The organism is Pontibacter pamirensis, from assembly GCF_010015475.1.
Taxonomy (GTDB): Bacteria; Bacteroidota; Bacteroidia; order Cytophagales; family Hymenobacteraceae; genus Pontibacter; species Pontibacter pamirensis.
Genome location: NZ_SSNI01000046.1, coordinates 1 through 44,867 on the forward strand (window position 1 = coordinate 1; position 44,867 = coordinate 44,867).

34 protein-coding genes and 1 pseudogene are annotated in these 44,867 nt (G+C 47.0%); 18 read left to right on the forward strand and 17 right to left on the reverse strand.

The window, feature by feature from the left end; translation table 11 throughout:
* The coding region (locus tag E1919_RS23420) for a transposase (RefSeq protein ID WP_162052977.1) at nt 1-241 on the reverse strand (241 nt) is incomplete at its 3' end.
* 92 nt (nt 242-333) lie between these two features.
* Between E1919_RS23420 and E1919_RS28190 the strand changes: the two are divergent.
* Nucleotides 334-516: pseudogene (locus E1919_RS28190) on the forward strand (protein NO VEIN domain-containing protein); the annotation flags it as partial.
* Between the two features lie 96 nt (nt 517-612).
* The gene (locus tag E1919_RS23430) at nt 613-1,506 is read left to right on the forward strand and encodes a phosphorothioated DNA-binding restriction endonuclease (protein WP_162055842.1); all 894 of its coding nucleotides are present in this window, start codon (nt 613-615) and stop codon (nt 1,504-1,506) included.
* A gap of 120 nt (nt 1,507-1,626) precedes the next feature.
* Here the strand turns inward: E1919_RS23430 and E1919_RS23435 are convergent, their stop codons facing one another.
* Nucleotides 1,627-2,187 (reverse strand): fasciclin domain-containing protein, encoded by a 561-nt coding sequence (locus E1919_RS23435; RefSeq protein ID WP_162055843.1) that lies wholly within the window; start codon nt 2,185-2,187, stop codon nt 1,627-1,629.
* A 117-nt stretch (nt 2,188-2,304) separates the two neighbouring features.
* Here E1919_RS23435 and E1919_RS23440 point away from each other — a divergent pair, with 117 nt between their 5' ends.
* Entirely contained in the window at nt 2,305-2,811 is a 507-nt protein-coding gene (locus E1919_RS23440; protein ID WP_237144815.1) for a hypothetical protein, read from the forward strand.
* Nucleotides 2,812-2,973: 162 nt separating this feature from the next.
* Nucleotides 2,974-3,408, forward strand: a complete 435-nt coding sequence (locus E1919_RS23445) for a hypothetical protein (RefSeq protein WP_162055844.1) — start codon at nt 2,974-2,976, stop codon at nt 3,406-3,408.
* A gap of 117 nt (nt 3,409-3,525) precedes the next feature.
* Here E1919_RS23445 and E1919_RS23450 read toward each other — a convergent pair whose 3' ends face one another.
* From E1919_RS23450 to E1919_RS23460, 3 genes are all read right to left on the reverse strand, one after another.
* Entirely contained in the window at nt 3,526-5,043 is a 1,518-nt protein-coding gene (locus E1919_RS23450; RefSeq protein ID WP_237144817.1) for a SpoVR family protein, read from the reverse strand.
* Nucleotides 5,044-5,573: 530 nt separating this feature from the next.
* Nucleotides 5,574-6,842 carry a YeaH/YhbH family protein gene (locus E1919_RS23455; protein ID WP_162055845.1) on the reverse strand — a complete coding sequence of 423 codons (1,269 nt, stop codon included), beginning with the start codon at nt 6,840-6,842 and terminating at the stop codon, nt 5,574-5,576.
* A 249-nt stretch (nt 6,843-7,091) separates the two neighbouring features.
* On the reverse strand, nt 7,092-9,020 hold the full coding sequence (locus tag E1919_RS23460; RefSeq protein WP_162055846.1) for a PrkA family serine protein kinase: 1,929 nt from the start codon (nt 9,018-9,020) through the stop codon (nt 7,092-7,094).
* An 804-nt stretch (nt 9,021-9,824) separates the two neighbouring features.
* Between E1919_RS23460 and E1919_RS23465 the strand changes: the two genes are divergently transcribed.
* Nucleotides 9,825-10,031 carry a hypothetical protein gene (locus E1919_RS23465; RefSeq protein ID WP_162055847.1) on the forward strand — a complete coding sequence of 69 codons (207 nt, stop codon included), beginning with the start codon at nt 9,825-9,827 and terminating at the stop codon, nt 10,029-10,031.
* Here E1919_RS23465 and E1919_RS23470 read toward each other — a convergent pair.
* Complete coding sequence (locus tag E1919_RS23470) at nt 10,028-10,171, reverse strand: hypothetical protein (RefSeq protein ID WP_162055848.1); 144 nt, start codon at nt 10,169-10,171, stop codon at nt 10,028-10,030. The two genes, E1919_RS23465 and E1919_RS23470, sit on opposite strands and share 4 nt — an antisense overlap.
* Nucleotides 10,172-10,201: 30 nt before the next feature.
* On the opposite strand from E1919_RS23470, the gene E1919_RS23475 reads away from it, so the two are divergent.
* Nucleotides 10,202-11,461, forward strand: a complete 1,260-nt coding sequence (locus E1919_RS23475; RefSeq protein ID WP_162055849.1) for an asparagine synthetase B — start codon at nt 10,202-10,204, stop codon at nt 11,459-11,461.
* A gap of 422 nt (nt 11,462-11,883) precedes the next feature.
* Here E1919_RS23475 and E1919_RS23480 read toward each other — a convergent pair whose 3' ends face one another.
* Nucleotides 11,884-13,143 carry a metallophosphoesterase gene (locus E1919_RS23480; RefSeq protein ID WP_162055850.1) on the reverse strand — a complete coding sequence of 420 codons (1,260 nt, stop codon included), beginning with the start codon at nt 13,141-13,143 and terminating at the stop codon, nt 11,884-11,886.
* Nucleotides 13,144-13,404: 261 nt separating this feature from the next.
* On the opposite strand from E1919_RS23480, the gene E1919_RS23485 reads away from it, so the two are divergent.
* From E1919_RS23485 to E1919_RS23495, 3 genes are all read left to right on the forward strand, one after another.
* Nucleotides 13,405-14,637: an MFS transporter gene (locus tag E1919_RS23485; RefSeq protein ID WP_202915984.1), complete on the forward strand. Its 1,233-nt coding sequence runs from the start codon at nt 13,405-13,407 to the stop codon at nt 14,635-14,637.
* A 322-nt stretch (nt 14,638-14,959) separates the two neighbouring features.
* On the forward strand, nt 14,960-15,964 hold the full coding sequence (locus E1919_RS23490; protein ID WP_162055851.1) for an amidoligase family protein: 1,005 nt from the start codon (nt 14,960-14,962) through the stop codon (nt 15,962-15,964).
* Nucleotides 15,952-16,905 carry a gamma-glutamyl-gamma-aminobutyrate hydrolase family protein gene (locus tag E1919_RS23495; RefSeq protein ID WP_162055852.1) on the forward strand — a complete coding sequence of 318 codons (954 nt, stop codon included), beginning with the start codon at nt 15,952-15,954 and terminating at the stop codon, nt 16,903-16,905. The genes E1919_RS23490 and E1919_RS23495 overlap by 13 nt, the downstream gene beginning before the upstream one ends.
* A 9-nt stretch (nt 16,906-16,914) precedes the next feature.
* On the opposite strand, the gene E1919_RS23500 is transcribed toward E1919_RS23495, so the two are convergent.
* The 4 genes from E1919_RS23500 to E1919_RS23515 form a co-directional block, all read right to left on the reverse strand.
* Nucleotides 16,915-17,811 carry an aldo/keto reductase gene (locus E1919_RS23500; RefSeq protein ID WP_162055853.1) on the reverse strand — a complete coding sequence of 299 codons (897 nt, stop codon included), beginning with the start codon at nt 17,809-17,811 and terminating at the stop codon, nt 16,915-16,917.
* Between the two features lie 327 nt (nt 17,812-18,138).
* Nucleotides 18,139-18,696: an inosine/xanthosine triphosphatase gene (yjjX, locus tag E1919_RS23505; protein ID WP_162055854.1), complete on the reverse strand. Its 558-nt coding sequence runs from the start codon at nt 18,694-18,696 to the stop codon at nt 18,139-18,141.
* A 216-nt stretch (nt 18,697-18,912) separates the two neighbouring features.
* Nucleotides 18,913-19,899 (reverse strand): aldo/keto reductase, encoded by a 987-nt coding sequence (locus E1919_RS23510; protein ID WP_162055855.1) that lies wholly within the window; start codon nt 19,897-19,899, stop codon nt 18,913-18,915.
* Between the two features lie 25 nt (nt 19,900-19,924).
* On the reverse strand, nt 19,925-21,016 hold the full coding sequence (locus E1919_RS23515) for a mechanosensitive ion channel family protein (protein WP_162055856.1): 1,092 nt from the start codon (nt 21,014-21,016) through the stop codon (nt 19,925-19,927).
* Nucleotides 21,017-21,666: 650 nt separating this feature from the next.
* On the opposite strand from E1919_RS23515, the gene E1919_RS23520 reads away from it, so the two are divergent.
* The gene (locus E1919_RS23520; RefSeq protein ID WP_162055857.1) at nt 21,667-22,953 is read left to right on the forward strand and encodes a citrate synthase; all 1,287 of its coding nucleotides are present in this window, start codon (nt 21,667-21,669) and stop codon (nt 22,951-22,953) included.
* A 188-nt stretch (nt 22,954-23,141) separates the two neighbouring features.
* Here the strand turns inward: E1919_RS23520 and E1919_RS23525 are convergent, their stop codons facing one another.
* Nucleotides 23,142-25,070: an OmpA family protein gene (locus E1919_RS23525; protein ID WP_162055858.1), complete on the reverse strand. Its 1,929-nt coding sequence runs from the start codon at nt 25,068-25,070 to the stop codon at nt 23,142-23,144.
* Nucleotides 25,071-25,077: 7 nt separating this feature from the next.
* Nucleotides 25,078-25,659, reverse strand: coding sequence for a 7-carboxy-7-deazaguanine synthase QueE (locus E1919_RS23530; RefSeq protein ID WP_202915985.1), 582 nt, complete (start codon nt 25,657-25,659; stop codon nt 25,078-25,080).
* 541 nt (nt 25,660-26,200) lie between these two features.
* On the opposite strand from E1919_RS23530, the gene E1919_RS23535 reads away from it, so the two are divergent.
* The 4 genes from E1919_RS23535 to thrA all read left to right on the forward strand — a co-directional run bounded on the left by E1919_RS23535 (nt 26,201) and on the right by thrA (nt 32,601).
* Complete coding sequence (locus tag E1919_RS23535) at nt 26,201-27,610, forward strand: aspartate kinase (protein ID WP_162055859.1); 1,410 nt, start codon at nt 26,201-26,203, stop codon at nt 27,608-27,610.
* Nucleotides 27,611-27,624: 14 nt separating this feature from the next.
* Complete coding sequence (locus E1919_RS23540) at nt 27,625-28,584, forward strand: homoserine kinase (RefSeq protein WP_162055860.1); 960 nt, start codon at nt 27,625-27,627, stop codon at nt 28,582-28,584.
* Nucleotides 28,581-29,909: a threonine synthase gene (gene thrC, locus E1919_RS23545; RefSeq protein WP_162055861.1), complete on the forward strand. Its 1,329-nt coding sequence runs from the start codon at nt 28,581-28,583 to the stop codon at nt 29,907-29,909. Before E1919_RS23540 ends, thrC begins: the two co-directional genes overlap by 4 nt.
* A 241-nt stretch (nt 29,910-30,150) precedes the next feature.
* Nucleotides 30,151-32,601 carry a bifunctional aspartate kinase/homoserine dehydrogenase I gene (gene thrA, locus E1919_RS23550; RefSeq protein WP_162055862.1) on the forward strand — a complete coding sequence of 817 codons (2,451 nt, stop codon included), beginning with the start codon at nt 30,151-30,153 and terminating at the stop codon, nt 32,599-32,601.
* A 124-nt stretch (nt 32,602-32,725) separates the two neighbouring features.
* On the opposite strand, the gene folD is transcribed toward thrA, so the two are convergent.
* Together folD and lepA are read right to left on the reverse strand one after the other, a co-directional pair.
* Nucleotides 32,726-33,607, reverse strand: a complete 882-nt coding sequence (gene folD / locus E1919_RS23555) for a bifunctional methylenetetrahydrofolate dehydrogenase/methenyltetrahydrofolate cyclohydrolase FolD (protein WP_162055863.1) — start codon at nt 33,605-33,607, stop codon at nt 32,726-32,728.
* Between the two features lie 134 nt (nt 33,608-33,741).
* A complete protein-coding gene (gene lepA / locus E1919_RS23560) occupies nt 33,742-35,526 on the reverse strand; it encodes a translation elongation factor 4 (RefSeq protein WP_115563855.1) in 1,785 nt (594 codons plus the stop codon).
* A gap of 203 nt (nt 35,527-35,729) precedes the next feature.
* Here lepA and E1919_RS23565 point away from each other — a divergent pair, with 203 nt between their 5' ends.
* From E1919_RS23565 to E1919_RS23575, 3 genes are all read left to right on the forward strand, one after another.
* Nucleotides 35,730-36,440, forward strand: coding sequence for a LuxR C-terminal-related transcriptional regulator (locus E1919_RS23565; protein ID WP_162055864.1), 711 nt, complete (start codon nt 35,730-35,732; stop codon nt 36,438-36,440).
* A 468-nt stretch (nt 36,441-36,908) separates the two neighbouring features.
* Complete coding sequence (locus E1919_RS23570; protein ID WP_162055865.1) at nt 36,909-40,295, forward strand: methylmalonyl-CoA mutase family protein; 3,387 nt, start codon at nt 36,909-36,911, stop codon at nt 40,293-40,295.
* 861 nt (nt 40,296-41,156) lie between these two features.
* Nucleotides 41,157-41,756 (forward strand): FKBP-type peptidyl-prolyl cis-trans isomerase, encoded by a 600-nt coding sequence (locus E1919_RS23575; RefSeq protein WP_162055866.1) that lies wholly within the window; start codon nt 41,157-41,159, stop codon nt 41,754-41,756.
* Nucleotides 41,757-41,829: 73 nt separating this feature from the next.
* Here the strand turns inward: E1919_RS23575 and E1919_RS23580 are convergent, their stop codons facing one another.
* Nucleotides 41,830-42,228, reverse strand: coding sequence for a hypothetical protein (locus E1919_RS23580; RefSeq protein WP_162055867.1), 399 nt, complete (start codon nt 42,226-42,228; stop codon nt 41,830-41,832).
* A gap of 399 nt (nt 42,229-42,627) precedes the next feature.
* On the opposite strand from E1919_RS23580, the gene E1919_RS23585 reads away from it, so the two are divergent.
* Nucleotides 42,628-44,052, forward strand: coding sequence for a Glu/Leu/Phe/Val family dehydrogenase (locus tag E1919_RS23585; RefSeq protein WP_162055868.1), 1,425 nt, complete (start codon nt 42,628-42,630; stop codon nt 44,050-44,052).
* Between the two features lie 34 nt (nt 44,053-44,086).
* Here the strand turns inward: E1919_RS23585 and E1919_RS23590 are convergent, their stop codons facing one another.
* The gene (locus E1919_RS23590) at nt 44,087-44,386 is read right to left on the reverse strand and encodes a hypothetical protein (protein ID WP_162055869.1); all 300 of its coding nucleotides are present in this window, start codon (nt 44,384-44,386) and stop codon (nt 44,087-44,089) included.
* Nucleotides 44,387-44,867: the final 481 nt, after the last annotated feature.

Genomic DNA, 44,867 nt, shown 5'->3' on the forward strand with positions numbered 1-44,867 from the left:
GCGAGATGTTCAGCCTTTCCAGTGTGCCGTCCGCTTTCCACCTGCTGAAGTAGTAGTACACCAACTGCCACTTGGGAAAGAGTTCCGTCGGCAGGTTGCGCCATTGGTTGCCAAGGCGAAGACACCAGAAAATGGCGTCGGCAATAACCCTTAGCGAGTGTTTGCGTTTCCGATGGATGGGCAGTGATTCCTTCACAATATCCCATTGCGAGTCAGTGAGTCTCTTGTATTGAGATTGCATAAGCTTTTGAGTTTGGTTACCCATTGCTTACGCACTGACTCGCTCTTTTTTGCTCATCCTATAAATTTAAACATGCTCTTAAGACAACTAAACTTCTTAAAGAAACTCCGATCTTCTTTACAAAGAATGAATACAATTTTTCATTAAACAATACGAGAAAATTTCACTTGTACAGAATGTTCAATTTTGATCAACTCCCAAGAATGTTCATAATGAGGGGTAGTTATGATCAATTTTGTAGCAAAGAAATAACGCAGTACAGGGGGTACTTTTAACATAGTTATTTTTTATCATTCAACCTGAGTCTCTTTCTGACCTAATTTTCATCAAATTAGGCTTCTCTAATACAATAAATAATATCTATCTGATCAGTGACAAACTCAGACATTCTCCATCAATTTCAGAATATTAACACCTGGAAAAGCAACGGTGAACGTGCTCCACACAAGCCGCTCCTATTATTGCTAGCTTTAGGAGAATTACAGCGTGGCAACAACAATTATATAGTCTATACTAACATAGAGCAAAAACTTAAAGACTTGCTTATCGATTTTGGTCGTCCTAATACAAATGTGCGACCACATTATCCTTTCACGAGGTTAACCAATGACGGGGTTTGGGTCCTTGATAAAGCTATACAAGTAAATAGTTCAGGTGATGCCAGCCCTAGAGGGCTACGTGATAATAGTGTTGGAGGTAAGTTGCCTGATAAAATATCTCTACAGCTTAGATCCAATCCTTCCCTCTTTAAAATTTTAGTTGAAAATATACTTGAACAAAACTTTCCCGAAACACTTCACCATGATATTCTAGATGCTGTAGGCATAAACCTTGAGACTGTTAGAGGGACCTTTCAAACAAAGCGAGCTAGGAAAAGAGATCCACACTTCCGGGAAAGTATTCTCAAAGCCTACGAGTACCAATGTGCCGTTTGTGGCTTTAGTGTCAGACTTAGACATCAATTAGTGGCAATTGAAGCAGCGCATATAAAGTGGCACCAAGCGGGCGGTCCGGATGAAGAGGTAAATGGATTAGCCCTTTGCTCCACGCATCATAAGCTTTTTGACATGGGGGCTTTTACTGTTACTACAGAACTAAAAATGCGGGTATCAGATGAAGTAAACGGAATCGGCGCTAATGAATGGCTGCTGCAGCATGAGGGCAAATCCATCAAGCCTCCACAAAAGAAAGCATTTTACCCTGACCCCGCTTTCACCATCTGGCACGTGAACGAAGTCTTCAAAGGCGGGTATAGAGATTTATAGGCTTCCTGTTGTGCTATTTTTTGTCCAAAGTCCCTTGAAATCACTTCTTCCTCAAAAAACAAAAAGGGCAGCCAGGTGTGTTAAACCTGGCTGCCCTTTTGGGTGCTGCATTGGTGTAGTTTACATTGCTGAAGGTGGCAGCATCACTTTATCAATCACATGCACGACACCGTTAGATGCCTCTATGTTGGGCATGGTTACGTTGGCGTCGTTTATCATCACTTTATCGCCTTCCGTCATCACTTCCACTTCATCCTCGCTCAGGGTGCTTACCTTCATCCCGTTAGACAAGTCTGCAGCCATCACACTTCCTGAAGTGACATGGTAGGTCAGGATGTCTATGAGCTTCTGCTTGTTCTCTGGCTTTAGCAGGTCGTCCAGCGTACCAGCCGGAAGGGCTTCGAACGCTTCATTTGTAGGCGCAAAAACAGTATAAGGGCCTCCGTCCTGCAGGGTGCCAGCTAAATCAGCTGCCTGCAAGGCCTGCACCAGCGTAGACAGCTGCGGCGTGTTAGAAGCCAACTCCACAATGTTCGGTTCTGCTGCTTCCATGGTGGTGGCATCCGTCGCCATGGCTTCTGTGTTATCCGTCATTACTTCTGCGCTTTCTGTGGTTGATTCGTTGCCGCCGCATCCATACAGGAACAGTGCGGCACAAACGAAAATACTTACCTTTTTCATAGTTCTATCTTTAAATTATAAATTGGTTTTCAAATAGTTAACTAGGGAGTAGCTATATTGTTTAGTTAAATATTATTCTGTGCAGCGGAAGCAGCCAGGTTCTGTAGGCTTTTTTGCATGAAATGGGTTTATTCGTACAACGGCAAAGGTTGCCGCATCTTCAGAAGCGCTTCACAAACCAGAAAGGCACAAATGCATCCACACAAGAAACTTCCTATATACCGCAAGGGTGAAGAAATCTATCACCTCACCTCCTGCATTGTAGCGCTGGTGCCCGAAGAAGATGACATGCTGCAGCACATCCGGGAGTTTATGCTACAGGATGCTGCCTTGCTCACGGTAAAGGTGGCGGGCGCGGCAGGGGCCGACCTCTACGACATCCAGATGAAGAACGCCGTGCTGATACGGAATGCAGCTAGGGACCTGCTCACCAACTGCACCGCCCTGAAGCTCTACGGCTTTCAAGATACCACCTACCTGCCCCTGCTGCGCCAGGCTATTGAAGAATACCGGCTGCTTTTCCTGGAGTGGGTTGCCGGCTTCGACCCCTGGAATTATATCTGGGACGACTGGGGCCTGTTTAACCCGCCTGGAGCCAGTAAACAGGAAGACGAGGACCAGTAAAGGCAAGAAACTGATTTCCTTCCCTGAAACACGCTGGAAAAGGAATTTGTCTGATTTAGCCCGGCAGGAATACCGGAAGCGCAATTAAAACGGACCTGCGTTTTATGCGCTTCTACTTTACTATTATTTCCTATATTTACAGCTAAAAAATTAATCATTACGATGTATACAGGATTACAGCACTTACATTCTTACCTGGCCTATCTGGTATTGCTAGGGCTCATTATCAGCTTCTTAGCGGCTCTTGCTGGCTTGTTTGGGAACAGGACTTTTTCGGACAAAGACAGAAAACTAAGCCTGCTCGGCCTTATTCCAGTGCACCTGCAGTGGGTAATAGGCGTTATTTTGTACTTTATTTCGCCACTGGGGCTGCCTAATTTTTCAGGCGAAGCAATGGGCGACAGCGTAGCCAGACTTTATATGCTGGAGCACCCGCTTACCATGATCATAGCCGTGGTGCTGATAACGATTGGCTACTCCCGCGCAAAGCGCATGCTGGGCAAGAACGCAGGATTCAAGTCTATCGCCATTTTTTATGGGATTGGACTGGCGCTGATTCTCCTCCGCATTCCCTGGATTTCGTGGCCAGGTAACTAAGCGTAAAAGAGGCCCCATGTTCAGCGGTATATCCGCTAAATATGGGGCCCTTTTCGTTTAAGGCTATTATGCGGCGGTATAACAAAAGGCTTCTGTTAAAAGCCCCTCCTCTCCGGCCTACTTCACCTCAAAGGTGCTCTCATTTATTCCAAGCTTGTTTTTAGAGTGAAGCTCCACCGGGAATCCCCATAGGTAGCGGATATGCTCGAGGGTGCTCTGGGTGCTGTCGGCGTCCAGGCGGCGGTCTTTCTGAATGTAGTGCGTCAGGTACAGCTTGCTTGTTTGGTGCTGGTCTACTTTCGCTACCTGTATATTGGGTACATAAGAAGAGCGGTCGTATTGATAGCTCAGTTGCTGCCTTACTTTTTTATAGCCCCGCTCGTTGTGGATCGCTCCAATCTCATAGGTATCTTCCAACTCATTGTCCACGATGGTAAACAGCTTCATGTCGCGGATAACCTTCGGCGACAGGTACTGCAGTATGAAGCTGTCGTCCCTGAAGTTCTGCATCACATAATGCACCTGCTGCAGCCAGTCCTTGCCAATCAGGTCCGGGAACCAAGCCCTGTCTTCCTCGGTCGGCTCCTGGCAGATGCGCTTGATGTCCATAAAAATGTTAAAGCCGAGTGTATAGGGGTTCAGGCCGGAGTAGTATTTGCTGTTGTACTCGGGCTGGTACAATACCCCGCTATGGCTTTTGAAGAACTCCAGCATAAAGCCGTCGTTCACGTAGCCTTCCTCAAACATTTTATTGATGATGTGGTAGTGCGTGAAAGTGGCAAAACCCTCGTTCATTACCTTGGTAGCGCCCTGTGGGTAAAAGTACTGCGACACTTTGCGCACAATCCGGATAATTTCTCTTTTCCACTGCGGCAGTGCCGGGGCATATTTTTCGATAAAGTACAGGATGTTCTCTTCCGGCTCGTTTGGAAACTTTTCCTCCTCTCCTGCCATAGCCTCCGGCGCGGGCGGCGGTGTCGGCAGCGTTTTCCATAACTCGTTGTAATTCTCCCTTTTGATGTGCGTCAGCTTTTTCAGCCTTTCGTTTTCTTCCTTTGCCGATATTTTAGAGGGTTTTTTGTATTTGTCTACCCCGTGGTACATCAGGGCATGGGCAGCATCCAGCACCATTTCTACTTCCTCTTCCCCATGCTCCTCTTCGCACTTTAAAATAAACTCGCGCGCAAAAACCATATAGTCCACAATAGAGTCGGCCGAGGTCCAGTCGAGGAACATGTAGTTGTTGGCGAAAAAGGCATTATGGCCCTGGCAGGCATGCGCAATCACGAGCAGCATCATACAGGTGGAGTTGTTTTCCATGTTATAACTGATGCAGGGGTTGGAGTTGATCACCAGTTCATAAGAAAGCCCCATGCGGCCTTTGGTATAGTTGTTCTGGTTCAGGACGAAGTCCTTGCCGAACTTCCAATGCGGGTAAGAAGTAGGCAAACCGGTCAGGGCATAGGCATCGAGCATTTGCTCCGAGGTCACGATCTCTATCTGGTTCGGGTACGTTTTCAGCTTCAGGTACTCCCGCCCGAATCTGCTGATCACCTCGTCGGCCGCCTCCAGCGTGTCGTAGTCCCAGTTGGGGTTACAAAACATCGCTCTGTATTTATCTTTATCGTCCATCATCGTCCTCTTTCATTAAAGATTTTGAGTTTGATCTATTTAAGTAAGCAGCAGCCGACCGCAGGTGCATGTTTGCAGTATGGGTTTTCATTTTGCCCCTGTTCCTGTATCCAACCACCCCTAACCCACAATGCCGTCAACTTAACGAAACTGTGGCTAAACTGTCATTTCGAACATTCTTGAGGCGCGAGCCGAAAAGAGCCAGCGAAGCTGTGAGAAATCTGTGTTTTTTCATCACCCCGCAATGTTTCAGATTTCTCACAGCGTTCGAAATGACAAAAAAAACTTAGGTTGACGACATTGCCCCTGCACTAATATCTGCTAACAGCTAATACTTCAAAAAAAACTTTCATCGTCAGGCAGAAAAAACAGGCCTATCCAGAATGTATGGCGCAAGCCGACTTGTTTCAGGTAAGGAGGCACGAATTGCAAGCTTTTACCAGCAATCCACATCAGCAGGAGATCAAGGTGAAAGGTATGCCTCCTGAAATCCTGAAAATACTTCCTCATCCTGTAAATCCTGATTCAGACAATTACTCCGCTGCCACGGTCTCCCGCTTGCGGAAGAGCCCCTGGAAGACAGGCCAGATTTCGTAGGTTTCGTACACGTGCCGAATCGAGAAATCCTCATTGTTGCTGATGCGTTTGTAGGCCAGCCACAAATCGCTTTCCCTTGCCTTCCTGTTGATTTCGATATAGGCCATGAACTGGATAGCTGGTAAAATCGTGCTCTGCAGCAGTTTTTTGCACTCCAGGGCATCCTCCCTGGACCATACGTCCCCGTCAGATGCCTGGCAGCAGTACACGTTCCAGCTCTCGTCATACCTTTCGCGGATAATCTTGTCCATTAGTTTCAGGGAAGGGGCCACTACGGTACCGCCGCTTTCCCTGGAGTTGAAGAACTCCTCCTCATCTACTTCTTTGGCTTCGGTGTGGTGCCGGATAAAAACGAGCTCTACATTCTTGTACTGCCTGGTCAGGAAGATGTATAAGAGCGTGAAAAACCGTTTGGCGATGTCTTTTTCGTGGTAACCCATGGAGGCCGACACGTCCATGATGCAGAACATTACAGCAGAGGTAACCGGAATGGGCACGCGCTCAAAGTTGTTGTACCGCAGGTCGAGGTCTTCGAAAAAAGGAATCGTATTGGCCTGCCGGGTCACTTTCTCTATTTGGAGTTCGAGGGCTGCTCTTTCTACCGGTTTTTTGGTAGCGGCAAGCTGCTCCTGCAGGGCCTTCAGCTTTTTATCAAACACACCCTTCAATGCCAATTGCCGCCCCAGCGACTGCTGATAACTTGTTTTGATGTTTAACCGGGAAGGAACGCTGTCTCTGGTATAGCCGGCCCGCCGCATCGAGAAATTCTCAGTGCTTTCCATCAGCTTCTTCACCATGTTGGGTAGCGCCAGGTCATCAAAGAAATACTTCAGAAACTCTTCGCGCGACAAGACAACTGTAAACTCATCTTCTGTCGTATCCGGGCTGTTGGAACCCTTCCCGTTGCCGCCGCCTCCGCCGCCTTCTTTGGGTTTGGGCACACGGTCACCTTCCTGGAACTTATCATTCCCCGGCTTCACGATCTGCTTTTTCCCGCTTTTGGAGTCATGCCGGAAGCTAGGCTCATCCAGCCCACGCACAGGCACTTTCACACTGCCTCCGGTCTGGCTGTCAGTAATGCTTTCCTGGCTGATGATATCGGGGATGGCCTTTTTTATCTGGTGCTCGACCCTCTTCAGGAATTTCTGCCGGTTACCAGTAGACTTCCCCTTATCATTCTTTCTTCTATCAATTATGCTGCTCATGGAAAGTTAGAGAGTTAGAATGTTAAAAAGTTGTTCTGAGTTAGAGGGGTTAGGAATTTGGGAGTTAGAGAGTTGTTTTGAGTTAGAGAGTTGTTTTGAGTTAGAGAGTTTGGGAGTTAGAGAGTTAAAAAGTGAAAAAAGAATTTGTCAGGGTGTAATGTCTTGCTAAAAGAAATTATACCTCAACTTTTTAACTCTCTAACTTTCTAACACTTAAACTCTCTAACTCCTAAACTCTCTAACTCCCCCCTATCCCATCGTCTTTCTTACCCGCATAAACCAATCCACCAGAATGCGGATCTGCTTATCGGTATAGCCCCTATCCTTCATCCTTCTGGTGAAGTCCATGTGCTTCTTCTCATCCTCCTCATTGGATTTTGCAGTGAAGGACACTACCGGCAGCAGGTCTTCTGTATTGGTGAAGATTTTCTTCTCGATAACGTTTTTGATTTTCTCGTACGAGTCCCATCGTGGGCTTTCTCCCCCATGGTTGGCCTTGTAGCGCAAAGTAAAGTTGGTTACCTCGGCCCGGAAATCCTTTGGATTCGAGATGCCGGCTGGCTTCTCAATTTTCTCCAACTCGGCATTCAGGATGCTCCTGTCGAAAATCTCTCCTGAGTCCGGGTCGCGGAAGTCGTTGTTCTGCATCCAGTGGTCAGCATAAATCACATACTTATCAAAGATGTTCTGCCCATAGGAAGAATAAGACTCTATATAAGCTTTCTGGATCTCGTCGGAAATGAACTCGGCATACTTGCTGGCCAGCACCGACTTGATCAGGTGCAGGTACTTTGTTTCCGTTTCAGGAGGAAGCATCATTTTGATCACCTCCTGCTCCAGCACATAAAGCAAATGCACCGGGTTGGCGGCAATTTCTTCGCTGTCGAAGTTAAACACCCTGGACAGGATCTTAAAAGCAAACCTGGTGGAGATGCCCTGCATGCCTTCATTGATGCCGGCATCGTCGCGGTACTCCTGTATAGACTTGGCATTCGGATCTGTTTCCCGTAAAGTTTCGCCGTTATACACCCGCATTTTAGAGTAGATAGTGGAGTTCTCCGGCTCCTTCAGCCGCGACATAACAGAGAATTCTGCCAGCAACTCGATGGTTTTAGGAGCGCAGGGGGCTTTTTTCAGCGAGCTTTCCTGAATGAGCTTTTCGTAAATCTTGATTTCTTCGCTCACGCGCAGGCAATAAGGCACCTGTACTTTGTAGATACGGTCCAGGAAGGCTTCGTTCTTTTTGTCGTTCAGGAACTTGGACCATTCCGACTCGTTAGAGTGCGCCAGTATAATGCCATCGAAAGGGATAGCGCCGATTGGCTCAGTGCCTTTGTAGTTTTTCTCCTGCGTGGCAGTCAGCAAGGGGTTGAGTACCTTTATCGGAGCTTTAAACATCTCCACAAACTCCAGCAGGCCCTGGTTTGCCAGGCAGAGGCCCCCGGTATAGGAATAAGCATCCGGGTCGCTTTGCTGGAACTCGGCCAGTTTCCGGATATCGACTTTACCCACCAGTGTGGAAATATCCTGGTTATTTTCATCACCCGGCTCTGTTTTGGAGATGGCAATCTGCTCCTGAATGGAAGGGAACAGCATGATCACCTTAAATTTGTTGATGTCGCCGCCAAACTCCCGAAGCCTTTTTGAGGCCCAGGGGCTCATGCAGCCGGGCACATAGCGGGAAGGAATATTATACTCCTGCTCCAGTTCCTCGGTATAATCGGCAAACAAACCCAGCGGGCTCTCAAACACCGGGCTTACCTCTTCACCTGCCTTCAGCACATAGATAGGGTGCTGCTGCATTAAGTGCTTCAGCTTTTCGGCCAGGGAGCTCTTACCTCCTCCTACCGGGCCCATCAGGTACAGAATCTGCTTCTTTTCTTCCAGCCCCTGTGCCGAGTGCCTGAAGTAAGAGACAATCTGCTCCACGGTGCTTTCCATGCCATAGAAGTCTTTAAAGGCAGGATATACTTTTATCTTCTTGTTGGAGAAGATTCTGCTTAGCACAGGATCCTGGCGTGTATCCAGCATCTCCGGCTCTCCGATGGCTGCCAGTATCCTTTCAGCAGGCTTGGCATACACCTTCGGGTTTTTCTTACACTCATCGAGATAGGCAGCTACTGTCATCTCGTTCATAGAGGCACTGTAATTTGTCTTTATCTTTTCTAAAATGTTCATAGGGTGTGTCTTTATAACATAATCAGAATCATTTTATATAACATAGAGCAAAAGCAGTTTCTCAATCTGTTTGTCCAGAGTTTAAGCTACTGCTAAGCAACTAATCTTCTCATGGTGATTTAATGTCAGGGTGCTTGATTATTCTATTTCGAAAACAGAAGATACTTAATTTTCAGCAAAATATCTATCTGAAATTAAAATCTTTTGCTCTTTCTGTTACTCCTCTTCGTGTATAAGTGAGAACCAATACCTACAATAATGGTCCACAACAGCTGCTATCAAGGCTTTTACAAAGCGTGGAGGCTGTTCTGCAACAGCGCTTGCTTTATGCTGCCTGCCATAGAGTTAATTGAGTGCTTCGGAACACAAAAAAACCATCGTTCACCCTGTGTTATACACAAGGTGTGTATTTGCTTGAGCTGCCGAAACTAAAAAAACAAGGAGCAAGCAATACTTGCGCTTTGTTTTGATTTTGGGGCTAATACAGGAACAGCGTTTGGATATTATAAATTCAAAATGGATAATATTTTGTAAAAAAATTATGCAAAATACTTATACATCCTGCTGAAATGAAGACTAACTCATTTTGAAGGAATGTTTACTCTTCACCTGTGTCACTCCTTATACATTGTGCTAACAGTCATTTACCTGTCATTGTTTTTTATAGATGATTCGGGCAGGAATAGCTGTCATGTAAGATGACAAGCATACTTGACCTGTTTCATAGAAACCTGTTCCACAACTTTTACCCCTGGTTCTACTTATAAGGAATGAACAGCAATGTATAACTAATATAAAAGAGCTATGGAAGAAGAAAAGAAAAAGGCCGCATCGGTGCAGAAAGAAGGAGAAAAAGTAACGGGCGGTGCTGACGCAGCAGATAAGGACACCGGTACTGCTACCCCCAAAGAGGGCGGTGAAGAATACATACCGGATGACGACGCCACCAAAAGAGAAAATTCAACAGGCTACAATGAACTGCCGGAGCAAAGCAAGGTAGGCGGCGACTAGTACAGACCCAGAAAATATTCAGGATACCAGTAGAAAGAAAGAGCACCTTCGGGGTGCTCTTTCTTTGCCCCTTTAACTGCTGCATCGTGCCGGTTACTAAAAAAAACAGCGTACAGGATGAATTCATGAATTAAAATCATATATTTAAGCTATACCCTATAGGCCTGAATATGAGTAAGATATTCCTCATCCACCTCGCTTCTGTGCTACTTTTAGCGTACAATGCCGCTGCCAACCAACTACTGGTACCCATGGACGATGCCCAGAAAAACCATCTGAAAGCGTATGGTGTGGCATATTGGGTGCTGCAGCACCAGCAGGAGGTAGACTGGCTGCTCAACTACCGGGGCGGAAGCTTTGGATTCCGGCAAACGCCACAGTTTGAGGAGGAACTGCGAGCCAGGGGCGTCAGTTTCGCCATTCTCTCAGATAACCAGTACAACATTATTCTGCAGCAGATCGCCGACCCGGACGCGAACATGGAGGTGATGAAGTTAGAGAAAGTTCCGACTATTGCCGTGTACTCCCCCACAACAGATCAGCCTTGGGACGATGCCGTGACGCTGGTGCTCAATTATGCAGAAATTCCTTATGAACATGTATTTGATGAAGAGGTGTTAGCCAAAGAGCTTGCCCGCTACGACTGGCTGCACCTGCACCACGAAGACTTTACCGGGCAGTATGGCAAATCCGGCCGTCGCCACCAAAGCTGGCTGAAGGTACAGCAGCAGGAATCGCAGGAGTTGGCCCACAAGTACGGCTACAGCAAAGTGTCGCAGATGAAGTTAGGCGTGGTAAAAGAAATAAAAGCGTTCGTGGCCGGGGGCGGCTTTATGTTTGCCATGTGCTCCGCCACCGACACCTACGACATAGCCCTGGCCGCCAACGGCGTAGACATAGTAGATGCCATGTATGACGGCGACGACGTGGATCCGGAGGCACAGCAGAAACTTGACTTCAGCCAGAGCTTTGCCTTCAAAGACTTTGAGGTATACCTGAGCCCCTACGAACGTGAGTTCTCCAGCATCGATAACCAGCGCCGGGAGCGCGGTTTGTATGAAGGTGAAGACTATTTCTCGCTCTTCACCTTCTCCGCCAAATGGGACCACATCCCGTCGATGCTGACCCAAAACCATGAGAAAACCATCAGAGGCTTTATGGGCCAGACCACCGCTTTTAAAAAACAGTACGTGAAGGGGGGAGCCACCATCATGGGCGCATCCGAGGAGGCAGGTGAAGTACGCTACCTGAACGGCAGCGTCGGCAAAGGTACCTGGACCTTCTATGGCGGCCATGATCCGGAAGATTACTGGCACATGCCAGGCGAGCCCCCAACAGACCTGGCCCTCTATCCTAACTCCCCCGGCTACCGCCTTATCCTGAACAATATCCTGTTCCCCGCCGCCAAAAAGAAAAAACCTAAAACCTGATCAGGATTTAGGTGATTAAAATTCTGATTTAAAGATTCAGAGAATTGATAGCTGACGTTTCGCAAAAGTCTCGGCGGGATGACCTGTGGATAATAAAAAAGTATCTGTCAGCACGGAGTGAAGGTGTTTCCAGTCTTTGGGTTGAGCGCCTGGGGGAAGGGGCCTCTCGGCCTGGAGAGCACAGAGGGAAACAATGCAACTGTAGGTTAGATGCCGCTGGATTAGCCGTAACCACGCCAGCTTAGGCAGAATTATTTCCCTCTGAATGCTTCTAAATCTAAAAAGTCAGAATATGGCTTTTCATCAACCGGTTCAAACCACCCCTACCCCACCTTGTCCAAGGAGGGGAGTAAAAATTTTTATTAATATTTCCAATCATCTTCAAATTGCCAAATCTCCCCATCCCATGAAATTGTTTCATGTTAAGCCTTTCCTTTCCGCAACTCCAGCACCGTGATCTCCGGCCATATACCTACTCTTCCGCTAAAACCGATAAAGCCGAAGCCGCGGTTTACGTAAAGCAAGCGCTGGTTCGCCTCTGCCAGTCCGGCCCAGTTCTCGTAGCGGTATTGTGCCGGACTCCAGCGAACCAGCGGTGTTTCCACTCCAAATTGCATACCATGGGTGTGTCCGGATAAGGTCAGGTGCACGCGTGAGGGATGCTGCTTCACTACCTCATCCCAATGAGAGGGATCATGCGAGAGCAGTATTTTAAAGGTGTCTTCCTCCACTCCAGTGAGCGCTTTGTCCAGGTCACCTTCCTGTATAAAACCGGTGCCCCAGTTCTCTACCCCCAACAGAGCCAGTTTTTCACCATCCTTCTCTATCAGCACATGCTCATCCAACAAAAGGCGATAGCCCATTGAGGCATGATGTAGCTTCAGGCGCTCCATATTCGTCTCTTTCGCCAGTTCGCTTTCCCAATCTGCGTACATGCCATAATCATGGTTGCCTAGAATTGAATACTGGCCATAGGGTGCTCTTATCGCACCGAAAGCATCCATATAGGGCTCAATTTCAGTGGCATGGTCGTTTACCAGGTCGCCGGTAAAAACAAATAGATCTGACTGCTGTGCCTTTACCAGCTCAATGCCACGCAGTACATCCTCCACACTGTCGAAGCTGCCGGAATGAATGTCCGAAATCTGTGTAATGGTAAAGCCATCGAAAGCTTCGGGCAGATCATCAAAGTATAAAACATGCCGGTGCACGGTGTAGTCATACTTGCCTTTTATAGTACCGTAGACAAACGCAACAAAAGGGATACTGGCCAGTGCCAACGCAAACTGGCTTACAAACTTTCTGCGCTCCGGCAGCAGCTTTCTTTCCTGCTTTCCTGTACTCCCCAGCGTTCTCCTGAAGAAGCGTGTAATAGCAGTGGCAAACCGAACAAGGTCTTCTACAAGCAGCACCAGGCAAAAAACGATGTCTGTCACAAGAAATGTCAGAAAAGCATTGATAAACCACTGGGCGAGCGGTGTGGCGCGGTCGTCAGCGAAACGAATATAAATGGAGATGCCGAAGCCGATGAGGAAGGATAGAAAGAAAATCCAGTAAGTCCAGTACACCACTTTGCGCGCACGTTCTGAGCGCCAGTTCGCGGTAAGCCTTTTCAGGCCCTGAAAAACATACCAGTTTAGAAAGAGGGTGATAAAAACCAGTATTAAGATAAATTGTGACATATAGGATATTAAAATTTCCGGGGAAAATCAATGCCATTGTTTTGCAGCGTGGCTTTTGATCTTGTGCCGGTATAGGTAACGCAGCAGCAGGAACTTAAGATATACAATTGCCGGAGCAGACCTTCACACAGCCCTTTTTACCTCAACAAATATAAAGCTTCATCATTTATGACTAGATTCACCAACACAAAATTCGTAGACATTGCTGCTGTAGCCCGGAAGAGGTATACTGCTGCTATGGCTTAGATCCTATTACCCATCATGACAGACCCTACACCTGCAGGCGCAGAACCAAAATTAACGCGTACCACCCTTTGGCTGATGACGATTGCCTCAGGCATGGTGGTGGCCAACATTTACTACAACCAGCCGCTTCTTGTCGAGATTGCCAACACCTACCAGGTGCCCGAAGCGAAGGCTGGTGTGGTGGCCATGCTAACCCAATTGGGCTATGCCATCGGTTTGTTATTCATTATACCGCTTGGAGATATGCTGCGGCGCAAACGCCTCATTCTAATCGATTTTGTGCTGATCATCCTGTCGTTGCTGATGGCTGCATTCTCGCCTGATATTTATACCCTGATGGCAGCCAGCCTGCTGATTGGGGCAACATCAGTGGTGCCGCAGCTCTTTGTGCCCATGGCCGCACACCTGGCCCGGCCGGAGGCACGCGGTAAGGCGGTGGGCACTGTTATGAGCGGGCTGCTGATCGGTATCCTTTGCTCGCGTACGCTCAGCGGCTTTGTTGGGGCGCACTTAGGCTGGAGGGCCATGTTTGTAATAGCAGCGGGTCTGATGCTGGTGCTTTGGGTGGTGCTCTATTACCTGCTCCCGGAGGTGCACCCGCAGTTTAAGGGCAACTACAAAAGCCTGATGAAGTCGCTCGTGCACCTGTTCCGTACCGAGCCGAAACTGCGCCTTGCCTCTTTCAGGGGGGCTTTGTCCTTTGCCTGCTTCGGCGGCTTCTGGACCACCCTTGTGTTCCTGCTGGAAGGGCCGCCCTTTCACGCAGGAAGCGATGTGGCTGGCGCCTTCGGTCTCATAGGCGCAGGCGGCGCTGTGATGGCCTCTGTGATGGGCAGGCTGAGCGACAGGTATGATACCCGCATTTTACTTGTAGCCACCATAGGGATGATCATCGTGTCGTATGTTGTATTCGGCGTGTTCAGTACCAGCTTTATAGGACTGGTGGTTGGAGTCATTCTGCTCGACCTCGGGCTGCAGGCTTCTCATATTGCCAACCAGACGCTCATATTTACTCTCAACCCGCAGGCTCGCAACCGCCTCAATACCGTATACATGTTCACTTACTTTATGGGTGGCGCAACCGGCACAATCCTGGCCAGCCAGGCATGGCAAATATGGCGCTGGAACGGTGTGGTGCTGGTGGGGTTGGTGTTCTCCTCACTTGCTATGCTGGTGCACCTCCTGTTCGCCAAAAAGAATAGCCCTGCCTCCATCACTGTTCCAAAGGAAAAAACACCGGCTGATTAATCGACTATTTCATGCGTTTACTTCCTTCCGGTTGTAAGTTCCGTTTTGATGTGTGCAAAAAACCACCACTATTTCTTTACAGCAGACTCTCCTCCATGGCACTAATTTTTGGGAAGATGACTTTTCATTTTTAAAAGCTGCTGTGCATTAAAGCGCAGGTTTTTTGCACAAACAAAGCATATGATGCGTACTGAAACAAAGCAAGCAGTTTATGTATTGTACTTTCTAAAGTGAGTTCTACTGCTCCGGTTGAAACGACTTGTTGGTTTTATCGTTTTAGTTAGCAAGCACAATTTTTAATGAGACGTTAAATTTATATCTGATGCAATACAAAGAATTGCCGGTTCAGCAAAATTCGAAAGGTGAGCTCCGAAAGGTTGGCTTTGAGCTGGAATACGCGAACGTAGGCATTGAAGAGTCCGTTAGAATAATTCAAGCATTATATGGCGGAAAGGAAGAAATAAAGCATCGCTTTTCACGTAAAGTGACTGGAACCAGTGTGGGTGATTTTTCTGTGGAAATAGACCTGAGACTACTGAATGAAAAAACATACAAAGAGCCGCTTGATAAGCTTAATATCAACTTAAAGAATATCAGTGTTGGACAGGGTACCCTGGAGGATGAAGTAGAAATGGCCATGGAGAGCGTTATCAACAAAGTGATACCGTATGAAATTACCACTCCACCGGTGCCCTACACACAACTCGAGGTGTTCGAAAAACTCCGGCAGTCGTTGTACGAGCATAATGCCAAAGGAACAGATGCATTTATCACAAATGCCTTTGCCACCCATATCAACCCGGAGGTACCAGATACGGATGCCGACACAATTCTAAGGTATATTCAAGCCTTCCTGCTGTTGTACCCGTGGCTCCTGAAAGAAGGAGAAACGGACATGGTCAGAAGAATGACGGCTTTTATCAATCCTTTCCCGGCAGAATATGCAGTGCTTGTCCTGCAACCTGCTTACCACCCGGACATGGAGACGCTGATAGAAGACTACCACCGGCTTAACCCGGACAGAAACCGCCCCCTCGACATGTACCCTCTTTTTGCTGCAGTGCGTCAAGAGCAGGTGAACAGCTACTCCGACTTAGGAAAGGTAAATGCGAGAGAAACATTCCACTACCGGCTGCCAAACAGCTGGGTATCAAAGCCGGATTGGACGCTGGCAAAGGAATGGAATAATTGGGTGGTGTTGGAAGAACTGGCAAATGACCCCGACAGATTAGCGCAGATGAGCAAAGACTATTTAGCGCTGAAAGATGATACGCTCATCGGATTTGATAGTAAATGGATAAAACAGACAGAACAGTGGCTTTCATAACTAAGAAATTTAAGATTAACAGAGACAGACCTACCATTGGCGTTACAGGCCCGGACAGAGGAGGTGGCGTTGCATGGGTTTTTACTTCTTTAGCTGTTTTGATAGCAGGCGGCAAGCCTGTACGCATCACCCCATCCAGACCGCGCACCGCTGACGGGCTTCAGGGACTGATAATTGGCGGCGGCGCAGATGTGGATCCTACAACTTACCAGCAGGAAAATGTAATAGATGAATACCTCGCCAGAACTATAAATGAGCCTAACAGAAATATTTTCCAGCGTGTAGGCCGCTTTACCAGGTGGCTCTATTACCCCGCCCTCTTTTTTGCCCGGAAGCTTTTTAGCAGAAGCAGAAAGCACGGTTCCAAACTCGACCGCGACCGCGATCACCTTGAGTTTCAGCTTATAGACCAGGCAGTAAAGAAGAATTTGCCAGTAATGGGTATTTGCAGGGGCTCTCAGCTGCTGAACGTTTACTTCAGGGGCACGCTCTACCAGAACATCAATACGTTTTACCTCGAAGAACCCAATCCAACCAGTATTTTTCCGGTTAAAACTGTTAATATAAAACCGGGAAGTAAGTTAGCCGGGGTGTTGGGTGTCCATCAATTAGACGTGAATGCCTTACACAGCCAGGCGGTAAAAGAACCGGGGCAGGACATAGATATTGTAGCCCGTGAACCAAATGACGTGGTACAGGGAATTGAAAATGTAAAGCAGGAGTATATTGTGGGAGTGCAGTGGCACCCGGAGTATTTACCCACACATAAAAGCCAGCGACGGCTTTTCCAGGTACTTGTGCAACATGCCCGCCAGGTAGAAGTTCAGATTGAAGACGACGATATGCAGGAAGCACTCTCCAGCCCAAGAGCAGAGGCCTTGGAAGAAATGGAACGACAGGAAGAAGAGATGATGATGAGCGAACTGAACAGAAATCTGTAAAACCAGCCGCTACCGGTGCTGCTCATACTTAATTAGCTTTACCGCCTGCTGTAAGGCCTGCTTTTCCTCATTATCAAGCGGCGAGGCTTCAGATACCTGTAGTGCATCCTGCAACTGCTCATCCGTCCGGATACCCAGTACAGCAGAAGTAATGGCCGGATTGTCTATGACATAGCGGGCGGCAACCTCAGCTGCCGAGCGGCTGTTTCCCGCTACTCTCTTTACAGCGTCGGCTGCTTTTTTTACCTCCTCTTCTGAAAGGGTTAGGTATTTCTTTGCTGGCTTATTCACCAGCAGTCCCTGGGCATAACTGCCTCTGGCCAGCACTCCAATGTTATTTTCCTGCAACAGGTCCAGGCAACTTTCCTCCGGCCGCCTGTCCAGAAGGCTATACTGCATCATAACCGAGGCGATGTGCGACCGCTTGACATACTCCCTGATAACGTTTGGCCTGATGGAGGAAATGCCATAAACTCTTATTTTGCCTTGCTGTTTGAGTAGCTCGAATGCTTCAATGGTTTCATCTATCGGATCTTCGATGGTGCCGCCATGCAGTTGATACAAATCGATATAATCTGTTTGCAGCCGTTTCAGGCTTTCCTCCACTGCCTGCAATATGTAGGCTTTGGTAGGGTTCCAGTCCCAGCCGCTTCCATCGGGGCGCATATGGTTGCCTACTTTCGTAGCTAAAATTACTTTGTCGCGCATGCCGCTGAAGGTTTTGCCAAGGGTTTTCTCATTCTCCCCCTGCTGATACAAATCCGCCGTATCAAAGAGATTGATGCCTTCATCCAAGGCTTGGTGCAAGAGTGCAGCATTTGCGACCTGATCTTCTCGCAGCGACATACAGCCAAAACTTACCTCACTTACCTCTAACTCCGATTTCCCTAGTTTTTTATACTTCATACTTCATAAGTTTCTTCATCTTTTAGTATCCAGGAATTTCAGCATGATGGCTGCTTATTCCTGTTAAAATCTCCTGACTACTTTATGCAAATTAACTCTGCAGACCTGATAAAATATTCTTGATTAATGTCCGCAAAGAGTTTTATCGGGACGGCCTTTTGATAGCCTCACAGGATCCATAACTCCTTTAGCTCCAGCAGAGCGAACTTTTAGGGTAAGAGATACAGTTCGCTCTGCTGGAGCTTAGTGAGAGGCGGTATTCAAATCTATCAACAGGTCGTACCACTGAGACTTAAAGAACAGCCAGCGTTTTACTGCATGACAGTTTTATGATGCATTATCGGAAGTCACTGCATAAAGTTGCTCGTTCCGGAACGGAACCAGGGCAAGAACGACTGCCTGTTCGTAAAGTTCTTTTCGGTCCAGTACATTATCGGTGAGTATACCTATGGCGCCGCCTTTCTGTTTGGAGTTGGAATGGTTGAAAACCATATCATCGGCTGTTCCCAGCTCTATCCCCTGCTCCACCAGTTCGGTGACCGCGCGCGGCAGGAAAAACGCTCCGGAGCGAGCTTTCCCCAGCAGCTCTTTCGACCTGACAACAACCCAGGCAAAAGCCGCTAACTCACCACCTATTGAAGCCACTCCTCCTTCAATCCCAATCCAAAAGTCAGCATTCTGGTTGGCTTCACAAGCATTCTGTACTCTGTTTATGGCTCCTTCCAGTGTCTCTGCATCCGTCATCGGCTGATCGCCGACACCAGAGGGCACGGATACAGGTACAGCCTTGAATTCCACATCAGGGAACATGCGCTGCAAGCCACCTAAGGCCGCATTTATTTTAACAGGGTTAGCAGAAGCAACCACAATGGTTTTAACATTCATATATCTGTCGATTCTATTCTATTCTTAAATCACTCCATTCGCTTGCATTAAATTTTATAGCTCAAGTTGCGATTGTTATTTGCAGCTGAAATGAACCCACCCTAATCCCTCCGAGGAGGGGAATCTTCCTTTTTAACCGAAATTTCCTCATTGGAGGACTAGGAATGAGTATTCAGACGAAAGAGTTAAACTTCCATATAAAAAAATATTTTCCTCTTACCACGAAGCGTGAACACTTGGCCGGATGTACTTATCATATACCTCCTGCACGCCCTGCATCTGTTCAGCAGAAAGGGCTGGTAGCTCGGCTGCCTGAATATTAGAAATGATTTGTTCTGGTCTGGATGCACCCGGTATAACTGTGCTTACTTCTTCCGCCATAAGCACCCAACGAATGGCCCAGGACGCTAAAGGCTCCTGCCCCGGAAACAGCTTTTTCAATTCTTCCACGGCTTCGAGTCCTAAATCGAAATTTACACCCGAAAATGTTTCGCCCTTGTCAAAAGCCTCTCCGTTGCGATTAAAGTTACGATGGTCTTCCGGACCGAAGGAGGTCTGCTGGCTCATTTTACCAGTAAGTAAGCCGCTGGCCAAAGGCACCCGCACAATAATGCCGACATTGTTTTCTTTTGCCTTCGCAAAAAACTCTTCGCCTGGCTTCAGGCGGAACATGTTGTATATAATCTGCACTGTCGTCACGTTCGGGTATTGCATGGCCATCAGGGCCTCCTCTACCATCTCCACGCTCACTCCTAAATGAAGAATTTTACCCTGCTCCTTCAGCCGCTCAAACGCTTCGAATATTTCCGGTCGCCTGTATATTTCGGTAGGCGGGCAGTGCAGTTGAATCAGGTCAATAGTGTCACGTTTCATGTTTCGGAGGCTCTCTTCCACATAAGCCGTCAGCCGCTCCGGCGTATAACCCTCCGGCGTATGCGGCTGAATCTGCCGTCCGCATTTAGTAGCGATGTACACATGCTCTGTGTGGTTCTTAACCACTTTTGCTACAGCAGCCTCACTGTCGCCATCGCTGTAAACATCGGCCGTATCAATAAAATTGACACCCGCATCTATGGCTTTGTTGATGATGCTTTCTGCATTTTGCTCGTTAAAAGGCTCTCCCCAGCGGCCACCAACCTGCCAGGTACCCAATGATACTTCCGATACTTTAAAATCTGTTTTCCCTAATACCCTGTACTTCATGTGCTGTTTTGTTTTTGTAGTAAGACTATATTACCTCACTTACCTCTTCTGTTTGTTCTTTTGCCACAAACAAAGTGCGTGTTGGGTAAGCAAACTCAATTCCGCGCTTATTGAATTCTTCAAAAATACGAACATTGACTTTTTGCTGCACGTCCATATAAACGTTGTATTCTGAACTAAGTATGTAGTAAACAGATTCAAAATCGAGACTGGAGTCCCCGTAGGCAGAAAAATGAGAACGGTCGAATTCTACAGGCTGCTGCTCCATGATAATAGTCTTAATAAGTTTCGGGATTTCCTGCACGTTTTCCAGGGAGGTTTGGTATACAACGCTGATTTTAAATAGAACCCGGCGCCGTTGCATGCGCTTATAGTTGTGGACGCGTGAGTTGGTCAGGTCGCTGTTCGAGAATACAAGTTGCTCACCTGAAAGGCTTTTCAGGCGTGTTGTTTTAACACCAATGTACTCCACAACCCCCATTTTCTGATCTATAATAATAAAGTCCCCCACCTCAAAAGGCCTGTCGAAGAAGATTACAAAGTAGTTGAAAAGGTCACCCAGTATGTTCTGAGCAGCCAGGGCAATGGCAATACCACCAATACCAAGACCAGCTATAACGGCCGTAACGTCATACCCCAGGTTATCAAACAGGAAGACAAGGCCTATAAACCAGATCATCACATTGACGATGAGCATCAGGCCTCCCAACTGCTTCACTTTCTCTTCTCCGTTCGTTTGGCTGCGAACATAGGACCGAAGAACAACTAAAACAGCAGTGGAAATGAGCCGTATGAGCAGGACGGTAACAGCAATGGTAACTGCTATTTCTAAAAATTTAGAGAGCCTCGCAGAAAGCTCAAGGTAGTTTAGAGCAAAATACAAGACGGTAATGTATAAAGCCGGAATTCCAAAGCGGGCTATCCCTTCCGCAACATAATTGTCAATAGATGTGCTTGTGTTTTCTGTCCACCTGATGATTCGGTTTAGTATTATCTTCTTGAAAAGAATGATCAGTATAAAACCTACAAGTAAGATTCCTAACGCGATGAAATAATCCAGAACCGTGTTGTTAAAATAGGTCCTTGCTAAGTATTCGTTTAATTCTAATTCAGGCATGTTAAATGATTTCTGAAAAGGTAAAGTTGATGTTCAAAAATATTCTCTGGCTGCTGTTTCCTCTCCTGTTTCTCAGGCAGAATGATGTATGACGAAATACCCTTTTTGCACATGATGCTGCCGGGGTTCAACAGACAACATTACAAAACTATTAAAAAATCAGCACGAAGACAGGTTGAGCAGCCACCTTAAAAGTATAGAAGCTGCAGAAAACGCAAAATTTTAGCTGGAAATGCAGATAGAAATCTTGTAAAATTAGGTTCACCTGCTTGCCTCATTGCAGAACAAGCGGATTTCTGTAAAGACAAACCTGAGTATCAACACACTGTCATAACAGAGGCATTCGTGTTATTATATCTTTACTATATATGGCATATAGCTCCTTAACCCCCGCCACACTCCGCTTTTAAAAGTCTTCCTTCGCTTAACTGCCGTCTGGTTTCTTCTGCAGTCAGCAGAATTTCTTCCGTAAAGCTTTGTAAGTTCCGGCAAACCTTTTTCTATTTAGCCGTTAATAAATAATCAGGAGTGCTTTATTCATACATTGCTGACTTTAGATATTATAGATCCTATCAGATTTCATTTTAGAACATTTTTCGTTAATTTCGCTTTATTAGAGATACAACACGGACATATAAACAAAATAAAACATGTCAGAAATTGCTGAAATTATTGTAGATGGTAAATCCTATCAATTACCGATAGTGGTGGGTACTGAAGATGAAAAAGCCATTGACATTTCATCTTTACGCTCAGAAACAAGCCATATTACCTTAGATCCTGGATATAAAAACACAGGCGCCACCACCAGTGCCATCACTTTTTTGGACGGTGAAAAAGGGATCCTTCGCTATAGAGGCTACCCGATTGAGCAGCTTGCGGAAAAATCAAGCTTTTTAGAGGTATCTTACCTGCTTATCTACGGCTCTCTTCCTACAGCAGAACAGCTAAATGATTTCAGCGACAGAATCAGACGCCACACGCTGGTGAATGAAGACATGCGCAAGATTCTGGATGGTTTTCCAGCTACAGCACACCCTATGGGTATTCTTTCTGCTTTAGTAAGCTCTCTTACAGCTTTTTACCCGGAGTCGCTTAATTCTAACCAGACGCAGGATGAAATGGATCTTTCTGTAATCCGTTTGATGGCAAAAATGCCAACCATTGCTGCCTGGTCTTATAAGAACTCGATCGGTCATCCAGTCATCTATCCTAAAAACAAGCTAGACTACGCCTCTAATTTCCTGAACATGATGTTCGCCTATCCAACAGAGAGTTACGAGGTAGATCCTGTGGTAGTAGACGCACTAAACAAACTGTTGATCCTGCATGCCGACCACGAGCAGAACTGTTCTACATCAACAGTACGCCTTGTTGGTTCAGCACATGCCAGCCTTTATTCTTCTGTATCTGCAGGTATAGGTGCCCTTTGGGGTCCGCTGCACGGAGGTGCTAACCAGGCGGTAATTGAAATGCTGGAACAGATAAAAGCTGACGGTGGCGACTCTAAGAAGTTTATAGAAAAGGCAAAAGATAAAAATGATTCGTTCCGCCTGATGGGCTTCGGCCACAGGGTGTACAAAAACTTTGACCCTCGTGCAAAGATAATCAAGAAGTCTGCGGATGATGTGTTGACTGCGCTTGGTGTGAAAGACCCGATTTTGAATATAGCCAAAGAACTGGAAGAAGCTGCTTTAAATGATCCGTACTTCGTGGAGCGTAAGCTTTACCCGAACGTTGACTTCTACTCCGGCATTATCTACCGCGCGCTTGGCATACCAACCAACATGTTTACGGTGATGTTTGCTCTTGGCCGCCTGCCTGGCTGGATTGCACAGTGGAAAGAGATGCGTGAGAATAAAGAGCCGATTGGCCGTCCGCGCCAGGTTTATGTTGGAGAGACAGAGCGTGATTATGTAGCTGTAGAGAACAGATAATATACTCTGATACCATAAAACAAGAAAGACTGATCCTTGGATCAGTCTTTCTTGTTTTATACAAAATGTCATTTTGACCAGAAGGAGAAATCTGCCGGTTTGTTCTTTATGCCAAACCAGTTTGCTTAAATTTTGAAATGAAATTATAAGGAAGAGCAGTCATGTTATTGAAAAACGAAAAAAGAAACTCAAAGTACCAGCATCTCGATGCGGCGGTTTAACTGGCGGTTTTCTTCAGAGGTGTTTGGCTGCACAGGCTTGCTTTCACCGTAGCCTTTGTAGCGCAGGCGGTCTTTGCTGATGCCGTTGCTGCTGAGGTAGTCGACCACGGCTTTCGCTCTTCGTTCTGATAACACCTTATTATCTTTATCAGACCCGATGTCATCGGTATGCCCTGCTATCTCCAGTTTTACCTTCTCATTTTGCTGTAAAAGCTTGATGAGTTTATTTAATTCAGTCTTAGATTTTCTTTCCAGGTTATACTTGCCAGTATCAAAGAACAGGTTGTTCAGCACAACGGCAGCACCAGCCTTAATAGGCTCAAGGTATACATCCAGCGCCACCGGCGACAGTGATTTAGTAGAAGTATAATCAAAGCTCAGGCTGCTCATCAGATAGTCTGGCGCGCTCACATATAGGGCATACTGTTTACCTTCTGTCAGCACGACGGTGTATTCCCCGTTTACCATATCGGAGCTAACCTGCTGCATCAGCGAATCATTTTCCAGGTTATAAAGCTGCACCTGGGCTGCCAGCGGCTTTTTGGTACTTTTATCGAACACGCGCCCCTGCGCATAAGTGCTGTTCTCGCTGCTGCGCCATGCTTCCGGCACATCAAAGCGGTAAAGTTGTATAGTAGCCGCTCCGGCATCGGTATTCTCCTGCCTTGAATAATAGCCTACTGTATTATCAGGAGTAATGAAAAGCGATCCTTCGTCGGCATGCGTGTTCAGAGGATACCCTAAGTTCTGCGGTTCTGACCACTTCTGATTTTTCTCCCTGGTTGTTTTAAAAATATCCAGCCCGCCCAATCCCAGATGCCCGTCGCTCACAAAGTAGAGGGTCGAGCCACTGGTATGTACGGAAGGAGCCATATCGCGGCCTGTCGAGTTAACCGATGGTCCGAGATTCACTGGCTTCTGCCAGGAACCGTCTTCGTTCAGGTACGCTACCCATATATCCTCTTTGCCTACTCCCCCTCCACGCGTGGAAGAAAAGTACAAGGTACGCCCATCGGCAGAAAGGCTCGGCTGCGAATCCCATGCGCGAGAGTTCACCACGTTGCCCATGTTTTTGGGCTTGCTCCACTCATCCCCTGTTCTGAAAGAGATGTACAGGTCGCAGTCTCCCTGGCTGTCGGGGCGGTTGCAGGAAGTAAACACAAGCGATTTTCCATCACCTGAAATGGTGGCGGCACCTTCGTTTGCGTGTGTGTTAATGAGCTTAGAGATGGGCAGCGGGTCCTGCCACTCCCCTTTTACCCGCTCACTGATAAAGATATTCTCGTCATGGTCGGGCCTAGAACTGGTTCTGGCAGTATAAATAAAATAACGCTGGTCGGCGGTGGTATAGGGGAAATACTGCAATCCGAAACGGTTTAAGTTGCCGGGCATTTGTATCGGGTCAAAATCCACGGGCTGCTGCATGGCCTGTAAAGCGTACTCTGCCGTCTTCACCTGGCTCCGGGACCAGGCGACTAGTTTCGGGTTCTTTGGCTTGGACTTCAGGAAGGCCTCGTAATTTTTTTTTGCTGCTGCATACTCACCTCTCTCAAACTGCAGATCAGCCAGGTCAAAGTAATAGCCGCCATAGGTAGGGCTGTACGGAACAAGTTGCAGTCCTTTGTCCAGGAGGTTATAAACCGCCACTTTGTTACCCATCATCTTGTTCAGGTTTGCTGCCCGAATATAAGCCTCTACAAAATCCGGATCTTTGTCTATCGCCTGTGCCAAAGCGTCCAGGGCACGGTTAAAGTCGCGGGCGCGGGCATACTCATCTGCTTTCTCATACAAGCGCTCCGCTTTGGAAGAGCTGGTGCTTAATTTCTGATTTTGTGCCAGACCGGCGGAGGCAATAGCAACCGTCAGCAGCAAAGCTGCAAGCAGATTTTTGTACATATGGCTGTTAAGGGATATCCATGTATTTATGCGTCTGTAGCGAAACACGCCATTTCGGATTCACCTTGACGTACTCTACTATCAGCGGCATAATGTCGTTGGCCTTGCTCCACTCCGGCTGCAGGTACAATTTGCAGTGTTCCCCTACCAGTGCGGCGTGTTCCTCGGCCCATTTAAAGTCGCTTCTGTTAAAGATAATAACTTTTAGCTCATTTGCAAAAGGATACACTGTTGCATCTGGGGCTTTAAACTTTTTAGGTGAAAGGCACACCCAGTCCCAGGTTCCGCTAACAGGGTAAGCCCCGGAAGTTTCAATAAGCGTTTGGATGCCACGCGCCTGCAACTGTTCTGTTAAAGGCTGCATGTTATAGAGCAAAGGCTCCCCACCCGTTATCACCACGGCCTTACCAGGAAAGGCATCTGCCATGTTCACAATCTCTTCTGTCTTTGTAAGCGGGTGCTCCGCTGCATCCCAGGACTCCTTTACATCGCACCAGTGGCAGCCGACATCGCAGCCCCCTAAACGAACAAAATAAGCGGCAGTACCAGAGTTGGCACCCTCGCCCTGTATGGTATAAAAAGCCTCCATCAAAGGAAGTTCACTGCCATCTTTCGGCACCGTATGTATGGAGGCTGTTTTGTATGCTTTTGTTATTGATTCCAATCTTATACTGCTGCGGCACCGCCCTTTATGGGTATGCCTTGTTGTGTAACCGGATTAATTCTGCTGCATCTACTCAAAATCACGCAGAACCTGCAATTTAGCTAAAAAAGAAACAAGCACAGCAGCGCCTTCCGTTCCATATCAATGCTATACCGGCAGTTTCTGCGGCGTATTTTATGCAGCTGACAATAAAAGTTTAAAAAAATTAGCATTTGTCTAAAAGAGGCACTACTTTGGAGCATCATAAGCAATGAAACAGGCAAATAAAATATCACTTCCTTCACTATCCTTTCTTAAGGACGAGCTTGCCGTGGCCATTACTTTCTCTTCTATTATCGCTACAATTATTACAACCCCTTTTGGGGTTTTGCATCACATATCGTCCCGTTCATAAGTACCGCTTTAACAGTGGTATTGGCCTGCTGTCAGGCAATTTCTCCTTTTTTGCAATTAATTATCCTTTTATATGTTGGTTTTAAAATTTGGCGGCACCTCGGTGGCAAATGCGCAGGCTATACTACAAATAGCCGCGGTATTAAAAGAAAAAACATACCCGAAAAATATGATGGTGGTTGTATCGGCCATGTCCGGAGTAACAGACATGCTGGTATCCTGTTATCAAAAAGCCGCTCAGCACGATGCATCCTACCATGAGGTTATTCAGCAACTGGAGACGAAGCACATGGAGGCGATTGAGCAGCTGATACCGCACAGCTATCAGATTGATGTAAAGGGAAAAGTGAAGCTCCTTCTCCGGGAACTTGAGGATATTTGCCAGGGGGTATTTCTGCTGGATGAGTTGAGCGACGGCATCAAAGCAAGAATTATGTCTTATGGTGAGTTGCTTTCCTCTTCTGTTGTGTCTGTTGCTTTTAACCACCAGGATTTGCCAAACACCCTGATTGATTCACGCGATTACATTGTGACAGATAATAATTACCTAAACGCAAAAGTAGATCAGAAAAAAACGTTCGCTCTCATAAAAGAGCGTATGGCTGATGCTGCTTTAACGATAGCGCCCGGGTTTATCTCACGCACAGAAACAGGCAAAACTTCCGTGTTAGGCCGTGGGGGCTCTGATTACACTGCCTCCATTTATGCGGCAGCACTAAATGCCGAAAGGCTGGAAATATGGTCTGATGTGGATGGGATGTACACCGCAGATCCCCGAAAAGTGAAGGCGGCTAGCTCAATAAAAGAGCTGAGTTATAAAGAGGCGATGGAACTGGCTTACTTTGGAGCCAAAGTGCTTTATCCGCCTACTATAGCGCCACTGGTAGCCGCTCAGATCCCCCTGGTACTCAAGAACACATTCAACCCATCACATAAAGGAACATGGATTACAGCCTCTCCTGCTGCTGGGCAGAACAGCATCAAAGGGGTTTCCTGTATCGATAATATTGCGCTCATCACCTTAAGTGGCAGTGGTATGGTAGGTGTGCCAGGCATTGCGATGCGTATGTTTAAGGCAGTAGCCACGCAGAATATTAACATTTACTTTATCACACAGTCGTCATCAGAGCAAAGTATTACCATTGCCATGGCCGACCAGGAAGGCCAGCTGGCGCTGCAGGCTTTAACTAAGGAATTTTCGCAAGACATTGAAGTACACGATGTAGACCCGGTTAGCTTAGAGCCACACATGAGCATTGTGGCCATTGTCGGGAACGGTATGATACAGCAGCCGGGTATTGCCGGCACAATGTTCTCCATCCTGGGCAGCCACAGCATTAATATCAGAGCTATTGCACAGGGGGCTACAGAACGCAACATTTCTATCGTAGTTAGCGGCGAAGATTCCGTAAAAGCCGTGAACCTGCTGCATGACAGCTTTTTTTTAGCTAAAACAGAGAAACAAGCCGAAGCACTGGCTTAAGGAAATCTTTAACTATGAATGAGTCAGATTATATAAAGGTCTTTGCACCAGCTACGGTAGCCAATGTTTGCTGCGGATTTGATGTGCTGGGCTTTGCCCTTGACCAACCCGGTGATGAAGTGTGGGCCCGCAAATCAGATACACCCGGCATTACTATTACCGCCATCGAAGGCATCAGCGGTCTTTCGTTTAACCCGGAGGAAAACGTAATCGGCGTGGTGGCACAAAAAATAGCGACTGCCTTGGATGTGCCGTTTGGTATTGAGCTTCAGCTACGCAAAGGCATGCCGGTGGGCAGCGGCCTCGGCAGCAGTGCCGCCAGTTCGGCAGCAGCGGCTTATGCCGTCAACGAATTACTGGGTAAACCTTTTACAACAGAAGAGCTTGTTGTCTTTGCTATGGAAGGGGAACGCATCGCCTCCGGTTCTGCCCATGCCGATAATGTGGCGCCTTCTTTACTGGGGGGCTTTGTGTTGGTAAGAAGTTATGACCCGCTGGATATTGTACCACTGGGCGTGCCGGTAGAACTTTACTGCACCTGCGTACATCCACTGGTAGAGCTAAAGACCTCTCTTGCCAGAAGCATCCTCAAAAAGGAAGTCCCGATGCAAAAAGCCATACGGCAGTGGGGGAACCTCGCTGCTCTAATGGCTGGCCTACTCAAAGGGGATTATAGCCTGATTAGCCGCAGCCTGCACGACGAAATTTTTGAGCCGGAGCGTGCCTTCCTGATACCGCTTTTCAAACAGGCAAAGCAGGCTGCCCTGGAGGCCGGGGCCTTAGGAGCAGGTATCTCCGGATCCGGTCCTTCTATTTTTGCCTTGTCGGCCACGGAAGAACGAGCCCAGGAGGTAGAAAAAGCCATTGAGCAAGTGTATGCTTCCAGCGGCATCGAATTAAACACTTATGTCACACGAGTGCCGGATAAAGGCGCACGGGTCATACAGCAACCATCCTTACACGCACAAGCATGAAATTCTATAGCACCAACCGCTCATCCCCTAGCATGAGTTTCAAAGAGGCAGTTATCAAAGGCCTGCCTCAGGACAAAGGCCTTTTTTTCCCGGAACAAGTTCCGGTTTTACCTCTCTCCTTTTTTGAAGCCTTGCCTAACATGGCCCTGCCTGAAATTGCATATGAGGTATTAAAAGACTTTACAGCCCCTGATATTAAACCGGAGGACCTTCGTGCTATTTGTGAGGAAGTATTCACCTTTCCCATACCATTGGTACAGGTGGAAAATGGAATATATGCCCTGGAACTATTTCATGGGCCTACCTGTGCCTTCAAAGATGTGGGGGCACGTTTTATGTCGCGCTGTCTGCAGGCTTTTGCTGAACCGGACAAGCCAGTAACGGTGCTTGTAGCCACCTCAGGCGACACGGGAAGTGCCGTGGCCAACGGTTTTCTGGGTGTAGCCAACATTGAGGTGGTGATTCTGTATCCAAAAGGAGGCGTAAGTGAGATACAGGAAATGCAGTTCACGACGTTGGGGCAAAACATTACAGCCGTTGCCGTGGAAGGCACTTTTGATGATTGTCAGCAGCTGGTGAAGCAGGCTTTCTCGGATGAAGAATTGTCGAGGGAAATGAATCTGTCTTCTGCCAACTCCATCAATGTGGCCCGCTGGTTGCCACAGATGGTATACTACTTCCATGCATGGGGCCTGTGGCGCAAGCAGAACCCGGACAAAGACCCTGCCGGTGCCACTTTCGCGGTGCCAAGCGGCAACTTCGGCAACCTGGCAGCGGGTGTTATTGCGCGACAAATGGGCCTGCCTGTACGCCATTTCATAGCCGCCACTAACAGAAACAAAGTAGTGCCTGCTTACCTGGAGTCAGGAGAATATACGCCGGCACCCTCGGTAGCTACCATTGCCAACGCCATGGATGTGGGCAGCCCGAACAACTTCCCGCGCATACAAGAGATGTTCGGCAATAACTATGAGGAACTGAAGCAGGTGCTGAAAGGCTACTGGACAGAGGATGCCCCTATCCGGACGGCCATACAGGAAGTGAAGCAAAAGCACAATTACCTCCTGGACCCGCACGGAGCTATTGCTTACCTGAGCCTGAAAGAGTACCTCCCGGCATTGGGAAGGGATGGTATCTTTTTGGAAACAGCCCATCCGGCAAAGTTCAAAGGAAGCATAGATGATATTCTGGACGCTGACATTGCGCTGCCAGAACAACTACAGGTTTTCCTGAACAAGCCGAAGCAGTCAGGCAGTATCGGGAACAGCTACAGCCAGTTCGCCGCGCTGCTTCAGGAACAGCACAAGCTACAGTCGCAGTCGTAATTAGAAATAATTTGCCTCTTGCCTGAGGTATAAGTGCTTTAGACCATAGACCCACCCCTGCCCCTCCGAGGAGGGGAATTTTTCTTCATTGCGTAATTCCCCTCCTCGGAGGGGCAGGGGTGGGTTTTATACATATGTGGTTTAGCCGCTTAAAAAAAGCCGCCTCAGACAAACATTAAATCAAAAAAAAGAAAAGCCGCATTTTTCATAGCAGAAATGCTCTAACCATACCACCAAAGCCATGAAAGTCCTGAAATTCGGGGGAACAACTGTTGGATCTGTTTCAAATATACTCACTTTATTAGAAACACTCGCAGAAGAATCAAAGAAAGAAAAACCGGTTGTCGTTTTGTCTGCCATGAGCGGCGTAACGGATGCGCTGGCAAGTCTTGCAGATGCAGCAGCAGCAGGGCTTCATTATGCAGACCAAATCAGTGAACTGGAGCACCGCCATACTGCAGTAGCAAAAGAATTGCTCATCGGCCAGCAACTTGAGGAGATTGTTTTAGCACAGCTAGACGTTTATTTTGATGAGTTAAGGCGCCTGCTACAGCATATACAAAGCCTGCGCGAAGTAACCCCTAAAACCCGTGACCTGGTGCTTTCCTATGGTGAGCGCTGTGCCACCTACCTTGTCAGTAAAGTTGCGGAGCTTCATTTTTCGGAAGCTTTGTTTGTAGATGCCTCTACACTCATTAAAACCGACAGCAGCTTTGGACATGCCCGGGTAAATACCGAATTAACAAGTCAGTTAATCCGTACTTACTATCAGGAGAATAAGCAACATTTACTCTTCGTGACAGGTTTTATAGCAAGCGATGACCATGGGCAACTAACAACGCTTGGCCGCGGCGGTAGCGACTATACTGCCGCGCTTCTAGGTTCTGCCCTCAACTGTTCTGAAATCCAGATATGGACCGATGTGAACGGCATGATGACAGCCGACCCTAAAATGGTGAAGAAAGCTATTCCGTTGACAGAGCTGTCGTATACAGAAGCCATGGAGCTTTCCTACTTTGGTGCAAGGGTTATATATCCCCCTTCCATGACGCCTGCATTTCTGAAAAAGATTCCGATTGTCATCCGCAATATTACCAATCCTGCTTTCCTAGGAACAGTGATCCAGCATGACACGCTAAAGTCTTCTTCCAACATAAAAGGCATCTCCTCCGTCAACGACACCAGCATCATTAACCTGCAGGGAAGCGGCATGGTAGGCAAAGCAGGCTATAGCGGAAGGTTGTTCTCTTTACTGTCGCGGGAGCAGATCAATGTCATCCTTATCACACAGGCCTCTTCAGAGCATAGTATCACCTTTGCTGTTAACCCAGCCGACGCTGTGAAAGCCAAGCAACTCATTGAGCAGGAGTTTGAACTGGAACTTCAGGCAGAAAAATTGGAAGCACCCACTATTGAGCAGGACCTGTCGGTATTGGCAATAGTTGGCGAAAACATGAAAGAGACCCCCGGTATTTCCGGTAAGTTGTTTCATGCCCTCGGCCGGAACGGTATCAATGTGCGGGCCATCGCACAAGGCTCCTCCGAGTATAACATTTCCGTAATTATTTTAAAAGAAGAACTCAGGAAAGCGCTAAACACTGTGCACGATGCCTTCTTTACAGAGTTGAAGAAAACGTTGCACGTCTTCTGCCTGGGCACGGGCAACATCAGCACAACGCTTATCCGGCAGCTGCAGGAACACCATACTTACCTGCAGCAGCATAATGGCATTCAGGTAAAACTGATGGGTATAAGCAACTCCCGCAAAATGGTTTTTGACGCGGATGGCATTCCGCTGGAGAGTTGGCAGCAGGTGCTGGAAACAAACGGAGAACCGGCCGACCTACAGGAGTTTGTGAACCGCATGCAGCAGATGAACCTGCAGAACTGTGTACTCGCTGACAACACGGCAAGTCCAGCTCCTATTAGTTTTTATGAAGAGGTGTTCCGTTCCAACATCTCTATTGTTACCTGCAACAAAATAGGAAACTCCTCTGAATATCAGCAATATAAGAGCTTTAAAGACACGGCCTTGCTGCATGGCGTTGACTTCTATTACGAAACAAACGTGGGAGCAGGACTGCCGATTGTCAGGACACTGAAAGATTTGATGTTGAGTGGCGATAGGGTGTTGCGCATTGAGGCAATTCTGTCCGGAACTATCTCCTTTATCTTCAACAACTTTAAAGGTAATGCCTCTTTCCATGATGTGGTGAAGTTGGCACAGGAAAAGGGCTTTACAGAACCGGACCCGCGGGACGACTTAAGCGGCCTAGACTTTATGAGGAAGATGCTGATTCTGGCCCGTGATGCCGGTTATCCTTTAGAGGCCAGCGATGTACAGATAGAAAACATACTGCCTCCCTCCTGCCTGAAGGCAGCTAACGTGCCGGAGTTTTATACAGAACTACAAGCTGCAGAGGCTTACTTTGTGGAGATGAAGGAGAAAGCAGCGAAAAGCGGCAAGGCGCTGCGCTACATCGGCTCGCTCGAAAACGGACAGGTGAAAATTTCGCTCCAGATGGTAGACGAGAGTCATCCTTTCTACACCCTCTCTGGCAGCGATAATATCATCTCCTTTACCACCGACCGCTACAAAGAACGCCCGATGGTAGTGAAAGGCCCAGGTGCCGGAGCCGAGGTAACCGCAGCAGGTGTGTTTGCAGACATTGTAAATGTGGGTAGTCATTAACATCTCATTCTATGTTATAATCAGAAAGGGGTATGATAGTGACCATACCCCTTTCTGATTATAACATAGAATGAGATGTACTACTTTATATGAGCAGTGTCCCAGCGGGATGACCTGTTAAAAGTTAAGCGTACACCTCTTTCTTAGCGGCTTTCAGCGTGTTCTTCAGTAGCATCGCAATCGTAAGGGGGCCTACTCCACCGGGTACAGGAGTGATGAAGCTGCTCTTTGGTGCCACCTCATCAAAGTTCACATCGCCTTTCAGCCTGAAGCCGGATTTCCGAGAGGCATCTGGCACACGTGTAGTGCCTACATCTATCACCACCACACCCTCTTTCACCATATCGGCAGTTACAAATTCAGGCTTGCCAATGGCAGCAATAATGATGTCTGCCTGGCGGGTAAAGGAGGGTAGATCTTTCGTGCGGCTATGGCAGATCGTAACGGTGCAGTTGCCCGGATAAGCACTTTTTGCCATCAGGATGCTCATCGGTGAACCAACAATGTTGCTGCGGCCAATCACCACGCAGTGCTTGCCACTGGTTTCGATTTCGTAGCGCTCCAGCAACTGCAGGATACCTGCCGGTGTGGCAGGCAGGTAAGCAGGAAGGCCAGCCACCATGCGGCCGACATTAATCGGATGGAAACCGTCTACATCTTTAACAGGGTCTATTGCCTCTAGCACCTTCTCCGCATCAATATGCTTTGGGAGTGGCAGCTGTACAATGAAGCCATCAATCTCCTCATCCAGGTTCAGCTCTTTTATCTTCAGCAGCAACTCCTCTTCAGACAAAGTGTCCTCATAATGGAACAGCGAAGACTCGAAGCCTACGCGCTCGCAGGCCAGCACTTTGTTATTGACATAGGTAACGGAACCTCCATCGTTTCCGACAAGTATGGCCGCCAGGTGTGGTGTTTTACCTCCCTTGGCTTTAAGCTCCTTCACTTCAGCAGCTATTTCGTTTTGTATCGTTTCTGATGTTTTTTTACCGTCGAGCAGGGTCATTTTTAGTTTGGGAGTTAAATATCATTTGATAAATTAATTGTAGAGCTGCGGTGCCCAAGTATTTTGCATGGACAATACTAAACCACAAGCCCCGGCACAACTAAGTATGCCGGGGCTTGTGGTTTAGTATTGTATCAATCCAGTTTCAGTACGGCCAGGAAAGCCTCCTGCGGAATTTCCACGTTGCCTACCTGGCGCATGCGCTTCTTGCCTTTCTTCTGTTTTTCGAGGAGTTTACGCTTACGCGAAATGTCACCGCCATAGCACTTGGCCAGTACGTTTTTACGCAGGGCCTTCACCGTTTCACGGGCAATGATCTTCTGCCCTATTGCCGCCTGTATGGCTATTTCGAACATTTGGCGCGGAAGCAGCTCACGCAGCTTCTCACAGAGGCGCTTGCCCCAGTCGTAGGCTTTGTCGCGGTGCACGATGGCACTCAGGGCATCGACCTTCTCTCCGTTCAGCATCACATCCAGCTTCACCATATTGGAGGTCCGGAAGCCGATCAGTTCGTAGTCGAGGGAGGCGTAGCCGCGAGAGATAGTTTTGAGTTTGTCGAAGAAGTCAAAAACGATTTCAGCAAGCGGCATTTCAAAGGTTAGTTCTACACGGTCGCTGGTCAGGTAAGTTTGGTTCTTTAGGATACCGCGCTTGTCCATGCAAAGGGTGATGATCGGGCCAACATATTCTGACTTGGAGATAATTTGCGCTTTGATGAACGGCTCCTCAATATGGTCGATGTAGTTTGGCTCCGGCATCTCGGAAGGTGCATTCACCTTCACCATATCTTCTTTGGTGGTATAGGCATGGAACTGCACCGACGGTACGGTAGTAATCACCGTCATGTCGAACTCACGCTCCAGGCGCTCCTGCACAATCTCCATGTGCAGCATACCCAGGAAACCGCAACGGAAACCGAACCCAAGGGCGGCTGAAGTCTCCGGCTCCCAGACCAGGGAGGCATCATTCAGCTGCAGTTTCTCCATCGAGTTACGCAGTTCTTCGTACTCGCTTGTCTCCACCGGATATATACCGGCAAATACCATCGGCTTCACATCCTCGAAGCCCTGTATGCCTTTACCCGGGCGTTCTACGTGCGTGATGGTATCTCCTACTTTCACCTCTTTGGCATTTTTTATACCGGAGATAAGGTAGCCTACATTACCGGCCCCCATTACTTGCCGTGCCTCCTGGTTCAGCTTCAGCACGCCAATCTCATCTGCTTCGTAGGTTTTGCCTGTGTTAATGAATTTTACCTTCTCGCCTTTCTTCAGCGTGCCGTTGAATATCCGGAAATAAACCTCGATGCCCCTGTAAGAGTTGAAAACAGAGTCAAAAATTAAGGCCTGAAGCGGCGCCTCCGGGTCTCCTTTCGGAGCCGGTATTCTGTCGCAGATGGCGGCTAGAATTTCTGCAATACCGATACCCGCTTTACCTGAGGCCAGAATAATATCTTCTCTGTCGCAGCCTATCAGTTCAATAACCTGGTCCGACACCTCCTCCGGCATAGCGTGTGGCAGGTCAATTTTATTCAGAACAGGTATAATCTCTAAGTCATTGCCAATAGCCAGGTAGAGGTTAGAAATAGTCTGCGCCTCTATACCCTGCGAGGCATCCACAATCAGTAACGCACCTTCGCAAGCTGCGATAGAGCGGGAAACCTCATAAGAAAAGTCAACGTGCCCTGGCGTATCAATAAGGTTGAGCACATAGTCTTCTCCCTTATAAGGGAAATTCATCTGGATGGCGTGGCTCTTGATGGTGATACCACGCTCACGCTCCAGGTCCATGTTATCTAATAGCTGGTGTTGCATTTCACGCTCCGCTACCGTTTGGGTATACTCCAGTAAACGGTCGGCCAGGGTACTCTTACCGTGGTCGATGTGGGCGATGATGCAGAAATTTCGGATGTTCTTCATAAATATCTATACGAATAACAAAGTTACGAATATTCCTGTCAAAATTGAATTTTATGACTCCAGAGACAAAAATCAGGCTTTTTCATGTTTAAAAAACAAAGCCTGCGCTTGGTTATTCTGAAATAGTTCGTAATTTTTAATGTTAAAACAATATCCTTTCCAGGATTTTTCAGTACAATAACGTTATCCCCTAATTTTGCACAATGCTTGAGCAACAGACTCCCAACGTTTTTAAACAACAGCTTCACGATTTAGAGACTGAACTCTCTGTTCTACGAGAGAAAGTCGCTTTTCTGGAAAGAATTGTACACGAAGTTCCTGCCAGCATCTATATTTCTAACCTGGAAAAGGGAGTCGTCTGGTGCAACAAGACAAATGAAGAAACGCTCGGCTATACACTAGATGAAATTCTGGAGATGGGCGGATGGGAGTATCTCTATAAGATTGTTCATCCGGATGACCACAATGTACCGGATGACAGTGTAGATCACTACCAACATTTCGACGGCGCTGAGTTTGGCGGTATTTTCAGAGCAAAACACAAGGATGCGAAGGATTATAAATGGTTTATGGGTTGGGCAAAGGCTTACGGGAAAGATAAAGATGGCCGGGTAAAAGATCTGCTATGTGTGGATGTGGACTTAAGTCCGCAGATGAACACAGACAAACAATTGGCCGCGGCTCTGAAAGAAAACCTGAAACTCAAGCACAAACTCCTTATAAAAAGCCTTCGGCAGCGAGAACTTGAGGTACTGACTTTAGTGTGTAAGGGCCTCAGCACAAAAGAAATTGCTGAAAAGCTATTTATCAGTATCAATACTGTCAGCACCCACCGAAAAAACATACAGCACAAGCTTGGCACCAACAATGTTGCCGACTTGGTATCTTTAGCAAAAGAAGCAGGCTTAGGGTAAGAAACCTTATATATAGCGATTTGTATTGCTGGTTAGCATCCTCCATAAATTAAAGCACCGGTACGACTAACAGGATGCTTTAATTATTCGAGCCAATTATTATCCCTCGTTAGCTGGAATTTATTGCAGTTGCCTTCATTAGCTGCAATTGCGCATATACTTGTACCTGTGCAAGCCTTTTGTTCCCAGCGGGACTATTGCACAGAACCTGGCTTGTCAATTCCCAGCCTGGTATAGGAGCATTGTCCAAAGCAGCAAACAATATTCAGTAGAACCGTATTTAAGGCTGATACTATTAAGTAAAGCCTTCCTGTGGGCAAGTATCAACAAAGGAAGCTTCCTTTACAGTAAGTGAGTGCCTCCTTTATACAGCTTTATACAGCGGTTTACAGAGGGCACTTCACCATCTGTTTTGGGATATATTGCCTATATTTGCATCAAATTTGAAAGAATTTTGTTAAACATACTATGCAAGTTACTACAGTAGAACCATATAAGCCTGTTAACCATGTACGTGTGGTAACAGCCGCTTCCCTATTCGACGGCCACGATGCATCTATTAATATAATGCGACGCATCATTCAGGCTTCGGGAGCTGAGGTGATTCACCTGGGACACAACCGCTCGGTGCAGGAGATTGTGGACTGTGCTATTCAGGAAGATGCACAGGCCATTGCCATTACCTCCTACCAGGGCGGCCACATCGAGTACTTTAAATATATGTATGATCTGCTGCAGGAGCGCGGCAGCGGCCATATTCGTTTATTCGGTGGCGGCGGCGGTGTTATTCTTCCTGACGAGATAGAGGAATTACAGGCATATGGCATCACCCGCATCTATTCTCCAGACGATGGCCGTTCGATGGGCTTGCAAGGTATGATCAACGATATGCTGCAGCAATGCGACTTCCCGACTGGCAAAGACCTGAACGGAGAAGTGAAGCACCTGCGCGACCAAGACCCGAAAGCAATTGCAAGGCTTATCTCTGCCGCAGAAAACTTTCCGGAGGAGGCGCAAAGCATCCTGAAAGAAGTGAAGGAGCAGGCCAAAACTGTCACTACGCCTGTCTTAGGTATTACAGGTACCGGCGGTGCGGGTAAATCATCGCTGGTGGATGAACTGGTCCGGCGTTTCCTGCAGGACTTCCCTGAAAAGAAAATAGCGATTATCTCGGTTGACCCCTCCAAGCGGAAGACAGGAGGCGCTCTTTTAGGTGACAGAATCAGGATGAACTCCATCTCCAATGATAGAGTGTACATGCGTTCGCTGGCCACCCGCCAGAGTAACCTTGCGTTGAGCAAGTATGTACAGGATGCCGTTGACATTGTAAAAGCAGCCGATTTCGACCTGATTATACTGGAGACATCCGGCATTGGCCAATCCGACACAGAGATTATAGAACACTCTGATACCAGTCTATATGTGATGACACCAGAATACGGCGCTGCCACACAGCTCGAGAAAATCGACATGCTGGACTTTGCCGACGTAATTGCACTGAATAAATTTGACAAGCGTGGTGCTTTGGATGCCTTGCGCGATGTGAAGAAGCAGTATAAGCGCAACCACCAGCTTTGGGATGTGAGCGACGATGATATTCCGGTATTCGGCACCATCGCCTCGCAGTTTAACGATCCGGGCATGAACCAGCTATACCGGGCGCTTATTGCCAAAGTTGTGGAGAAAACCGGTGTAGAGTTGAATTCCAATCTCCAGACTTCAAAGGAAATGTCGGAGAAGGTGTTCATCATCCCTCCTGCCCGCACCCGTTACCTTTCTGAGATCTCTGAGACAATCCGAAACTACGACAAATGGAGCAAAGATCAGGCAGAGGTAGCCCAGAAACTGTTCGGCATCCGCAAATCTATTGAAGCGGTACAGGGTATAGAGGTAGAAGACAAAGACCGCCTTATAAAGCAACTGGAGCAGGCTTATGAAGAGATAGAACTCAACCTAGACGGACAGAACAAGAAGATTCTGGAAAACTGGAAAGAGAAAGTGCAGGCTTATAAAAACGAGTTCTTTGTTTTTAAGGTGCGCGACAAGGAACTCAAGATAAAGACACATACCGAGTCACTCTCTCAACTGCAGATACCGAAAGTAGTCACGCCGAAGTATGAAGCCTGGGGTGATTTGCTGAAGTGGAACCTGCAGGAGAACGTGCCAGGAGAATTTCCATACACAGCAGGCGTGTTCCCGTTTAAGCGCGAAGGCGAAGATCCTACGCGTATGTTTGCCGGAGAAGGCGGACCAGAGCGAACGAACCGCCGCTTCCACTATGTCAGCCTGGGCTTACCGGCCAAGCGCTTATCAACCGCTTTTGACTCGGTAACGCTATACGGCGAGGACCCGGATTATAGACCAGATATTTATGGCAAGATCGGTAACTCCGGCGTAAGCATTTGCTGCCTAGATGATGCCAAAAAATTATACTCTGGCTTTAACCTGGCGGATGCGATGACCTCAGTGTCCATGACCATCAATGGCCCGGCTGCTATTCTGACAGGCTTTTATATGAATGCCGCTATTGACCAGCAGTGTGAACTCTATATCAAAGAGAATGGACTGGAAGAGGAGGTGAACCAGAAGATAGAAGCCATTTTCAAAAAGAAAGACACGGATCGTCCGAGTTACCAAGGCAAGCTACCAGAAGGCAACAACGGCCTTGGATTGATGCTATTGGGCGTAACAGGCGACCAGGTATTGCCAGCGGATGTATACCAGCAAATCAAGGAGCGCACACTGGCTTCTGTGCGCGGCACGGTGCAGGCGGATATCCTGAAAGAAGACCAGGCACAGAACACCTGTATCTTTTCTACAGAATTTTCGCTTCGTTTGATGGGTGACGTGCAGCAGTACTTCATCGACAAGAGCGTGCGCAACTTCTACTCGGTTTCTATATCAGGTTATCATATTGCCGAGGCAGGCGCTAACCCTATTTCGCAGCTGGCCTTTACGCTGGCGAATGGCTTTACCTTTGTAGAGTACTACGTGAGTCGCGGCATGGATATCAATAAGTTCGCACCAAACCTGAGCTTCTTCTTCTCTAACGGAATCGACCCAGAGTATGCAGTGATAGGCCGCGTAGCGCGCCGCATCTGGGCCAAAGCTATGAAGATGAAGTATGGCGCCAATGCCCGTTCGCAAATGTTGAAATACCACATCCAGACCTCGGGCCGTTCGCTGCACGCACAGGAAATTGACTTCAACGATATTCGCACAACGCTGCAGGCACTGTATGCAATTTACGACAACTGTAACTCGCTGCACACAAATGCTTACGACGAGGCAATTACAACACCTACAGAGGCCTCTGTTCGCCGTGCCATGGCAATACAGCTGATTATCAACCGGGAGTTAGGACTGGCTAAAAATGAGAACCCATTACAAGGCTCTTTCATCATTGAAGAACTGACTGATTTGGTGGAAGAAGCAGTATTAACTGAGTTCGACCGAATTACGGAGCGTGGCGGTGTGCTGGGCGCGATGGAGACGATGTACCAGCGCGGTAAAATTCAGGAAGAAAGTCTGTATTACGAAACTCTGAAGCATACGGGCGAGTACCCGATAATCGGTGTTAATACGTTTCTTTCTTCACAGGGCTCCCCTACTGTTATACCGACTGAGGTAATACGGGCCACTGAAGAAGAGAAGAAATACCAGATAAGTATGGTACACAGGCTTCAGGAGCGCAATGCTGATAAATCAGCTGAGACGCTGAAGCGAATTCAGCAGGTGGCTATAGATAACGGAAACATATTTGAAGAAATGATGGAAACAGTGAAATACTGTTCGCTTGGCCAGATAACAAATGCCCTTTTTGAGGTAGGTGGCCAGTACCGCAGAAACATGTAACACCCAAAACAGAACACACGCTTGCCTCACAGGTATAAAGTAAAAAAGCAGAGCCGGAAAGATTCCTTTCCGGCTCTGCTTTTTTATAGCGGTTACTGATTAACAAAACATAACATCGGTTTCTTCTGCAGAACCGTAAGTTAAATTTTAGCTTTTATCAACACATTCCTATGGCACAATTTAAATTAGTTTCACCTCTGCTTCTGTTTGGCACAACATTCCTTCTTCTGGGTACAGCGGCATGTATGTTCATATCCAGCTGCTTTCAGTATACAGCGTTCAATATTGATATGTCTGATGAAGATGGGAGCGAGTACAACTAAGCCTCAAAAAGAGAATTAACACCTTCAAATGCCACACTATTTGCGCTCATATTAACCCCATGTTAACTGGTGAGTGGGTAATCACAAAATATTTACGAATTCATAACATAAGATCAGAACTTAACGATATACTGATACGTTAATATGGAAAACCTCCCTTTCTCACCTGTTATATGCTCACATCATGAAAAGAATTACCACACTATCCTCGCTCTTCCTTATAGGAACTACTGTCAGCCTGCTCATGAAAAAATGGTTGCTGCCATCCAAACTTCGCTTAGATACTTCTGAGGAAGATTATCACTTATACCTCTAGCGAACCTTTTTTTACACCAAATAAAGTGGCTCTCTCTTCTGGAAGAAAGGGTCACTTTTTATTTTATGGCCTGCCTCCAGAGACTAATCCTATACTATAAGAACAGAGACGAGGGCTCGGCAGATTCTTTCATTTCACTTCAAAATGCATAGCTTTGTAACATTGCCGCTGCCAAGTGGTATATATAATTTTAAAAGCACACCGCGTGCAAAACAACATACTATGAATTTAAAGGAAAAAATAAGCTACATTATTGGCCGCGACATGGCGACTAACCTGAAAAAGCAAGGCATCGACATTGAATCAGATCCTTTTGTAACAGGAATGAAAGAAGTGCTGGAAGGCAAACCTTCCACCTTGTCTCAGGATGAAGTGCAGCAGGCGATGATTGCGCTGCAGCAGGAGATGGCGCAAAAGCAAAATTCTGCCGGTTCTGATAATAAGCAGGCTGGCGAGGCCTTTTTAGCTGAAAATAAAAACAAAGAAGGAGTAAAGACGCTGCCAAGCGGATTGCAGTACCAGGTGCTGCAGGAGGGTTCAGGTAAATCACCATCTGCTACCGACACTGTTACAACACATTACCACGGCACACTCATCGACGGCACTGTCTTTGACTCCAGCTATGAACGTAACGAGCCTGCTACTTTTCCGGTAAACGGTGTGATAGCCGGCTGGACAGAAGCACTGCAAATGATGAAAGAAGGCTCTAAGTGGAGACTTTTTATTCCTGCTAACCTTGCTTATGGTGCACAGGGCGCCGGAGGTACAATTGGGCCAAATTCAACCCTGGTATTTGATGTGGAGCTTCTTTCTGTTAAATAGAAATCAGCATATATAATTGTACAGTGCCCGGCTAGGTTTGATCTTAGCCGGGCACTTTGTTTTTAGAAAAGCTTCATTCAAAATTTGTACTAGAAAGGTGCATCGTGTTCAGCCAACGGTAGGCCTCCTCCCGGTATAGCGCATGGTGTATGATCAGAAAGTTGTTCTCATCCATCAGTTCATCACCATTCATCTCCCCCACCAGCCCACAGTAGAGCGTAACAGGTAAGACAATAGCTACAAAAACAGTTTCGCCTATCGTTCGAAGAATGTTGGGGAAAACAGTGGAAAACACCCAGCGCTGGTCGCTGCGTCTGATAGTACCCCGTTTATGGAAGTCCAGCAGCAACTTCTTTGGCTTGTGTATACGCACCTCCTCCATCAGAATATCGTAGCCTTTCCGGATTTCATCAGAACTGAGTTCACCCTCCCAGTTTACAACCAATACTTGGTTTACTTTATCAAATGACACCTTAATTAAACTAGAAGCAGCGCTACTTTCAGGATCTGCGAGCAGCTCTGTTGAAGTACTTAGGGTGACAATACTAGCGGATAACATTGATTTGGAAGATCTCATGTCAACAAACAATGTGGGAATCATAGGAAATAATACAGAACATTATTGCAACGCCGGACATAATGATATTGTTATAATTATTCTTTCAAAGATGCGATTATAAGCTCAATAAAACAAGTGAATTGAATATATATTTTATTTAATATTAGTATAGTTATCTTGCACCCTGACCAGCAGCATTAAAAAAAAACCAGCTTATGCTGCAATAGGCCGAAAAGAAAGCAAAGCGAACAAAACCGGCTGGGAACCGTTTTAAAATCAACACATGAACATCTAAAAAAAGAAAAAACTTGTATGGCAAACGAACCTAACGAAGGCAAAAAGTTCTTAGATAGTGTACACCAGTTTTTCGATCAGGCGGCAAGCTATTCGCGGCTTAGCCCCGGCATTCTGGCGCAAATAAAAGCTCCCAACAGCGTTTATAAAGTTTCCTTTCCTGTTGAAATTGAGGGCAAAATTGAAGTAATAGAAGGTATACGGGTGCAGCACAGCCACCACAAACTGCCGTCTAAAGGAGGTATCCGTTATAGCATGCAGGTAGACGAAGACGAGGTAAAGGCTTTGGCGACTCTTATGACTTTTAAGTGCGCTGTAGTGGATGTACCATTTGGCGGGGCCAAAGGTGGCGTGAAGATAAACCCTCGTACCAGTTCTGCCAAAACACTTGAAAGTGTTACCAGGCGCTATGCAACCGAGTTGATTAAGAAGAACCTGATAGGCCCGGGTATTGATGTACCGGCACCCGATTATGGTACGGGTAGCCGTGAGATGGCCTGGATCGCCGACACCTACCAAACCTTTAAGTACGGTGAAACCAGTGCCCTGGGCTGTGTGACAGGTAAGCCTGTAGGACAGGGAGGAATAAGAGGACGTGCTGAAGCAACAGGCCTTGGAGTTTACTACGGTATACGGGAGGCCTTGGGCGATTCAGAACTGCTGGAAGGTAAAGGCCTGAATGGTAACACCATGGAAGGTAAACGCATTATTGTGCAGGGTTTGGGTAACGTAGGGTACCATGCAGCTTATTTCTGCCAGCAGGATGGCGGTGTGATTGTGGGTATAGCAGAACGGGAGGGCGGTATTTACAATGAAAATGGAATTGATGTAAAAGAAGCATTTGCGCATAGAAGTGAGAACGGCTCTATTCTCAACTTTAAAGATTGCAAAAACATTACTGATTCTGCGGAGTTACTGGAAATGGAATGCGATATTCTGATTCCGGCAGCCCTTGAGAATGTGATTCACAGCGGCAATGCTGGTAGGGTAAAAGCTAAAATTGTGGCTGAAGGTGCCAACGGCCCGGTTACCCGCGAGGCAGAAGAGATACTGATTAAGAACGGTATTATTATTTTGCCGGATTTATATATCAATGCAGGTGGTGTAACGGTATCTTATTTTGAGTGGTTGAAGAACCTGTCTAATGTACGCTTTGGCCGTATGGGTAAGCGTGCCGAAGAAGCCAGCTACCTTCGTTTGGTAAATGCCATCGAAGCTTCATCAGGCAAGAGTATGACAGCAAAGGAGCGTGCGTTCCTGTCACAAGGCTCAGACGAAATCAGTTTAGTGCGCTCTGGTCTTGAAGACACCATGATCAACGCCTACCATGAGATTCGGGACGTGATGCAGCAAAAGAATATTCCGGATATGCGAACAGCGGCATTTCTGGCAGCTATCGAGAAAATCGGTGTAAGCTACGAATCACTGGGAATTTTCCCTTGATTTGATTTAGCTAAAGCCTCTTAAATATGTAAGGTCAGGATACAGTGGAAACAAACGCTAAGTCCTGGCCTTTTTCTATGCTCTCCAGCCAGTGCAGCGCCTCCTGCTGATCTGTAAAATAGTTAAAGTAAACGTATGGGTGTGGTGATAAGGCAGAAGGTATCTGGTAATTTGAAACGACGGCTTTGAAGTGCTCTTCAGAGAATATGACTGCAACGAAAAAGTCAGTTTTTAGCTTATTGAACGATTTCTGATAATATTCTTGGCTTAACCAGGACTCCTGCTCCCTGGTGAGGGAGCCAATCGAGGTTAGATCAGTACAATATAACCTCACCACCGGGTTATCTATAGAAAACTGTAAAACAGCACGATGTGCTTCAACAAACGAAGTATTGTCAGGTCTGTATAACCACTTAATAAACAAACAACTAACCTGGAATACGTATGAAATTTCAACACATGGCGTTTCAAATATCACCATTTTAATAGCACATTTTGGGTTAAAGATTCCGAAATCTACATAGTTATATTACAATATGCAAGCTTTTATATATATGTCATAACTTCAAATACAAAAATGTGCATCTCCTCCTAAAATTGTACTGTTTCTCTCGAATTTCGATCTTTTTGCTGGTTTACTCCTTTTAATTTATTGTCTGATTTGCTGCAATTTCAACTTCCTTACCTTAACACCATAGCCGTCAGGCTAAGGGTAAAGTATATCATTTGGCGATGGTTTTAGTAGCCCGTTTTTGTCTCTTCTTTTTTCTTTCCTGCCTATCCTGATTACCCTTCTGAGCACTTTCCAAAACCAC

What these genes read in the sequence shown, in the direction of transcription:
- E1919_RS23475 (WP_162055849.1), top strand. Translation starts at nt 10,202, where the DNA reads ATGAGTAAGATATTCCTCATCCACCTCGCTTCTGTGCTACTTTTAGCG.
- E1919_RS23455 (WP_162055845.1), bottom strand. Translation starts at nt 6,842, where the DNA reads ATGAGCAGCATAATTGATAGAAGAAAGAATGATAAGGGGAAGTCTACT.
- E1919_RS23450 (WP_237144817.1), bottom strand. Translation starts at nt 5,043, where the DNA reads ATGATGGACGATAAAGATAAATACAGAGCGATGTTTTGTAACCCCAAC.
- lepA (WP_115563855.1), bottom strand. Translation starts at nt 35,526, where the DNA reads ATGAAGAACATCCGAAATTTCTGCATCATCGCCCACATCGACCACGGT.
- E1919_RS23500 (WP_162055853.1), bottom strand. Translation starts at nt 17,811, where the DNA reads ATGAAGTATAAAAAACTAGGGAAATCGGAGTTAGAGGTAAGTGAGGTA.
- E1919_RS23565 (WP_162055864.1), top strand. Translation starts at nt 35,730, where the DNA reads ATGCTTGAGCAACAGACTCCCAACGTTTTTAAACAACAGCTTCACGAT.
- yjjX (WP_162055854.1), bottom strand. Translation starts at nt 18,696, where the DNA reads ATGAATGTTAAAACCATTGTGGTTGCTTCTGCTAACCCTGTTAAAATA.
- E1919_RS23470 (WP_162055848.1), bottom strand. Translation starts at nt 10,171, where the DNA reads ATGATTTTAATTCATGAATTCATCCTGTACGCTGTTTTTTTTAGTAAC.
- E1919_RS23575 (WP_162055866.1), top strand. Translation starts at nt 41,157, where the DNA reads ATGAATTTAAAGGAAAAAATAAGCTACATTATTGGCCGCGACATGGCG.
- E1919_RS23440 (WP_237144815.1), top strand. Translation starts at nt 2,305, where the DNA reads ATGAAATGGGTTTATTCGTACAACGGCAAAGGTTGCCGCATCTTCAGA.
- E1919_RS23465 (WP_162055847.1), top strand. Translation starts at nt 9,825, where the DNA reads ATGGAAGAAGAAAAGAAAAAGGCCGCATCGGTGCAGAAAGAAGGAGAA.
- folD (WP_162055863.1), bottom strand. Translation starts at nt 33,607, where the DNA reads ATGACCCTGCTCGACGGTAAAAAAACATCAGAAACGATACAAAACGAA.
- E1919_RS23490 (WP_162055851.1), top strand. Translation starts at nt 14,960, where the DNA reads ATGCAATACAAAGAATTGCCGGTTCAGCAAAATTCGAAAGGTGAGCTC.
- E1919_RS23520 (WP_162055857.1), top strand. Translation starts at nt 21,667, where the DNA reads ATGTCAGAAATTGCTGAAATTATTGTAGATGGTAAATCCTATCAATTA.
- E1919_RS23515 (WP_162055856.1), bottom strand. Translation starts at nt 21,016, where the DNA reads ATGCCTGAATTAGAATTAAACGAATACTTAGCAAGGACCTATTTTAAC.
- E1919_RS23460 (WP_162055846.1), bottom strand. Translation starts at nt 9,020, where the DNA reads ATGAACATTTTAGAAAAGATAAAGACAAATTACAGTGCCTCTATGAAC.
- E1919_RS23435 (WP_162055843.1), bottom strand. Translation starts at nt 2,187, where the DNA reads ATGAAAAAGGTAAGTATTTTCGTTTGTGCCGCACTGTTCCTGTATGGA.
- thrA (WP_162055862.1), top strand. Translation starts at nt 30,151, where the DNA reads ATGAAAGTCCTGAAATTCGGGGGAACAACTGTTGGATCTGTTTCAAAT.
- E1919_RS23570 (WP_162055865.1), top strand. Translation starts at nt 36,909, where the DNA reads ATGCAAGTTACTACAGTAGAACCATATAAGCCTGTTAACCATGTACGT.
- E1919_RS23530 (WP_202915985.1), bottom strand. Translation starts at nt 25,659, where the DNA reads ATGGAGGCTTTTTATACCATACAGGGCGAGGGTGCCAACTCTGGTACT.
- E1919_RS23535 (WP_162055859.1), top strand. Translation starts at nt 26,201, where the DNA reads ATGTTGGTTTTAAAATTTGGCGGCACCTCGGTGGCAAATGCGCAGGCT.
- E1919_RS23585 (WP_162055868.1), top strand. Translation starts at nt 42,628, where the DNA reads ATGGCAAACGAACCTAACGAAGGCAAAAAGTTCTTAGATAGTGTACAC.
- E1919_RS23540 (WP_162055860.1), top strand. Translation starts at nt 27,625, where the DNA reads ATGAATGAGTCAGATTATATAAAGGTCTTTGCACCAGCTACGGTAGCC.
- E1919_RS23485 (WP_202915984.1), top strand. Translation starts at nt 13,405, where the DNA reads ATGACAGACCCTACACCTGCAGGCGCAGAACCAAAATTAACGCGTACC.
- thrC (WP_162055861.1), top strand. Translation starts at nt 28,581, where the DNA reads ATGAAATTCTATAGCACCAACCGCTCATCCCCTAGCATGAGTTTCAAA.
- E1919_RS23510 (WP_162055855.1), bottom strand. Translation starts at nt 19,899, where the DNA reads ATGAAGTACAGGGTATTAGGGAAAACAGATTTTAAAGTATCGGAAGTA.
- E1919_RS23525 (WP_162055858.1), bottom strand. Translation starts at nt 25,070, where the DNA reads ATGTACAAAAATCTGCTTGCAGCTTTGCTGCTGACGGTTGCTATTGCC.
- E1919_RS23445 (WP_162055844.1), top strand. Translation starts at nt 2,974, where the DNA reads ATGTATACAGGATTACAGCACTTACATTCTTACCTGGCCTATCTGGTA.
- E1919_RS23480 (WP_162055850.1), bottom strand. Translation starts at nt 13,143, where the DNA reads ATGTCACAATTTATCTTAATACTGGTTTTTATCACCCTCTTTCTAAAC.